This is a genomic window from Desulfosporosinus lacus DSM 15449, assembly GCF_900129935.1.
In the GTDB taxonomy this organism is placed as follows: Bacteria; Bacillota; Desulfitobacteriia; order Desulfitobacteriales; family Desulfitobacteriaceae; genus Desulfosporosinus; species Desulfosporosinus lacus.
The window spans coordinates 1-57671 of the sequence record NZ_FQXJ01000004.1 but is presented as its reverse complement, the minus strand read 5'-3'; the positions used below and the strand labels follow the sequence as shown (position 1 = coordinate 57671).

General features: G+C 45.0%; 62 protein-coding genes and 1 pseudogene (1 of these 63 running past the window's edge). 60 read left to right on the top strand and 3 right to left on the bottom strand.

Features of this window, described 5'->3' with window-relative positions; translation table 11 throughout:
- The 13 genes from BUB11_RS04655 to hslO all read left to right on the top strand — a co-directional run.
- On the top strand, positions 1-139 hold the 3' end of the coding sequence (locus BUB11_RS04655) for a zinc metallopeptidase (RefSeq protein WP_073028277.1). 548 nt of this gene lie to the left of the window's left edge; 139 of the gene's 687 nt are visible here — the last part of the coding sequence; the start codon falls outside the window, past its left edge; it ends in the stop codon at positions 137-139.
- Positions 132-1496 carry a 16S rRNA (cytosine(967)-C(5))-methyltransferase RsmB gene (gene rsmB / locus BUB11_RS04650; RefSeq protein WP_073028276.1) on the top strand — a complete coding sequence of 455 codons (1365 nt, stop codon included), beginning with the start codon at positions 132-134 and terminating at the stop codon, positions 1494-1496. The genes BUB11_RS04655 and rsmB overlap by 8 nt, the downstream gene beginning before the upstream one ends.
- 58 nt (positions 1497-1554) lie before the next feature.
- Entirely contained in the window at positions 1555-2628 is a 1074-nt protein-coding gene (gene rlmN, locus BUB11_RS04645) for a dual-specificity RNA methyltransferase RlmN (protein ID WP_143187547.1), read from the top strand.
- Positions 2625-3440 (top strand): FHA domain-containing protein, encoded by an 816-nt coding sequence (locus BUB11_RS04640; protein WP_073028274.1) that lies wholly within the window; start codon positions 2625-2627, stop codon positions 3438-3440. Before rlmN ends, BUB11_RS04640 begins: the two co-directional genes overlap by 4 nt.
- Before the next feature lie 53 nt (positions 3441-3493).
- Entirely contained in the window at positions 3494-3943 is a 450-nt protein-coding gene (locus BUB11_RS04635) for an FHA domain-containing protein (protein ID WP_073028273.1), read from the top strand.
- Positions 3924-4643, top strand: a complete 720-nt coding sequence (locus BUB11_RS04630) for a Stp1/IreP family PP2C-type Ser/Thr phosphatase (RefSeq protein WP_073028272.1) — start codon at positions 3924-3926, stop codon at positions 4641-4643. The genes BUB11_RS04635 and BUB11_RS04630 overlap by 20 nt, the downstream gene beginning before the upstream one ends.
- A gap of 4 nt (positions 4644-4647) precedes the next feature.
- Positions 4648-5931 carry an FtsW/RodA/SpoVE family cell cycle protein gene (locus BUB11_RS04625; protein ID WP_073028271.1) on the top strand — a complete coding sequence of 428 codons (1284 nt, stop codon included), beginning with the start codon at positions 4648-4650 and terminating at the stop codon, positions 5929-5931.
- Positions 5931-7370, top strand: coding sequence for a peptidoglycan D,D-transpeptidase FtsI family protein (locus tag BUB11_RS04620; protein ID WP_073028270.1), 1440 nt, complete (start codon positions 5931-5933; stop codon positions 7368-7370). Before BUB11_RS04625 ends, BUB11_RS04620 begins: the two co-directional genes overlap by 1 nt.
- Complete coding sequence (pknB, locus tag BUB11_RS04615) at positions 7367-9118, top strand: Stk1 family PASTA domain-containing Ser/Thr kinase (protein ID WP_073028269.1); 1752 nt, start codon at positions 7367-7369, stop codon at positions 9116-9118. The genes BUB11_RS04620 and pknB overlap by 4 nt, the downstream gene beginning before the upstream one ends.
- Before the next feature lie 43 nt (positions 9119-9161).
- Positions 9162-10061, top strand: a complete 900-nt coding sequence (rsgA, locus tag BUB11_RS04610; RefSeq protein WP_073028268.1) for a ribosome small subunit-dependent GTPase A — start codon at positions 9162-9164, stop codon at positions 10059-10061.
- 1 nt (position 10062) lies between these two features.
- Entirely contained in the window at positions 10063-10722 is a 660-nt protein-coding gene (rpe, locus tag BUB11_RS04605) for a ribulose-phosphate 3-epimerase (RefSeq protein WP_073028267.1), read from the top strand.
- Positions 10723-10736: 14 nt separating this feature from the next.
- Complete coding sequence (locus BUB11_RS04600; protein WP_073028850.1) at positions 10737-11390, top strand: thiamine diphosphokinase; 654 nt, start codon at positions 10737-10739, stop codon at positions 11388-11390.
- A 580-nt stretch (positions 11391-11970) separates the two neighbouring features.
- Entirely contained in the window at positions 11971-12846 is an 876-nt protein-coding gene (gene hslO, locus BUB11_RS04590) for an Hsp33 family molecular chaperone HslO (protein WP_073028265.1), read from the top strand.
- Positions 12847-13108: 262 nt separating this feature from the next.
- Here hslO and rpmB read toward each other — a convergent pair whose 3' ends face one another.
- Positions 13109-13300 (bottom strand): 50S ribosomal protein L28, encoded by a 192-nt coding sequence (gene rpmB, locus BUB11_RS04585; RefSeq protein WP_073028264.1) that lies wholly within the window; start codon positions 13298-13300, stop codon positions 13109-13111.
- Between the two features lie 279 nt (positions 13301-13579).
- Here rpmB and BUB11_RS04580 point away from each other — a divergent pair, with 279 nt between their 5' ends.
- From BUB11_RS04580 to BUB11_RS04550, 7 genes are all read left to right on the top strand, one after another.
- Positions 13580-13936 carry an Asp23/Gls24 family envelope stress response protein gene (locus tag BUB11_RS04580; protein WP_073028263.1) on the top strand — a complete coding sequence of 119 codons (357 nt, stop codon included), beginning with the start codon at positions 13580-13582 and terminating at the stop codon, positions 13934-13936.
- A gap of 18 nt (positions 13937-13954) precedes the next feature.
- On the top strand, positions 13955-15667 hold the full coding sequence (locus tag BUB11_RS04575) for a DAK2 domain-containing protein (protein ID WP_073028262.1): 1713 nt from the start codon (positions 13955-13957) through the stop codon (positions 15665-15667).
- A gap of 83 nt (positions 15668-15750) precedes the next feature.
- A complete protein-coding gene (gene sdaAB / locus BUB11_RS04570) occupies positions 15751-16419 on the top strand; it encodes an L-serine ammonia-lyase, iron-sulfur-dependent subunit beta (RefSeq protein WP_073028849.1) in 669 nt (222 codons plus the stop codon).
- A gap of 16 nt (positions 16420-16435) precedes the next feature.
- On the top strand, positions 16436-17299 hold the full coding sequence (gene sdaAA, locus BUB11_RS04565; protein WP_073028261.1) for an L-serine ammonia-lyase, iron-sulfur-dependent, subunit alpha: 864 nt from the start codon (positions 16436-16438) through the stop codon (positions 17297-17299).
- Positions 17296-19812 carry an ATP-dependent DNA helicase RecG gene (recG, locus tag BUB11_RS04560; protein WP_073028260.1) on the top strand — a complete coding sequence of 839 codons (2517 nt, stop codon included), beginning with the start codon at positions 17296-17298 and terminating at the stop codon, positions 19810-19812. The genes sdaAA and recG overlap by 4 nt, the downstream gene beginning before the upstream one ends.
- Before the next feature lie 12 nt (positions 19813-19824).
- Positions 19825-20577, top strand: coding sequence for an AAA family ATPase (locus BUB11_RS04555; RefSeq protein WP_073028259.1), 753 nt, complete (start codon positions 19825-19827; stop codon positions 20575-20577).
- 149 nt (positions 20578-20726) lie between these two features.
- Positions 20727-20855, top strand: a complete 129-nt coding sequence (locus tag BUB11_RS04550) for a small, acid-soluble spore protein, alpha/beta type (RefSeq protein ID WP_143187546.1) — start codon at positions 20727-20729, stop codon at positions 20853-20855.
- Between the two features lie 178 nt (positions 20856-21033).
- On the opposite strand, the gene gpr is transcribed toward BUB11_RS04550, so the two are convergent.
- A complete protein-coding gene (gene gpr / locus BUB11_RS04545) occupies positions 21034-22020 on the bottom strand; it encodes a GPR endopeptidase (RefSeq protein ID WP_073028258.1) in 987 nt (328 codons plus the stop codon).
- A gap of 458 nt (positions 22021-22478) precedes the next feature.
- Between gpr and rsmD the strand changes: the two genes are divergently transcribed.
- Together rsmD and BUB11_RS04535 are read left to right on the top strand one after the other, a co-directional pair.
- Positions 22479-23030, top strand: coding sequence for a 16S rRNA (guanine(966)-N(2))-methyltransferase RsmD (gene rsmD / locus BUB11_RS04540; protein WP_073028257.1), 552 nt, complete (start codon positions 22479-22481; stop codon positions 23028-23030).
- Between the two features lie 17 nt (positions 23031-23047).
- Positions 23048-23542 (top strand): ATPase, encoded by a 495-nt coding sequence (locus BUB11_RS04535; protein WP_073028256.1) that lies wholly within the window; start codon positions 23048-23050, stop codon positions 23540-23542.
- A 22-nt stretch (positions 23543-23564) separates the two neighbouring features.
- On the opposite strand, the gene ylbJ is transcribed toward BUB11_RS04535, so the two are convergent.
- The gene (ylbJ, locus tag BUB11_RS04530; RefSeq protein WP_073028255.1) at positions 23565-24722 is read right to left on the bottom strand and encodes a sporulation integral membrane protein YlbJ; all 1158 of its coding nucleotides are present in this window, start codon (positions 24720-24722) and stop codon (positions 23565-23567) included.
- A 72-nt stretch (positions 24723-24794) separates the two neighbouring features.
- Between ylbJ and BUB11_RS04525 the strand changes: the two genes are divergently transcribed.
- From BUB11_RS04525 to BUB11_RS28170, 38 genes and pseudogenes are all read left to right on the top strand, one after another.
- Complete coding sequence (locus BUB11_RS04525; RefSeq protein WP_073028254.1) at positions 24795-25559, top strand: patatin-like phospholipase family protein; 765 nt, start codon at positions 24795-24797, stop codon at positions 25557-25559.
- Positions 25560-25734: 175 nt separating this feature from the next.
- Positions 25735-26928, top strand: a complete 1194-nt coding sequence (locus tag BUB11_RS04520; RefSeq protein ID WP_073028253.1) for an acetate/propionate family kinase — start codon at positions 25735-25737, stop codon at positions 26926-26928.
- Positions 26929-27017: 89 nt separating this feature from the next.
- Positions 27018-27527 carry a YceD family protein gene (locus BUB11_RS04515; RefSeq protein WP_073028845.1) on the top strand — a complete coding sequence of 170 codons (510 nt, stop codon included), beginning with the start codon at positions 27018-27020 and terminating at the stop codon, positions 27525-27527.
- A 32-nt stretch (positions 27528-27559) separates the two neighbouring features.
- On the top strand, positions 27560-27739 hold the full coding sequence (gene rpmF, locus BUB11_RS04510; RefSeq protein WP_007786364.1) for a 50S ribosomal protein L32: 180 nt from the start codon (positions 27560-27562) through the stop codon (positions 27737-27739).
- Between the two features lie 281 nt (positions 27740-28020).
- Positions 28021-28608 carry a transcription factor FapR gene (fapR, locus tag BUB11_RS04505; RefSeq protein ID WP_073028252.1) on the top strand — a complete coding sequence of 196 codons (588 nt, stop codon included), beginning with the start codon at positions 28021-28023 and terminating at the stop codon, positions 28606-28608.
- A complete protein-coding gene (plsX, locus tag BUB11_RS04500) occupies positions 28609-29595 on the top strand; it encodes a phosphate acyltransferase PlsX (protein WP_073028251.1) in 987 nt (328 codons plus the stop codon).
- A 41-nt stretch (positions 29596-29636) separates the two neighbouring features.
- Complete coding sequence (locus BUB11_RS04495) at positions 29637-30638, top strand: beta-ketoacyl-ACP synthase III (RefSeq protein ID WP_073028250.1); 1002 nt, start codon at positions 29637-29639, stop codon at positions 30636-30638.
- The gene (gene fabK / locus BUB11_RS04490) at positions 30635-31591 is read left to right on the top strand and encodes an enoyl-[acyl-carrier-protein] reductase FabK (protein WP_073028249.1); all 957 of its coding nucleotides are present in this window, start codon (positions 30635-30637) and stop codon (positions 31589-31591) included. The genes BUB11_RS04495 and fabK overlap by 4 nt, the downstream gene beginning before the upstream one ends.
- A gap of 1 nt (position 31592) precedes the next feature.
- Positions 31593-32531, top strand: a complete 939-nt coding sequence (gene fabD, locus BUB11_RS04485) for an ACP S-malonyltransferase (protein ID WP_073028248.1) — start codon at positions 31593-31595, stop codon at positions 32529-32531.
- Position 32532: 1 nt separating this feature from the next.
- Positions 32533-33276, top strand: a complete 744-nt coding sequence (fabG, locus tag BUB11_RS04480; protein WP_073028247.1) for a 3-oxoacyl-[acyl-carrier-protein] reductase — start codon at positions 32533-32535, stop codon at positions 33274-33276.
- 44 nt (positions 33277-33320) lie between these two features.
- Positions 33321-33548, top strand: coding sequence for an acyl carrier protein (gene acpP, locus BUB11_RS04475; protein WP_073028246.1), 228 nt, complete (start codon positions 33321-33323; stop codon positions 33546-33548).
- 183 nt (positions 33549-33731) lie between these two features.
- Entirely contained in the window at positions 33732-34685 is a 954-nt protein-coding gene (locus tag BUB11_RS04470) for an NAD(P)H-dependent flavin oxidoreductase (protein WP_073028245.1), read from the top strand.
- Positions 34686-34687: 2 nt separating this feature from the next.
- Positions 34688-35938, top strand: coding sequence for a beta-ketoacyl-ACP synthase II (fabF, locus tag BUB11_RS04465; protein ID WP_073028244.1), 1251 nt, complete (start codon positions 34688-34690; stop codon positions 35936-35938).
- 3 nt (positions 35939-35941) lie between these two features.
- Positions 35942-36733, top strand: a complete 792-nt coding sequence (gene rnc / locus BUB11_RS04460) for a ribonuclease III (RefSeq protein WP_143187545.1) — start codon at positions 35942-35944, stop codon at positions 36731-36733.
- The gene (gene smc / locus BUB11_RS04455) at positions 36720-40316 is read left to right on the top strand and encodes a chromosome segregation protein SMC (protein ID WP_073028243.1); all 3597 of its coding nucleotides are present in this window, start codon (positions 36720-36722) and stop codon (positions 40314-40316) included. The genes rnc and smc overlap by 14 nt, the downstream gene beginning before the upstream one ends.
- Positions 40317-40832: 516 nt before the next feature.
- Positions 40833-41759 carry a signal recognition particle-docking protein FtsY gene (ftsY, locus tag BUB11_RS04450; RefSeq protein ID WP_073028242.1) on the top strand — a complete coding sequence of 309 codons (927 nt, stop codon included), beginning with the start codon at positions 40833-40835 and terminating at the stop codon, positions 41757-41759.
- 201 nt (positions 41760-41960) lie between these two features.
- The gene (gene mtnP / locus BUB11_RS04445) at positions 41961-42743 is read left to right on the top strand and encodes an S-methyl-5'-thioadenosine phosphorylase (RefSeq protein ID WP_073028241.1); all 783 of its coding nucleotides are present in this window, start codon (positions 41961-41963) and stop codon (positions 42741-42743) included.
- Between the two features lie 15 nt (positions 42744-42758).
- On the top strand, positions 42759-43796 hold the full coding sequence (mtnA, locus tag BUB11_RS04440; protein WP_073028240.1) for an S-methyl-5-thioribose-1-phosphate isomerase: 1038 nt from the start codon (positions 42759-42761) through the stop codon (positions 43794-43796).
- 74 nt (positions 43797-43870) lie between these two features.
- Positions 43871-45175, top strand: a complete 1305-nt coding sequence (locus tag BUB11_RS04435; protein WP_073028239.1) for an amidohydrolase — start codon at positions 43871-43873, stop codon at positions 45173-45175.
- 73 nt (positions 45176-45248) lie between these two features.
- Entirely contained in the window at positions 45249-45617 is a 369-nt protein-coding gene (locus tag BUB11_RS04430; RefSeq protein WP_073028238.1) for a putative DNA-binding protein, read from the top strand.
- Positions 45618-45816: 199 nt separating this feature from the next.
- Positions 45817-47175, top strand: coding sequence for a signal recognition particle protein (gene ffh / locus BUB11_RS04425; protein ID WP_073028237.1), 1359 nt, complete (start codon positions 45817-45819; stop codon positions 47173-47175).
- A gap of 71 nt (positions 47176-47246) precedes the next feature.
- Positions 47247-47486 (top strand): hypothetical protein, encoded by a 240-nt coding sequence (locus BUB11_RS26840; protein WP_143187544.1) that lies wholly within the window; start codon positions 47247-47249, stop codon positions 47484-47486.
- A 303-nt stretch (positions 47487-47789) separates the two neighbouring features.
- The gene (rpsP, locus tag BUB11_RS04420; protein WP_073028236.1) at positions 47790-48056 is read left to right on the top strand and encodes a 30S ribosomal protein S16; all 267 of its coding nucleotides are present in this window, start codon (positions 47790-47792) and stop codon (positions 48054-48056) included.
- A 25-nt stretch (positions 48057-48081) separates the two neighbouring features.
- Positions 48082-48312: a KH domain-containing protein gene (locus tag BUB11_RS04415; protein ID WP_073028235.1), complete on the top strand. Its 231-nt coding sequence runs from the start codon at positions 48082-48084 to the stop codon at positions 48310-48312.
- A 66-nt stretch (positions 48313-48378) separates the two neighbouring features.
- Positions 48379-48876 carry a ribosome maturation factor RimM gene (gene rimM / locus BUB11_RS04410; RefSeq protein ID WP_073028234.1) on the top strand — a complete coding sequence of 166 codons (498 nt, stop codon included), beginning with the start codon at positions 48379-48381 and terminating at the stop codon, positions 48874-48876.
- A gap of 39 nt (positions 48877-48915) precedes the next feature.
- On the top strand, positions 48916-49731 hold the full coding sequence (trmD, locus tag BUB11_RS04405; RefSeq protein WP_073028233.1) for a tRNA (guanosine(37)-N1)-methyltransferase TrmD: 816 nt from the start codon (positions 48916-48918) through the stop codon (positions 49729-49731).
- Between the two features lie 57 nt (positions 49732-49788).
- Entirely contained in the window at positions 49789-50346 is a 558-nt protein-coding gene (locus BUB11_RS04400) for an RNA methyltransferase (protein WP_073028232.1), read from the top strand.
- Positions 50347-50495: 149 nt separating this feature from the next.
- The gene (rplS, locus tag BUB11_RS04395) at positions 50496-50843 is read left to right on the top strand and encodes a 50S ribosomal protein L19 (protein WP_007786333.1); all 348 of its coding nucleotides are present in this window, start codon (positions 50496-50498) and stop codon (positions 50841-50843) included.
- 301 nt (positions 50844-51144) lie between these two features.
- A complete protein-coding gene (lepB, locus tag BUB11_RS04390; RefSeq protein ID WP_073028231.1) occupies positions 51145-51669 on the top strand; it encodes a signal peptidase I in 525 nt (174 codons plus the stop codon).
- 46 nt (positions 51670-51715) lie between these two features.
- Positions 51716-52546, top strand: a complete 831-nt coding sequence (gene ylqF, locus BUB11_RS04385) for a ribosome biogenesis GTPase YlqF (protein WP_073028230.1) — start codon at positions 51716-51718, stop codon at positions 52544-52546.
- A 142-nt stretch (positions 52547-52688) separates the two neighbouring features.
- Positions 52689-53471 (top strand): ribonuclease HII, encoded by a 783-nt coding sequence (locus tag BUB11_RS04380; RefSeq protein WP_200797864.1) that lies wholly within the window; start codon positions 52689-52691, stop codon positions 53469-53471.
- 115 nt (positions 53472-53586) lie between these two features.
- On the top strand, positions 53587-53946 hold the full coding sequence (locus BUB11_RS04375; protein ID WP_073028229.1) for an NADH-quinone oxidoreductase subunit A: 360 nt from the start codon (positions 53587-53589) through the stop codon (positions 53944-53946).
- The gene (locus BUB11_RS04370; RefSeq protein ID WP_073028228.1) at positions 53937-54458 is read left to right on the top strand and encodes an NADH-quinone oxidoreductase subunit B; all 522 of its coding nucleotides are present in this window, start codon (positions 53937-53939) and stop codon (positions 54456-54458) included. The genes BUB11_RS04375 and BUB11_RS04370 overlap by 10 nt, the downstream gene beginning before the upstream one ends.
- Positions 54448-54936: an NADH-quinone oxidoreductase subunit C gene (locus BUB11_RS04365; protein WP_073028227.1), complete on the top strand. Its 489-nt coding sequence runs from the start codon at positions 54448-54450 to the stop codon at positions 54934-54936. Before BUB11_RS04370 ends, BUB11_RS04365 begins: the two co-directional genes overlap by 11 nt.
- Positions 54937-54947: 11 nt before the next feature.
- Positions 54948-56051: an NADH-quinone oxidoreductase subunit D gene (locus BUB11_RS04360; protein WP_073028226.1), complete on the top strand. Its 1104-nt coding sequence runs from the start codon at positions 54948-54950 to the stop codon at positions 56049-56051.
- 25 nt (positions 56052-56076) lie between these two features.
- On the top strand, positions 56077-57144 hold the full coding sequence (nuoH, locus tag BUB11_RS04355) for an NADH-quinone oxidoreductase subunit NuoH (RefSeq protein WP_073028224.1): 1068 nt from the start codon (positions 56077-56079) through the stop codon (positions 57142-57144).
- A 4-nt stretch (positions 57145-57148) separates the two neighbouring features.
- Complete coding sequence (locus BUB11_RS04350; RefSeq protein ID WP_073028222.1) at positions 57149-57550, top strand: NuoI/complex I 23 kDa subunit family protein; 402 nt, start codon at positions 57149-57151, stop codon at positions 57548-57550.
- Positions 57551-57552: 2 nt separating this feature from the next.
- Positions 57553-57671, top strand: a pseudogene (locus BUB11_RS28170) (NADH-quinone oxidoreductase subunit J family protein); the annotation flags it as partial.

Sequence of the window (57671 nt, the reverse complement as noted above, 5' to 3'; positions counted from 1 at the left end):
CATGATAGGGAGTGATGAGGTTCGCGGTGCACGTTCTGTATTAAATGCAGCGGCTTTAACCTATGTGGCTGCTGCGTTGGCTGCAATCTTACAATTAGTACGTTTTATGCTGATAGCTCGAGGTAGAAGTGATGATTAAAGAGACAGCCCGAGGAATGGCAGTTCATATGCTGACACGTGTCGAAGTAGAAGGTGCCTATGCTAATCTTCTCTTACAGAAAAATATTCCCAGGTTGACGGATTCTAGAGATCGACAATTTGTAACCCTGTTGGTAAACGGTACACTTAAAAACCGTTTGACCTTAGATTATGCGTTGAGAAGGCATTTGAGCAAACCCATGTCCTCACTTCCTCATGAGGTTCGGGCAATTTTGCGGATTGGCGCTTTTCAAGTGCTTTATGTTGATAAAGTGCCTCCGGCGGCAGCGATCAATGAAAGTGTGGAATTAGCTAAAGAATTCCCCAAATTTACGGGGTTGGTGAATGTCGTCTTGCGAAAGGTTATGGAAAAGGGATGGGATATTCCCTGGCCTGATTCAAAACGCGAACCAGTTCGCTATCTTTCCGTACGTTATTCACACCCCGAATGGATGATTCAACGTTGGTTAAAACGCTGGGGTATTGAGGAAACGGAAGCCTTGTGCAAAGCTAATAATGAGCCAGCCCAAACATGGATTCGAACAAACACCTTAAAGATCTCAAGAGAAGGTCTAAGGGAACGTCTTTCTGAAGAAGGAATCACGGTAGAATTAGGGCAACGGGTGCCTGAAAGTTTGAAGATTCAAGATTTTGGTGCATTAGGTCAACTTGGAAGCTTTCAAGAGGGGCTTTTTACGGTTCAAGATGAAAGTTCACAACTTGTAGCTCATGTGCTAGATCCAAAACCGGGGCAATTTGTATTAGATGCCTGCAGTGCTCCGGGCGGAAAATCCACGCATCTTGCTCAGTTGATGCAAAATGAAGGTGAAATCTTAGCCTTTGATATCCATGATCATAAACTTGAACTCATTGAGCAGTTGGCCCAAAAATTAGGTGTTACGATTATTCATCCTCAGCTGGGAGATGCCCGAGATTTACCCGGAATAAGGCTGGGGTCGCAAGATCGAGTGTTAGTTGACGTTCCCTGCTCTGGTTTGGGAGTTCTTCGGCGCAGGGCTGATCTGCGTTGGCAGAAAGAAGAACAAGGGCTTATGGAATTGCCTTCTTTACAATTCGCTATCTTAGAGAGGGCTGCATCTTGTGTTAAAGAAGGAGGGATTCTGGTTTACTCGACTTGTACGACGGAACCAGAAGAGAACTTCGAACTGGTCAAGAAGTTTCGTTCGGTACATCCCGAGTTTGAACCGGTTGACCTAGTGGATGCTTTACCCTACACGCTCGAGGATTCGCGAGATATTAAACAAGCTAATAAAGGGATGTTGCAAATTTTGCCCCATCGGCATGGGATGGACGGATTCTTTTTAGCAAAATTTCGGCGTTCTGTGCAGAGAGTATAGCTTACTTTAGCCAAGTTTTCTTTACAGGGAAGTTTAACTGGAATGAATTGGGTGAATAATAACTATTATGGAAAATGTTGAGTTGCGCGGTTGTTCTGAAGACGAACTGATCGAGATCTGTCAGACGATAGGTTTAAAACGATTTCGGGCGATCCAATTGTTCCAATGGGCGCAACAGAAAGCAGTGCGGTCCTGGGATGATATGAAAAACATCGGTAAAAGTGACCGACAAACCTTAAGCACCCGCTTGCATCTCTATGCCTTAAAAAAGGTGCGTGAGCAACGCTCAAACGATGGCACTCGGAAGTACTTGTTTTGTCTTGAAGATGGAGAGACGATCGAGTGTGTGCTGATGGATTATGCGCGGACGAAATCGCGCGACAGGCATACTGTTTGTGTGTCTACTCAAGTTGGATGCCCAGTGGGGTGCGCGTTTTGTGCCACGGGATTAGAAGGATTCCGGAGAAACTTAAGCGTTGCTGAAATTGTAGGCCAAGTATTAGATATTACTTATTATGTCCGGCAGGAAGATCCGGATTTTCAAGTGACCAACATAGTTTTTATGGGTATGGGGGAGCCCTTACTTAATTATGATTCGGTTCTTAAATCGATCCAACTTTTAAATGACGCTCAAGGGTTAAATATTGGTATGAGGAGGATGACCATTTCAACATCTGGAGTCGTTCCTAAAATTATCCAGTTGGCTGAGGATAATCCCCAAGTGGGCCTAGCGATATCCCTTCATGCAGCAAGGGATGAGATAAGAAACAGTTTGGTTCCTATGAATCGCCGATATCCTCTTAACCAGCTGATGAGAGCGTGCCAGGAGTATACTCATATTACGCATCGGCGGATCACCTTTGAAGTTGCCTTGACCGCTGAGAATGCGAGGCGGGAAGAGGCTGAAGCCCTTGCCCGGTTATTAAAGGGACAGTTGGGACATGTCAATCTGATTCCAGTCAATCCGGTGGCCGGAACAGGGATGGAGCGTCCCGATCAGGAGAAAATGAAGAAGTTTGCCCAGGTCTTAGTGGATGCTGGAATTTCTGTTTCTTCACGTGAAGAACGGGGAACAGATATTGATGCAGCTTGCGGGCAACTTCGCCGACAGTGGGAGGGTGAGTTAAAATGAGCCTATTGGCCCGATTTGAAGGGATGGCCGAATTTCTTTTTACAGAAGCTTTTAAGAAAAGTGCGTCCCGCCTTCAACCGGTGGAAATAGCCAAAGAACTTGTGAAGTCTATGCTTAGAAATAAGCAGGTTAGCATCTCTCAAGTATACGTGCCCAATATTTATCGGGTTTATCTCCATTCCAGTGATTGGGGGCCAATAGCGAGTTTTGGAGATGCGTTTCTCATTGAGTTATCTAAATATCTATTCGCAGAAGCCGAGCGGAATGGGTATACATTTTTGACCAAACCAGCAATTGAATTGCATTCAGATGAGACTGTTAATCCTCGGCAAATGATTATCGAAGTAGATTTTGACGATTCTATTGTCGTAGACTGGGGAGATGAAGAAAAAGATATTGAGCTTGCCAACGAAGTTCGACTTAACCAATCGAATTGGCGGGAAAGTACAACTATTTTCAGAGAAGGTGTCAAGACAAACTTACCAGTCGAGGGTGTGATCGGAAGGAATTTAGATTACTTTCTCGAAATCATAGAAGGACCGGATATCGGCCGGAGGTTTTCCTTGCGGGATGAAGAAGTGATCATTGGGCGTCATGGACAGTGCAACTTAGTACTGCTTGACCCTGAAGTTTCCCGAAGACATCTGAAAATTGCTCCGGGGGGAGAGAACGGCTGGTGGCTTGATGATTTAGGAAGCACAAATGGAACCTATGTTAACGGACAGAGAATTACTCATCATACAACTGCCCCAGGAGATCGAATATCTATTGGACAAAGTGTACTGGTCATACAAAGATCCCCTCTGCCGTGATGATATTGGAGAATTTGTAGGGTTCTCAACCTCTATTCGATTGGGAGGATTGTATGCAATTTGTGTTAGTCATAGGACGACTTGCGTTTGTTGCCCTTATCTATCTTTTTATATTCCGTATTTTTACAGCCCTTTTAGCGGATCTCCAACTGAAGGGAGTTTTTCAACGTTCGATGAATGAATACGGACGTTTAGAGGTTCTTACTGGAGGAGAAACGCTCTCCAGAGGACGTGTTTTTAAAGTGGATGGGAAAGGGCTTCGTTTGGGACGCGGCAAGCACAATGATATTGTTTTGCCCGATCATTTTGCATCCATTGATCATGCTGTTTTTCGGTTGCAAAAAGGACAAACTGTTTTGGAAGACTTAGGAAGTACAAATGGAACATGGGTTAATGGAGAGCAAATTCATTCTCCAGTTCAAATGGTAGCTGGAGATTATGTGAAAATTGGAAGCATTACCTTCCAATACTCGAGGTGGCAAAATGAGAGTTCTAAGCTTTAGTGAAAAAGGGTGTATTCGTAAAAACAATGAGGATTCTTTTTTAGTGTTATCAGATGAAGGGCTTTATGCCGTGGCCGATGGGATGGGCGGACATCGAGCTGGGGAAGTGGCGTCTTCTGTGGCTTTGCACGAATTAGAGATGTGGGTTCCCCGTCTTGCCGGGCTTGAAGACCAAGCCTTGGAAAACGGGTTAACAGAAGCCTTTGTTCAAGCCAATAAAGTTGTGCATGAATCCTCAACAACAGACCCGGAAAATGCTGGTATGGGGACAACATTAACGGTGCTGCTGATTCGCAACGATAAAGTCGTTATCGCTCATGTTGGAGACAGTCGAGCTTATCTTTGGCGCAATGAGACGTTAACACCTTTGACTATGGACCATTCTCTAGTCGGTGAACTTGTGAGATTGGGACAGATCTCGCTGGACGACGCGAAAAGACACCCTCAACGGAATGTTTTGATGCGCGCAATTGGAGCAGACCCTGCAATTGAAGTGGATTGCAGGAGCATTGTTTTGCAAGCTGAGGATGTTTTCCTCTTATGTACCGATGGTTTCTCCAATATGATTAGCGATCAGGAACTTACAGCAGAATTCCTCGAACCAAGCCCTTGGGAAGAACGGTTGGAGAAATTAAGACAGCTTACCCTGGAACGGGGAGCCCCGGATAATTTCACAGCATTGTGCTGTATTTGGGAGTAAGCGTATGATTCAGCGTTTAACCTTGCGTATTTTAATTTTAGGGATGATGTGGATAGGACTTGGCCTGCTGAAATTGGACGCGGAAATGAGCAGGCTGCTTTGGCAAGCATTAATTTTTACGGTCATTGTCCTTCTGGGAAGCTTAATGGAACATCTCTTCAATTATCAAGGAGACCCCTATATTCTGCCTGTAGTCCAGGCCATTATGGCGTTAGGACTTGTATTTGTGGTGAGAATTAATCCTGATGTGGCCTTGCACCAGTTTTGGTGGGCGAATATTGGGCAGTTGTTGTTCTATGCGGTTTTGTGGTCGATCAGAGATTATCGTTATTTTGGCAGGTTTCGATACATATGGGGACTCTTAGCGGTAGGGTTGTTGCTGGTTACTCTTTTGTTTGGTTCTGAGGAAGGCGGAGCAACAAGCTCATTTAGGATCGGGGGAATCGGACTCCAACCTGAGGAGTTTGTTAAGTTGGCCTTGCTCTTATTTATGGCAACTTATTTGGAAGAAAATGAAGAATTGTTGCGAGTTGGGACGGTACAATGGGGAAGATTCTCCTTGCCCGATTGGCGGACATTGAGACCGTTTATGATTATGGTGGCTTTTGTACTGGGCATTTTGGCCGCACAAAAAAGCTTAGGAACAGCCTTGGTGTTTTATATGCTTTTTGTACTTATGCTTTATGTTGTTACAGAGCGGACTTTATATTTAGGGATATCAATGCCGGTTTTTTTGTTAACCGGAACTGTCGGATATATGCTCTTTAGACATGTTCGGGTTAGAGTATCTGTGTGGTTGAATCCGTGGCAAGATCCTACCGGGATGGGATATCAAATTGCCCAATCGCTTTTTGCAATTGGGGGTGGGAAAATTCTGGGCACGGGGTTGGGCAATGGCATTGGGGCATCGACCGTGCCAGTGGCCATAAGTGATTTTATCTTTTCTGTTATTGCTGAAGAATTGGGATTTGCCGGCGCTATGGCTGTATTGGTACTCTTCTTGATTGTTGTTATGAGAGCTTTTGCGATAAGTATCAGGGCTAAGGATCGCTTTGGGCAAATCTTGGCCGCAGGGATTGGAATTCTCCTTGGTACCGAAACTTTGATTATTCTCGCTGGGGTCACAAAGCTGTTGCCCTTGACAGGAATTCCTCTTCCTTGGGTGAGTTATGGCGGCAGTTCCCTTATTGTTCATTTTATCCTACTGGGGGTTTTATTGAATATTTCTAACGCCACCGCGGTAAGTTCCCACAGCACCAAGAATCGGGGAAGGGAGTATGCAACATAATGCGAGGGGTACGTCAAGTAGCATTAGGCATGGCCTTTAGTTTTTTCATTCTTAGTCTTGGTTTGGTCTATTGGCAGGTTGTTCGGGCGGATACGCTGCTTCAAAATCCCGCAAATCGCAGGTTGATTCTAATGGAAAGCCGAGTGACTCGGGGAGGAATTTTTGATCGTAACGGCGAAATAATAGCTCAAACTCAAATTCTCAACGGGAAAAAGGTTCGAGTTTATCCGAAAGGGGAAATGTTTGAACCTGCCTTGGGTTATTCTACTGTGAAACTGGGGGCTTCCGGTCTGGAAGCAAACTTGGCAGATTGGTTGTTAGGAATCAAGAATGCTACGCCCACCCAAGCAGTTCAGCAACTCTTTGCCCTGCCGCGTCAAGGAGACGATGTGGTGCTTACCTTGGATTCACGTTTACAGAGTATAGCTTATGATGCACTTAAAGGGAAAATGGGGGCAGCAGTGGCTCTGGATCCTCGAACAGGAGAAGTGCTTGCCATGGTTAGCCAACCCAGTTTTAATCCCACAAACCTTGATCAACATTGGAATGAGATCATTAGTCAGGAAGAAAAAAGGCCTTTGGGTGAGAAGCAAAGGCCGCTGGAGCACCGTTATTTTTCCCTCTTTCCGCCAGGCTCAACTATGAAGGTAGTCACCTCGGCAGCCTTATTTCGAAGTGGAATAAATACGACGGATTTGTATCAGTGTCAGGGATCAACCATTATTAACGGACAAGTCATTCGAGAACAAAACGATAAAGCGCATGGCTGGGTTAATTATAATATGGCTTTGGCCGAATCCTGCAATACGTATTTTGCGACGTTTGGGGTTCAGGCGGGAGATCAAACTTTTCTTTCGGTTGTTAAAGGCTTCGGATTTGGGCAAAAAATTCCTTTTGAACTGAGTTTACCAAGGAGTTCAATTACGCAGGAGGCTAAAAATCCTTCGTCGTTGAATACAAACCTGCTGGCTGCCAGTACATTTGGACAAGGGGAGGTTCTAGTATCCCCCTTTCATATGGCATTAATGACAGCAGGAATTGCTAACCATGGAGTTATTATGACTCCTCATTTGGTAGAAAGAGTTCTTGACCATTCTCAAGATATCCTGTTTCAACAGAAGCCTCAGCCTTGGCTAACCGCACTTTCCAAAGAGGAAGCAGATAAGATTACCAGCGCCATGGTCACCGCAGTAACGGAAGGGACGGCTGCGCCAGGGGCTTTGCCCAATGTTCAGGTCGCGGGTAAAACGGGTTCTGCAGAGCCCGGAGGAAATGTTCTGACGCATGCTTGGTATATTGCCTTTGCACCTGCAGAAGAACCGCAGATTGCAGTTGCCGTAATCGTAGAAAATGGTGGAACCGGAGGCGGGAATGCTGCCCCGATTGCACGACAGATTATTCAAGAAGCACTGAACCAGAAAGTAGGTGACAAAAAGTGAGTAAAATCTTCGGGGGACGATATGAGGTTCTGGACAGAATTGGTGCTGGAGGTATGGCAATTGTTTACAAGGCTAAGGATCTTTTACTTAACCGTGTCGTGACCATAAAAGTGCTCCGGGAGCAGTTTGTCACAGATGAAGACTTTATTCGTCGTTTTCGGAGGGAAGCTCAGTCCGCAGCTAGCTTGTCTCACCCCAACATCGTATCAATTTATGATGTAGGCAAAGATGGAGATACAGAATACATCGTTATGGAATATGTGGAAGGTCGCAATCTCAAGGAAATTATTCGTGAGTACGCCCCGCTTTCCACAGAACAGTCCATTAATCTGGCCCGACAAATCACAGGAGCTATCCGAAATGCCCACGAGAACCATATTATTCATAGGGATATTAAACCTCACAATATATTAGTTACTGCAGACGGGCACGCTAAGGTTACAGATTTCGGCATTGCGCGGGCTGTATCTTCAGCGACCGTGACTCATACTGGAGACATTGTCGGTTCAGTTCATTATTTGTCCCCCGAGCAAGCCAAGGGGATACAAAGTAATGAGCAATCAGACATCTATTCCTTGGGGATCGTTCTGTATGAGTTACTCACGGGTAAAGTTCCGTATGATGGTGAAACTCCAATTGCTATTGCCCTAAAACATTTACAGCAAGAGCCTGTTCCGCCGAGTAAGCTTAATCCTCGGATTGCCAAAGAATTAGAAGGGGTCATTATGCGAGCAATTGCAAAGTCGCCAGAACAAAGATATGTGTCCGCTAAAGAGTTGCTTGAGGATTTGAACCATATTCAAGCTGGTGAACCAATTGCGTGGTTTGGCCTTTCCCAAGCAAGTGATCCGGAGGCAACTCAGACTCACAAAGGAATGGTTAAGGCTCTGAACCCGATTGAAGTCATAGACGCTGTCCCGATTAAGTCTGTAAATAAGAGGCGCAGGATCTTGATTGTTGGAGGGCTTGTACTTTTCCTCGCCTTACTGGTCGGAGGAATTTGGAACTATATGTCAGTAGGATCAACAAAGGTCCCAGATTTAACGGGTAAAACGGTGCCTGTTGCAGAGGATTTTTTAAAGGATGCTGAACTAAGTCTTGATCCAGAGGTAACTCAGGAGTTTAGTGACGAAGTTGATAAGGATCTCATTATCAGACAAGATCCTAAAGCAGATAACTCGGTGAAAGTCGGGCGAACAGTTAAAGTTGTGGTAAGCAAAGGGATCGAGTTGGTAGAATTTCCAAATGTAATAATTGGACAGATGTCGAAGGAGAATGCCATAAATCTAATCAAGAATGCTGGATTTACCGGAGAGATAACCTTGGTGCCTATGCCTGATGATGCAGCTAAAGATGCTGTTATTGGTCAAGATCCAATGCCAAAGTCTTCTTGGCCAAAAGATGGAAATATTACTTTAACAGTAAGTACTGGACCACAATGGTCGACGATCAATATGCCCAGTGTGATAGGGAAGTTATCTTCAGAGGCGAAGACGATCCTCGTTGATCAAAATAAGCTGGTTCTGAAGATTGAGACCGAGGTTTCGTATACCTCTCCAGAAGATGTGGTGATAAGCACAATCCCTAGCCCGGGAGAAAGTGTTCAGCAGGGCTCAGAGGTGACGATGGTTGTTTCGCGGGGACCCGGTCCTTTTGCCCAAGGATTAGAAGCACAGGCCAGCAGTAATAATGTGATGATAGCTCAGTTTTTGGCTGGCGTGCAAAAGGGCAGACTCAAAGAACAATAATTCCATGTAATAATTCCCAAACGATGATTAGTGAGGAATAAAAATGATCAATGGATTCTTACTCAAAGGATATGGAGGATTTTATTATGTCTATGCGGAGGACCGAGTATGGGAATGTTCCCTGCGCGGTCGCTTTCGCGTTAAAGATCAAGAGTTTTTACCGGGTGATCGGGTGAACATTCTGCCGGAAGAGGAAGAAGAGGAGAATAAGGCGACTATTGAATATGTAGAGCCGCGGCGAAATGTATTAACACGGCCTGCTATTGCTAATGTGGATCAAGCAATTCTGGTTTTCGCCATGACTTCTCCTAAGCCCGATCTAAATCTCTTGGATCGTTTGTTAATTCAAGTGACGGATGCAGGCATTGAGCCTATCTTAGTTTTCACCAAATTAGACAAGTATAAAGAAGACGCTTTAAACGACGGCTCAGAGGGTCATGCTATTACGGATGTCTATCGAAAAATCGGATATGACGTGTTTGAGGTTTCCAGTGAGACGGGTCAGGGGATTGATCAAATCGCTGTTCGTCTGACGAATAAGATAAGTGTGCTTGCAGGACCTTCCGGAGCTGGGAAGTCTAGTCTTTTTAATGCCTTATCTCCTGGTAAGAAGCTAAAAACAGGGCAAATAAGTCTTAAGTCAAAGCGTGGCCGCCATACCACACGCCATGTAGAATTAATGGTGTGTGCCGGGGGGCTGGTAGCGGACACACCGGGCTTTTCCTCCCTCTTTTTACCGGAAATGAAGCGCGCAGAATTAACGGATTGTTTCCCTGAGTTTGCTATTCGTCGGCGTCTATGCCGTTTTAACAGTTGCCTGCACGATAAAGAACCTAATTGTGCGATTAAAGCTGCTCTGGAAACAGGGGAGATTTCTCCTGAACGTTACGAGCACTATCTAATATTTTTAAAAGAAGTGATTGAAGCAGAGAGGAAGTATTAATGTGATACAGATGGCCCCTTCTATATTATCCGCGGATTTTTCCCGCCTGGGAGATCAGGTGAAACTGGTTGAGGAGGCTGGTGCAGAGGTTTTACATATCGATATCATGGATGGGCACTTTGTTCCCAACCTCACCTTTGGGCCTGCCTTGGTTAAATCCATAAGAGATCACTCGCGTATGCGTTTTGATGTTCACCTGATGGTTGATGAGCCGGAGAAGTTCATTGCAGATTTTGCAGCCGCGGGTGCCGATCATGTCACCTTTCATTTAGAGACGACTCCTCATGTTCACCGTGTAATTCAACAGATCAAAGAACATGGAATGACGGCTGGAATTGCACTCAATCCAGCGACTCCGCTTGATGGGTTAAAGTATATTTTGGAGGATTTGGACATGGTTCTCTTGATGACGGTAAATCCTGGGTTTGGCGGGCAAAAATTTATCCCTAACGTTATCCCGAAAATCCAGGTTCTTCATCATCATCTTCTTCAAACCAAATCCGCTTGTCTAATTGAAGTGGATGGCGGAATTAATCTAGAAACGGCTTCCGTAGTTGCTAAAGCGGGGGCTCATATTTTAGTGGCCGGTGCTGCTGTATTTGCTCAACCTGATCCGCAACAAGCGGTCAAAAATATTCGTCAAGCTGCGAGCGTAAAGTAAGGTCGGTGATTGATATAAAGATTGCTGTCTTAGCAAATGGCGTTTGGGATTTAGAATGGGGAAAACAGGTTCTTAAAGAGGTCGATTTTTTGATTTGTGCGGATGGGGGAGCAAACTATGCTGCCCTGTCTTTGCGTATGCCTGATCTGATAATCGGAGACTTGGATTCGATTTTACCTGAAAACTTAGATCGGTTTAAAGATATGGGATGTGTTATTGAACGTTATCCCTGTGAAAAGGATGAAACGGATCTTGAATTGGCACTTTTGAGGGCTGAGGAAAAGGCTCGTTTGCTTGGTGAAAAGGATATTTGGCTATATGGGGCCACTGGAAAACGAATTGATCATTTCTTCGGTAATGTAGGGCTTATGCTCGCCTATGCCAAGAAAGGGTATCGGATACGCGTAATTGACCCTGAGCATGAATTGTGGATTGTTCGGGGGCGGGAAGAGATAAGGGGGGCATCCGGCCAGGAAATCTCGTTGATTTCTATGTCAGAGGAGTCGGTTGTCACGACAGAGGGGCTGTATTATCCGCTTCAGAAGGGCATTCTTCGTCAGGACTGTCCGCGGGGTGTGAGTAATGTTTTTCTGGGAGAGAAGGCAGTGGTTGAGGTTCATGAGGGCTGGGTTATGGTGGTTATGCCAAGGTGCGCGAGGGGGAGATAAGTGGTGGGTGCGCGAGGGCGTGATGAGGGGTTAGAGCGCGAGGGCGTGATGTTGCTCCGCTCACCCAAGGCGCCGTCGCGACCATGCATGATTTCTCGGCGAGAACGGCAAACCTCTAGGCTGTTCTGCATGTTAACCCGTGCCGTTCTGGCACCGAGAAATCGAAGCATGGTGACACGACTCTGCCTAATGGGTTTGCTCCGCAACATCACGCCCTCTGGGCTTGGGGTCGACGGGGGCAGGGGATGGGAGAGTTTGGTGTTGATCCACTCGCAAGGCACCGTCGCACCGCGCGCTTGATTTCGAAGTGAGAGTTGGCAACCTCAGGGTTAATATCTGGAGTGTGTCGCTCTTGCCACCCGTAGCAGCACGCCCTCTGGGCGAGGGTCTAGGGCGCTGGAAGGGGCGAGTGGGTATGATGGGTGGGATGTTGAATCGCTTTGATTTTAACAGCGTTTGGACTTGAATGGGAGTGTAATGAGCGCTTGCTAGGGATAGACTAGGTGTGTATGTTGTTCTGGGTGTTCGTTACATCATATTTCATGTTAGAAAAATAAGATTATAGATAAGGAAGACGATTATGCAACATGATGAGCTTTGGATTGGTACTATGCTTGAGGGGAATGCTCGTTGGGTTTTGGTGAAGTCAACGGATACGGTGGAGGAAGCGCGCAGACGTCATGGTATGTCTCCGGTGGCAACGGCAGCGTTAGGGAGGTTGATGACTGGAGCTCTTATTCTGGCCAGTTCCCTCAAAGGTGAAGAGAGTGTTACTTTGCGCTTATTAGGTGACGGGCCTCTGGAGGGGGTTGTTGCTGTTGGAAATGCACAGGGTGAGGTAAGGGGTTATGTTCGGGAACCTTTGGTGGACCTGCCGCTTAAGGCTTCTGGTAAGCTTGACGTTGGCGCAGCGGTTGGTTGCGGTGAGTTAACAGTTAGCAGAAGTTTGCAAAATGGTGAGGTCTATACTGGAACGGTTCCTATGGTTAGCGGGGAGATTGCCGAGGATTTAGTGCATTACTTGTTATCTTCTGAACAAATTCCTTCAGCCATGTTGCTCGGGGTTTTGGTTGAAAAAGATTATCATGTTGCTGGAGCAGGCGGATTTCTGATTCAGCCGTTGCCTGGGGCAACCGAAGAAGATATCCAAGCGATTGAAAGTCAGCTTGGGATGTTAGGGGCTGGTATTAGTGAGATGGCCGCCCAGAGTGAAAACATGGACGAGTTATTGGGTCATCTGATGGGGAAACTCTCTTATCATGTCTTAGAGCGACGTTCGGTTGGATTTACATGTACGTGTTCAAAAGAACGTTTGAGTGGCACCTTGGTGTCCCTGGGTAAAAAAGAAATAGCAGACCTGATCGCGGATGAAAAAGCCGAGATGGTATGCCATTTTTGCAATGAACATTTTCAGTTTAATGTTGAAGAGTTACGGGGAATTTGGGAGAGGGCGTGATGTTGTTGCGCGCGAGGGTGTGATGTTGCACAGCTCACCCTAGGCGCCGTCGCTATTGCGCTTGATTTCGAAGCGAGCGTTGGCAAACCTCTGGGTGGTTCTGCATGTGAACCTCTGCCACGCTGGCACTTCGAAATCTAAGCGCGATTGACGCTACTCAGCCTAAAGGGTTCACTCTGCAAAATCACACCCTCTGGGTGGGGAAAAAGAGGTGGAGCTTGAGTATGAAAAAAGCCCGAACAAATGTCGGGCTTTTGATTCATTAGACAGCGCGTTGTACTTTACCGGAACGTAAGCATCTGGTGCAAACTTTGATCCGGGCAGGAGTGCCGTTCACTATTGCACGAACGTTTTGCAAGTTTGGTTTCCAAGTTCTCTTTGTTCTTATATGAGAGTGGCTGACTTGAAATCCAGTGACTACTCCTTTGGCGCATACAGCACAAACATTAGCCATGCGCTAAACCTCCTTTGCAGCCGAAATGACACTTATTCATTTTATCAAAACTCTTGCTGGTTGGCAAGGTTCCTTAGCGGATTTTTCTTAAATATCCTTGGAGTTCCTATTTAGAAGGATTGAGTTAGGGCCAATTCGCCTGGAATTTGGAATTTATTTCATCATATGAAGAAATACTAAGAGTTCTATTGAATTTTTTTCACTTTTTCTTTGAACATTTTTCATTTCCTTGGTAGAATAAGTTCAACGTGGACGATACCGGAAGGGGAGGGTCCTTATATGGGAAAAGAAATCATTAATCATTTAGGTAAAATTGAAATCTCTGAAGAAGTCATTTCCACGATTGCAGGTGCTACGGCGGTTGAGTGTTACGGCTTAGTCGGTATGGCTTCACGTAAAATTACGGATGGAGTAGCCGATTTGTTGCGACGGGAGAATTTGGCCCGTGGTGTGGTGGTTACCATTAATAACAATGAAGTTGTTATTGATCTTTATATCATCGTTGGATACGGCGTTAAGATTTCTGAAGTTGCCGCTAGTGTTATGGAGCGCGTTCGTTATACCACTGAGAAGCTTACGGGATTAAACGTATCCCAAGTGAATGTGAACGTAAAAGGTGTTCGCGTTTTAGAGTAGGTAAAAGATTAGGGGGATATGGTTTTGAGACCAGCAGCTGCAAAGGTAACAAGTGTTCTAGACGGACAACTATGGAGACAGATGATGGCATCGGGGGCGAAGGCCCTAGAATTAAAAAAGCATGAGGTTGATGCTCTGAATGTCTTTCCTGTACCAGATGGGGATACTGGAACGAATATGTACTTAACGATTCAGTCTGCCGCGAGGGACGCGGAAAAGATAACTGGCAAATCTATCGGAGAAGTTGCCGCAGCCGCTTCGATGGGGTCTTTAATGGGTGCTCGCGGAAATTCAGGGGTTATTCTTTCCCAGCTCCTGCGGGGTATTGCCAAAGGTTTGGAAGGGTTGAATACGGCCAATGCTCTTCAAGTCGCTCAAGCGTTGCAAGCAGGGGTAGATACCGCCTATAAAGCCGTCATGAAACCAGTTGAGGGCACGATCCTAACGGTTTCGAAGGAGACAGCGCGAGCAGCCTTAGCCATGGCCAAGAGTGGTGGATCTCTGCTGGAGACTCTTCAAGAAGCAGAGCAAAAGGGATTAAAAAGCCTAGCCAAAACACCGGAAATGTTGCCCGTGCTTAAACAAGCTGGGGTAGTTGATGCTGGCGGGCAAGGGTTCCTCGTAATCTTGGGTGGGTGGATTGCAGTATTAACAGGAGAAACGTCTATTTCAGATACCATGAGCGAAACGGAAAGTTCGCTAAAGCCAAATGTAGAAGGATCTACTGCAACAAGACAAGAATTTATGCAAATCGAAAACCTGGACTACCCTTATTGCACAGAATTCTTGGTAAAGGGAACTGATTTGCGTGTTGAACAGATGAAACAAGATTTATTAGACCGTGGGGACTGCCTGCTTGTTGTAGGGACGTCCGAAGTGGTAAAAATTCATGTGCATGTCAAAAATCCAGGTAAGATCTTGGACTATGCCATACAATGGGGTTCACTTCACCAAGTTCAAATCCATAATATGTTAGAGCAAAATGAGAACATGGCCCATGCCATGAAAGAAAATGAGACAACGGAGGATTTGCAGACTGACACGAAAATTGAACATCAAGGCCAACCGCTCAAGGAGTTTGGTGTGGTAGCCGTTGCAATGGGTCAGGGAATTGCGGATGTCTTTATAAGTCTGGGTGCCGACGAGGTGGTGTTCGGTGGGCAGACTATGAATCCAAGTACTGAAGATCTTGCTGAGGCAGTCCGGAAGGTTCCTGCTCGACAAGTTTTTATCTTGCCGAACAATGGGAATATCATCATGGCCGCCCGTCAAGTAAAAGATGTTGTGCAGGAACGAGAAGTACATGTGATTTCAAGTAAATCGATACCCCAAGGGATTTCGGCGTTACTGAGTTTTAATAGTGAGGGAGAAGCTGAGACGAATATTAAGAATATGGAACGAGGGCTAAGTAGTGTTCGCTCCGGGGAAGTAACTTATGCTGTCAGGGACTCTCAATATGGGGATTTAACTATTTCAGATGGTGATATATTAGGATTGATTGAAGATGTAATAGTTTCTACGGGAAAATCGTTATATGAAGTGGCGCAATCAACATTGGATAAAATGGAATGGAAAACCCATGACTTGGTTACAATATTTTATGGAGAAGATACAAAACTTGAAGAGGTTGAACGTCTCCAGGATTGGCTCCGAGAAGAGAATCCAAGCATCGAAGTTGAGGTTCATCCCGGTAGGCAACCGCTCTACTATTATATCTTTGGTGTGGAATAGGTTAACCTCCGGAATTTTTCCGGAGGTTTTTTCTTATATGGCCAGGTGTGGCCAAGTTTTCCATTAATATTGGGGGGGAAGTTGTGGGAAAGAGTAATGTATTTGATCTTCTTGGACCTATCATGGTTGGTCCGTCTAGTTCACACACAGCTGGTGCAGTTCGCTTGGGAGGAATGGCTAGAAAAATCTTGGGAGATGAACCTGTTGAAGGGTCGATTTTTCTGCATGGTTCGTTTGCAAAAACGGGGAGGGGGCATGGGACAGATTTAGCGTTACTCGCAGGACTTCTAGGCTTGCTTCCTGATGACGAAAGGATACCAGATGCCCCTAAGTTGGCCAAGGAAAGAGGTCTAAGAGTTAAGTATGAAATTGCAGATCTCGGAGAGGTTCATCCTAACACTGTGAAGTTTGATTTAGTTGGAAGATCAGGTGGCCAGGTTCAAGTGGTCGGTTCGTCTGTTGGGGGAGGAACTATAGTTATTCATAAGATCAATGACTTTCAAGTGGAAATTCGAGGGGACTATCCCACACTGGTAATTTTGCACCAGGATCTCCCGGGGTTGGTCGCCCAAGTGACTCTCCTTCTGGCAACGGCCCAAATTAATATTGCCAGCATGCGGGTTTCACGTGAAAAGAGGGGGGCCAAAGCCCTGATGATTCTAGAGACAGATCAAACGATTAACGATGCCGTTCTTGATCTAATGAGAAAATTGCCCAAAATTGAGCAAGTAATGGCTGTTGAGCCTTTATAATTTAGGAGGAAATTCAATGCGAGCCTATGAAGATTGGGTTATTGAGGCTGAAACTAAAGGAATAAAACTAAGTGAAGTTATACTCCAAGACCAGATAGAAGAACTGGAACAAACGGAGCAAGAGCTATTCCAACGTATGAGCACTAACTTAAAAGTGATGAGGGAGTCCGTTGAAGCAGGGTTAATCGGGAAACGACGTTCATTATCTGGGTTGGTAGGCGGTGACGCGGCTAAAGTCGAAGATCGCAGGAAAAAGGGCATCAGTCTGGTCGGTGACCAAATAAGCGGTGCCATTGCTAAGGCACTTGCGGTGGCTGAGGTCAATGCTTGTATGGGTAAAATCGTAGCTGCACCGACTGCAGGTTCTTGTGGAGTGCTTCCAGCGGTTTTATTTACGGTCGAGGAGACCTGTAAAGTTTCAGAGCATGATCTCATACTTGCTCTCTTCACGGCTGCGGGATTGGGAATGATCCTTACTGAACGAGCCAGTGTTTCTGGAGCTGAGGGCGGATGTCAGGCCGAAATCGGATCAGCAGCGGCTATGGCTGCAGCGGCGGCAGTGGAATTAGCCGGAGGATCTCCGAGACAGGCGGCCGATGCTGCGGCGATTGCCATGAAATCAATGCTAGGTTTGGTCTGTGACCCTGTAGGTGGACTTGTTGAAGTTCCCTGTGTTAAACGAAATGCTACGGGAGCTGCGATAGCACTAGCAGCGGCTGAAATGGTGCTTTCAGGTGTGAAGAGTGCGATTCCGATTGATGAGGTTATCGATACAATGGGCCAGATCGGAAAACAAATGCCCTGTGCATTAAAGGAAACAGCACAAGGGGGCCTTGCAGTTACCCCAACGGGCCGCCGGATTCAGGCTGATTTCCTATGAAGCTTACAGAGGTTCAATTAGTTTTAAACAATTTCCAAAGGGCACTTCTGGCAGAAGAAAGACAGGGCTTTACAAATGCCGGGGTGTTGGGTGGATTTAATTCTTTTTTGCGCGGGATTCTTCCCAGACTTGAAAAGCTGTTTCCCCAAAAGGATATGGATTTGTTGAGAAAGTTGGCTCAGAACTATCTAACTCTGAATCCGCTCCGTCGCAGAGAGGCTTTTTCCGAACTTCGACGCTTCCTGCAAGAAATAACGATTGAAGCTCAGGATGCTTTAGGGCAAAGTCAATCACCGCTAGAAGATCGAATACACAAGAAACAAGAAATATTCGATAGAAAAGCAGACGTGAAAGGCTACCTTCAAATACCCCCTGAACAGACAAACACAACATTTGAATTTCAAATAAACCAGAATGTTGAAGAAAAAAGAGAAAGTCCTAAACCTTCCCCTGAGGGCTCAAAAGGTTCAAAAAGCAAAAGCACGTCTTTGCGAACGAGGCCTTTACAATTCCTTAAAGGGGTTGGTCCTGAAAGAGCCAGGCAACTTGAACAGCTTGGGATACATAATATAATAGACTTGCTAAAGTATTATCCTCGTCGGTATGAAGATCGCCGCAAGCGCATGATAGCTGAGCTAAAAGATGGTGAGTTGGCCACAGTAGAGGGAAAAGTAGCAGCTGGGCATGTGACGAGCGGAAAGATGAAAGTTGTGAAGTTAAGTATCGAGCAAGCTGGGAGCTTCATTCACGCAACTTGGTTTAATCAACCATTTATCCTCAAACAATATCCGGTAGGAACACAAGTATTAATTACGGGAAAGGTCCGTTGGCAGCAACAAACACCTGAAATTTTAGTAACGGATATTGAAAAGGCTGGTGTAAATAGTCGCACGGATGTTTCTGACCTAGGTGCCCAAACAATTTTACCGGTTTATTCAGAAACGGCACGCTTATCCTCCAAAGTAATACGTGGTTTAATTCAAGGTGTTTTGGGGCAGGTGGAGGAAGAATTTCCAGAGATCTTGCCTCAAGAAGTTTTAAGACAGTGGATGGAGCGCCCCTTAGCCCATCGAGAGATTCATTTCCCGAAGAATTATGCCAGTCTCTCCCAAGCGAGGGATCGATTGGTCTGGGAAGAGATTCTCTTTTTGCAATTAGCGGTAGCTGGACTTCGCCAAGGCATGGTACGCCAGGGAAGCCCTCCTTTGTTAGGTGGAGATGAGTTGATCCAGAGTTTTTATAAAGCTTTGCCTTTTCAACTAACGATAGCTCAGCAACGTGTTATTAGAGAAATATTCCAAGATTTAGCTAAACCGCAAGGGATGGCTCGCTTGGTCCAAGGGGATGTTGGGTCTGGTAAGACGGCGGTTGCCATGGCCGCTCTGTTACGCGCAGTAGGTTCAGGGTATCAAGGGGCTATGATGGCCCCCACGGAAATTCTAGCATTACAGCATTTTCAATCGCTTGAGAAAGTGTTCACTCCTTTGGGGATCAGCGTAGTTTGTTTGATTGGCAGTCAGAATAAAGGGTTAAGAGAGAGTACACTTGCAATGATTGAAAATGGTCAGGCGCAAGTCGTGGTAGGAACTCATGCCCTTATCCAAGAAACGGTCGTGTTTAAGGCCCTGGGTCTTGCGGTAACTGATGAACAACATCGCTTTGGCGTACGGCAACGTACAATGCTTCAGAGCAAAGGTGAGAGTCCTCACGTTTTAGTTCTTACTGCCACACCCATACCAAGAACCTTGGCCTTAACGCTTTATGGAGATTTGCAGCTCTCGGTGCTTGATGAGATGCCAGTAGGCAGAAAGTCGATCATTACCCGTAAATTATCAGAACGTTCCCGTCCAAAAATGGAGAAATTCCTAGACGAGCAAATCAATCTAGGAAGGCAAATTTATGTAGTCTGTCCATTGGTAGACGAATCAGAAACCCTCGATCTCATTTCCGCGACACAGAGAACAACAGATTTACAAGTGAGATTTCCGGACCATCGCATCGCCCTTTTGCATGGAAAAATGAAGGGCGCTGAAAAAGAAGAAATTATGAAGAGCTTTAATGCAGGGGAAATTGATATTTTGGTTGCCACAACTGTGGTGGAAGTTGGAGTGAATGTTCCAAATGCCTCAGTTATGGTAATAGAATCTGCAGAACGATTCGGCCTTGCCCAGTTACATCAACTTAGAGGACGTGTTGGACGGGGGAGTGAGCAATCTTATTGCTTTTTGTTGGCGGGAAACAAAGACAGTCGCCGTTTGGATATTTTATGCCTAACTGAAGATGGATTTAAAATAGCGGAAGAAGATATGCGCCTGCGTGGAACAGGGGAGTTATTAGGGACTAGACAGCATGGCATAGCCGAATTACGCCTTGCTGATCTTTCCCGAGACGGACAGCTTGTGGAGAAGGCTTATGAGATGACCCAAAAAGCCTTGCAAAATCCTGAAAGATTTGAACTGCTTTTCAAAGAAGTACTGAAAAGATTTCCTCCAGAGGATATAGGGGTGCATTAGGAGGTCTTGGAGATGGGATCAAGAAGATCAGATCAGTTCATAAGATCTATCGAATTAAGTCGAGATACCGTTCCCTCATTCACCGAATATCCTTTCAATTTAGCGGCTATCAAGAATTTAGAATCACTGTCATTTCATCCCCAAGTAACATTTATTGTTGGTGAAAATGGTTCAGGGAAGTCAACTGTATTGGAATCAATTGCAGTTGCCTATGGCTTTAATGCTGAAGGGGGAACTAAGAACTTCAATTTTTCATCTAGAGCTACTCATTCCCACTTGAATAGATATATTAAGCTAATCAAAGGATTAAGAAAACCAGAAGATGGCTTTTTCTTACGAGCGGAAAGCTTCTATAATTTGGCGACAAATATTGATAAATTGGATTCTGAACCCTCATTTGGACCACCTTTGATCGACTCCTATGGAGGGCAATCTCTTCATGAACAATCACATGGAGAGTCCTTCTTTGCAGTTTTCCAAAATAAATTCAGAGGGAAAGGGCTATATATTCTGGATGAACCAGAAGCCGCTTTATCCCCTTCAAGGCAAATGTCGATGATTGTGAGAATACATGAATTGGTTCAACAAGGTTCCCAATTTATTATTGCTACGCATTCTCCAATCATTATGGCTTACCCTCAGGCACGAATATACGAGATTCAAGAGGGATTTAAAATTGTTGAGTATGAAGGCACTGAACATTATCAAATAATGCGTGCTTTTATTAACAATACCCAGAAAATGCTAGACATTCTCATGGAATGAAGTCTTAGATTTGGGAAGAATTTCCGAGTATGATCTTAATCAAATGGTCGAATAATAAGATCAGACTGAAAGAAGGAAACTTACTAGGCGAGACAGCGGCGAAGCAGGTCCGCTGTCTTTAAAAATGAAGTCTAAGGAGGGGTTAAGCTTTGGCTAAGTTAACTAAACCTATGGTTCAACTGACACCCGAATTAGAGAAGTTCAAGTATGAGGTTGCTCAAGAGATTGGGATTGCAAATCGAAAACACAAAAGTTTTCCTAATTCCCCACAACAATAATCCATAAGGAAAAGGGTCAGGTTGGAAAAAGCCTGGCCCTTTTCCAACATTCACACGTCCCAACCCTCGTCGTAACCCATCCAGGAATGAAATGAACTTTCAAAGAGAACCATCAGGAGAACCCCAAAGAATCACATCTCGAAGCCTTGGTGAACATGCAATTCATTCCATCCCCAATCTACTGCAAATATCTCTCATAGTCTTCCCGATCGATTCCCGGATGCAGGCTGATAGCCAAAGCACCTGCAATTATTTTTGCGACGGTTTTTATTAGAGAGTCAATTTCTTTAGGTGTAACCATCAAATTTCCTTGAAACGGAGAAAGCACATCATCAATGATTTGACTAAATACTTCGGGTTTTATGCCCTTATAAAGTTGATAGAGTTTAGGGCTGGTAACAAATTCTTTAAACACACCTTCAACAACATCGTGGGCAATGACCCCAGCATTGACAACTGTTGGAAGTCCAATGGCAATAACCTTACACCCTATTGTTTCTTCAGTAATTCCAGCTCTTCGGTTTCCAACACCTGAACCTGGATGAATGCCAGTATCAGCAAGTTGAATGCTTGTCCCAATACGTTCTAAAGAGCTAGCTGCCAGAGCATCAATAGCAATTACTAAATCCGGCTTGACGTGCTCTACAAGACCACGAATGATTTCAGCGGTTTCAATTCCGGTAAGTCCCAATACACCTGGTGCAATGGCACTAATTTTTCGGAGTTGCCCTTTTAATTCGTCAGGTGAGAGTTGGTATAGGTGGCGAGTTACCATTGTTTTGTCAATGACTTGAGGTCCCAAAGCATCGGGTGTGGCATTCCAGTTACCTAATCCGACGATCAAGATGCTGGCGTCTTCCTTAAGATTCATTAGTTCAATTAATCTGTCTGCAAGTACATGAGTAATATCCTCATGAACAACATAATTATTAGTGCGAATTTCAGGAGCATCAATGGTGATATAGTGTCCTTTCGGTTTTCCTATTGCCTCGACTCCTTCGTCGGTTTCAACTGTGATAATAGTGACTTTGGCATGTTCGAGTTCTTGTTCATTCATTAGGACACCAGGGATTTCTTCCCCGCTTTCTCCTCGCAGGAGCTGATGTGCTTCAACAGCTAGATCTAGTTGTACATTCAGATGTTGATAGAGTTCCGATTTCTTCATGGTTTGTTTACTCCTTTAAATGCATTTGTGTAATTAGTGTCAGAATGACGGATTTTAAAAAAGTCACTGGGGCTAGAAAAAGCACCCAGTGAACAGAGGAAAACGAAGGAAGAGTTGGATGGGGGAAGGGCATATAATGATTTTCAAAAGCATCATTTGCCAAGTTTAGTATGTGACAAAAAGTAAAACGATATGCAACGATATACAGGGAATTTAGGCTTTTCTTGTGGTATACTGTAGATTACAGAACTTGATAACAATAATTTCTAATATGCGATTTAGGCCATTAGGATTAATTATCCAATGAGTCTTGCCGAACTAGAAATAAAAATGAGATATAATGAGATTCATGTTTTTGGCCGGAAAATGCAGATAGCAGATATACTAAAATTAATTATATTGCAAGTCTTTGTAGCAGTTAAAATTTATAACTGCTATAATGTAACTTGGAGGGCTTTATGCGGATTATTGCAGGAGAAATGCGTGGACGACAACTTAAGGCGGTAGAAGGGTTACATACGCGCCCGACCTCAGATAAAGTGAAGGGTGCTATTTTTAGCGTTTTAGGGGACAAGGTATTGAACTCTCGTGTGTTAGACCTTTTCGCCGGAACAGGAAACTTGGCGATTGAAGCCCTTTCCCGTGGCTCGAGTGAGGCAGTGCTGGTGGAAAAGAACTATGACGCGTATCAAGTTATCCGGAAAAATCTCGAACAAGTAGGGGTTAGCCAAAAGTCCAAACTTCTTTTAATGGATGCTTTCATGTTCATACATAGATATCCAGATGAAGTGTTTAATCTTATTTTTCTAGACCCTCCTTATCGACAGGAACTTATTCCAAAGGTTCTCCAATCCTTGAAGGAATACTCTTATTTATCCGATGATGGAGTTATCATCGCTGAGACGGCTAAAGACGAAAAGTTAACGGATGACCTTTATCCGTTTGAAATTCGTAAAACAGCGGAATACGGTGACACAAAAATATGGTACCTACAGAGAATGGATGTATGACGAGGGAGAGGATATAAGTGGAAAGTGATATTCAGAGTTTAATTAATGAAGTGGAAGAAATTGTTGATCATGGAACTAAAATTCCGATGACGGGAAAGGTTTTAGTGGATGATGCAGTGATTTTTGAATTGCTGGATCGTGTGCGTGCGGCCTTACCTGAAGAAATTACAAATGCTAAATGGGTTTTAAAAGAACGTCAACGTATTTTAGATGAAGCTCAGGCAGAAGCACAGAAACTTTTGGATCAAGGGAAAACATATGTTGATAAGATGGCCTTGGAAAATGAAGTGGTAAAGCAGGCTCAAGACTATGGTGAAGATATTGTTAAACAAGCACAAACTTTTGCGCGTGAAGTAAAAACTGGGGCGGTTCAATACGCTGATGAAATGCTAAAACATGTAGAGCAGAGCTTGTATGAAACTCTTCAATCCTTACGTAAAAATCGAGAAGAATTAAAGGGATTAGCCAAAGAAGAGCGAATGGGAAAGTCTGAAATTGAGGAGAGTGAGTAAATCTCACTCTTTTTTCCTTGTATTAGGTTCTTGATCTGCGAACTCCAACAAAAGCAAGGATGGCAAGAACAGACATGCACCCCATAAACACAAGAGAACTGATATGCCAAGTATTCCAGAAAAAAACGGAGGGGTCAGCAATTCGGACAGGCCTGGTCCAGGCGGGTACCTCAGCAACTAGGAGGAAGAGTTGGCTCAGTCCGAGTGCAATAAGTGCATGAAGAACTCTTGCTATCAGGAATGAGGAGAAACGTAAATCTGTACCGCTAATTAATCCAGCGACTTGAGCGAAGACGGAAAGTCCACCCCAGCCCATGAGGAGAGCGAGAAGGGCTACTTGCTGATCGAGCATGGAAAGGGCTTGTATTACTTCCTGGCAGCCTAGCGTCATTTCAAAAAGACCATTAAAAAATGCTTTAAAAACAGGAATTTCAATGATTCGAAAAATACTATGGCTTAAACTTGCTAATATTAAGGTAATGTGCCAGAGGTTTAAAAGTCGAAGGATTACCGAAAAAATAGCCATAAATCCAGCTACCATAAGAACTGTGTTTGTACTCTGCTTAATGGCATCTCCTAGGACTTGCCCAAACGTGCGCTTATCTCGGGTCTGGGCATTTGTCATTTCCTGCCATGCCCGTTTAATTGAAGGGAATGTGGCAGTGTGTTGGGGTCCAGGAGTCACCCTATAAAATCGAAACAAAAACCCAACAATTAAGTTAGCTAGATAGATAGAGCCAGCTAATAGTATTCCCAGTGTTGGCTTCCCAAGCATGCCGGAGGCCACAGCACCAAACATAAATCCAGGGCTGGGGTTATTCGTGAAGGCTAAGAGACGTTCCCCTTCCTCGCGAGTTATTTCTCCGTCATTGCGAAGTCTGGCGGTGAGCACTGCTCCCATAGGAAATCCCGAAGTATAGCCCATGGCCACAACAAAGGCTGCTTTACCGGGAAGGCGAAAGACTGGACGCATAAACGATTCCAGAAGAACGCCCAGAAAATGAACAAATCCCGAAGCCATCAGGAGTTCAGAAAGTATAAAAAAAGGGAGCAAGGCAGGGAGGACGAAACGCCACCATAGGGTCAATCCTCCGCCGGCGGAACTAAGTACTTCTTGTGGATAGATAAACATACCGAGGGCGAGTAAACTTAAGGCAAGGACACGGATAACATTGGACATGAAAACACACCTTCCTTCATAATTTATATGGAAGAATGCCGGGCCCTAGAAGTCACAGGGAGGGAAAATCAAATGAATCCAATAAAAGGACTTGTTTTGGGTGCCGGAGGTGCGCGGGGGTTTGCTCATTTAGGGTTTCTGCAAGTTCTTGATGAAGAAATGATAAGCATGGACTTGGTGGTCGGGTGTAGTGCAGGAGCTATATTCGGTGCTTTGTGGTGCGCTGGAATGGATCTTTATCGCATCGAACGCCTGTTGACCTATCCAGGGTTTGCCAAGAAAATATTGGACCCGGCTGTCTCTAAAGAAGGACTGATAAAAGGGGATAGGATTCTTGAAGTAATTCGCCTCTTGACTAAAGATATGTCATTTGCCAATCTCAAAATTCCCTTGGCCATCGTAGCGACAGATCTTGAAACAGGGGAACTTGTCGTATTTCGCGAGGGGAGTGTAGCCCAGGCTGTTCGGGCAAGCATTTCAATTCCAGGATTTTTTAAGCCCTATCGTTATCAAGGTCGTCTTCTAGTTGACGGTGCAGTTAAAAATCGTTTACCAGTACACGTTGCTCGGGAAATGGGAGCCGATAAGGTTTTAGCAGTGGATGTAAAAAAGGGATTGGCCAATAAACTGACCAGCGCAATGGATATCTTGTTGCAATCCATCGAGATTTTGGAAGATGAGGTATTTCGTACGCAATGTCATGGTGCAGATTTATTGTTGCAACCTGATATCGGACATATTGGAAGTTTTCAGTTTGACCGGGCTGAAGAAGGGATTCGGCTTGGACGGAACATAGCGTTGACGAAATGTTCTGAGATTAAGAGAATAATGGCGTGAGGGGTTAAAAAAGCTTGGATTTTGTGCTACACTCTTTTATGAAACAATGAAACAACTTTTGTGGAAAGAAATGGAGCCATTAAGTAAGTGGAAAATACGTTTTTCGGGGAAGACTATAGTTTACTAATACTTGTAAAACTTCTTGAGCTCGGAAAATTACAAAGGGGTATAAAAAATGAAGATTCTAGTAATTAATTGTGGAAGCTCTTCGCTAAAATATCAGGTAATTGACATGGCCACGAAGAATGCTATTGGGAAAGGTTTGGTTGAACGGATAGGTCTTCCTGGGTCAGTACTTACCCATCGAACAGGATCTGGAGAAAAAGAGGTAATTCAAGCTGAGATTGGAAATCATACCGTAGCTATTAAACTCGTGTTGGAGGCATTAGTTTCTCCACAATATGGTGCTTTAAAAGACTTAAAGGACATCTGCGGGGTAGGTCATCGCGTAGTTCACGGGGGGGAAAAATTTTCTAAATCCGTGCTTATTGATGATGATGTTATGAAAGCCCTTAAAGAATGTGTTGAGCTTGCACCCCTTCACAATCCACCCAATATAGCGGGGATTATGGCTTGTCAAAAGATGATGCCGGGAGTTCCTCAAGTGGCAGTCTTTGACACAGCTTTTCATCAAACCATGTTGCCTAAAAGTTATATATACGGATTGCCTTATGAGTATTATAAAAAGTATGGGATTCGAAAATATGGCTTCCACGGTACATCTCATAAGTACGTCAGTCAACGTGCAGCGGTCCTTCTGCGGAAACCGCTCAGCGATCTGAAGCTGATTAGCTGTCACTTAGGGAATGGCGCCTCCATATGTGCCATACGGGGCGGAAAATCGATTGAAACGTCTATGGGCTTTACTCCTTTGGACGGGCTTATGATGGGAACGCGCTCAGGTGCTTTGGATCCGGCGATTGTTACCTATATCATGTGCAGAGAGAATTATACCGTAGATCAAATGAATGACTTTCTAAATACAAAATGCGGTGCCTTAGGGGTCTCAGGAATAAGCAGTGATTTCAGAGACATCGAAGTGGCAGCGGGACAAGGTAATGTCCGCGCACGGCTTGCCTTAGATATTTTCGAACACGATGTCCGGCAATTCATTGGTTCTTATGCCGCCGTATTAGGTGGGGTTGATGGGATTATATTTACGGCAGGAGTCGGAGAAAACTCTTCGGCCATGCGAGAAGCTATCTGTAAGAACCTGGATTATATAGGAGTAGACCTTGATTCAGAGAAAAATAAGGTCAGAAGTGAAGAAGTAGATGTTTCCAAACCGAACGCCCGTTGCCGTGTCTTGGTAATTCCGACTAACGAAGAATTGATGATTGCTCTGGAGACTCATGACTTAATTCAATAAATCCAAAGCAATTACACTTGTGTAAAGAGTTTTCCTTGACAAAGAAAATTGTGCCAACTATAATAATGAATGTGTATTGGGGTGGTATTATGAAAGTGAATGTAGCCCAGGTTCGTCACAGCGGTGGAGAAAGTGTCCATTATGATTTAGTGGAGGATTTTTCTGCCTTCGATTTGGGAATAGAAGCCCTCTCATTTCAAGCGCCGGTACATGTGCAACTTCAGGTGAACAACACCAGTAGAGCTATGCTGGTAAAAGGAACTATTCACACAGAACTCAAGGCAACGTGTGGACGCTGTTTAGAGTCGTTCGTTTATCCATTAGATCTTCATTACGAAGATGAGTGGGCGTTTCGAACTTTAGCTACTGAAGATCTCCTTGAGACAGCGCTCCTTTTGGACAAAGATGAGATCGATATAAAGGATCGTATTTTTGAGCAAATTGTGTTAGCTTTACCGATGAAGTTTGTTTGTTCAGCAGAGTGTCATGGGCTATGCCCAAACTGTGGTGTAAATAGAAATCTAACCCCATGTAATTGCGGGGAAGGTACAGTTGACCCCCGGTTAGCAGCACTGGCCAAGTGGCAATCCAATGACTGATTAAGTTCAGAAAAAATAAAGGGGGTGTAATTATGGGTGTTCCGCAACATCGACAGTCAAAGTCAAGGGTTCGTAAACGTCGGGCTATGTGGAAACTAACTGCACCAAACCACATCGAATGCCCCCAATGCCATAAACCAAAAATGCCGCATTATATTTGCCCTAGCTGTGGGTTTTATAATTCCAAGGCAGTTATTGCTATTGAATCTTAAGGTTTGGCACGGAAAAGAACAAAGAGCTCTTCATATTGAGGGGCTCTTTGTTTTTTGTTTGTTTAGTTATGTCGAAGGGCAGGAAGTAATTCGACAGGGTTATTTCTTGATAAGCGTGATAAGATAGTTTATAATTGTGACCAGGTACTAAATCGGGGTTCGAAGTACGATGAACGAAGTATGAACCTGGGGCTTCGAAACTCATTTTGAAGGTTAATTATAATGGTTTGCGCATTGCACTCAATACTTAGAAAAATGCAAGATGAGAAATGGTGATTTAGATGGCTCGATACAGTAAAGAAGAACGCCGCAAACTCTTAGGTGAAGCGCTTTTAAAAAACCCATTTTCTACGGACGAGGAGCTTTCTGAGCGGTTTAAGGTGAGTGTCTCTACTATTCGTTTAGATCGCGGAGAATTGGGGATTCCAGAACTCCGAGAACGAACCCGCGCTGTGGCTCAAGAGGCGTATTCGACCTTAAAGTCTTTAGATGATCAGGAGCTAATCGGAGAATTACTCGAACTTGTAATTGGAGAGAGAGCTTGTTCAAAGCTGATGATTGATGAGAGTATGGTTTTGACAAAAGCAAGAGTAGCTCGCGGTCATTATTTATTTGCTCAAGCAAATTCCCTCGCCATTGCTCTAGTCGATGCTAAAGTAGCTTTGACTGGAAGTGTCGAATTAAAATTTATAAGGCCTGTTCAGTTGGGCGAAGTTGTTATCGCAAAAGGAATTGTTCTCAAACGTAAACAGAATAAATACTGGGTTCAAATATTAGTCAGTGTTGGTTCAGAGGAAGTGCTTAAGGGAAACTGGATTCTATTTGCGATAGAGGATTCCACAGATGCATGGGAAAAGGAGGTGGAATAAATGAGAATTGCTGTGGATGCAATGGGCGGGGACTATGCTCCGGAGGAGATCATTAAAGGGACAATGATGGCCGCAAAATCAAGCCCGGATGTTCAGCTTATATTGGTAGGGCAAAAGGAGCGGATTCAAACTTTTTTGTCAGGAGGTACTTTGCCTGGAAATGTATCAATTTATGAAGCTTCAGAAGTTATAGAGATGGATGAGCATCCGGCTAATGCGGTGCGTAAGAAAAAAGATTCCTCTATTGTCGTTGCTACTCGATTGGTTAAACAAGGTGAAGCTGATGCAGTAGTCAGTGCCGGAAGCACTGGAGCTCAAATGGCTGCTGCACTTTTAGGCTTGGGACGTATCAAGGGGATTGAACGTCCGGCCATTGTTACTATTCTGCCGACTCCAGAAGGTGGGAAACTTATTCTCGATGTAGGGGCAAACATGGATGCAACGCCTGAACAACTTTGCCAATACGGGATGATGGGCAGTGTTTATGCGACGAAAATCTTAGGAATTCAGAATCCCCGCGTCGGTCTGCTTAACGTAGGAAGCGAAGAAGGAAAGGGAAATGAGCTGACCCAAAAGGCTTATCCCCTGTTAAAAGCCAGCCCTGTAAATTTTATCGGCAACGTAGAGGGGCGGGATGTTCCCTATGGACGAGCGGATGTGGTTGTTTGTGAAGGGTTTGCAGGCAATATCCTCTTAAAAACAGCAGAAGGGCTAGCTGGAGTATTGTTTCAGCAGATTAAGGAGAAGATTACTTCAAACATGGTTCGTAAACTAGGTGCACTGGCTGTGAAGCCGGGGTTAAAAGAGATTGCCCGGATGATGGACTATGCGGAGTATGGTGGAGCGCCACTGCTTGGGGTCAATGGAATCAGCATTATTTGCCACGGGAGTTCAAAAGCCAAAGCAATATTTAATGCTATTCGGGTAGCTCGAGAGTGTGTGCAAGTGAACTTGATTGAACAAATTCGAGAAGATCTCCCTAAGTAGGTTTGGGCTGACTAGTGAATGAGAAAAGAGGACTGCGATTGATGCGTAGTGTGGGAATTGTGGGGATAGGATCATATGTTCCTGAAAACATTGTAACCAATAAAGATTTTGAACAGTTTTTGGACACCAATGACGAATGGATTATTTCACGTACAGGGATCAAGCAACGCCATATTGCCCCGAAGGACATGCCTGTTTCTGAATTGTGTTATCAAGCAGGGTTGAAGGCCTTAGAAGATGCCCAAATCGCCCCTGAGGAGGTCGATCTGATTATCGTAGCTACGATAACCCCGGATTATGCATTTCCAGCCACTGCTTGCCTTGTAGCAGACCGTTTAGGAGCCAGAAATGCGGCAGGCTTTGATCTGGAAGCGGGATGCAGTGGATTTATCTATGGAGTGGTGACAGGCAGCCAGTTTATTGCTACAGGGATGTATAAAACAGTGCTCGTCATTGGCGGGGAAACCTTAAGCAAGGTGCTCAACTGGAAAGATCGTTCGACTTGTATCCTTTTTGGAGATGGTGCAGGAGCCGCGGTTTTGCAACCTGTAAAAGAGGGTTTTGGCTTTTTAGGTTTCGAATTAGGCTCTGATGGTTCGGGTGGTGCTTTGCTAAGTCAACCGGCTGGGGGCTCTATGTATCCTGCAAGTCTTGAAACTGTCGAGAAAAATCTGCACACTCTTCAGATGGAGGGCAAGGAAGTCTATAAATTCGCCGTCCGAGTTATGGGCGAAGTTTCAGTTAAGGTTCTGAAGAATGCTGATTTAAAAATTGAGGATGTGGATCTTCTTATTCCACACCAAGCCAATATTAGAATTGTAGATGCGGCTGTTAGACGACTTGGTATTTCTCCGGATAAAGTGGTTGTAAATTTAGATAAGTATGGCAATATGTCAGCCGCGTCTATTCCAGTCGCTTTAGATGAAACGTTCAAATCGGGACGTATTGCAGAGGGGGATATTATCGTGATGGCAGGTTTCGGCACGGGACTCACTTGGGGCGCGTGTGTTTTGAAATGGACGAAAGTAGGCTTAGAAGTATGATAAAAACACGAATATGTGAACTAATCGGAATCGATTACCCTATCTTCCAAGGGGGAATGGCTTGGGTTTCGACGGGAGAATTGGTTGCAGCGGTCTCGGAGAGTGGCGGTTTAGGCATTATTGGTTCGGGACAGGCGCCTGCAGACTGGTTGCGTGAAGAAATCCGCAAAGTGAAAGCGATTACGAATAAACCATATGGAGTTAACGTCATGCTCATGTCCCCATTTGTGGATGAAGTAATGCAGGTTATTTTGGAAGAGCGTGTGCCTGTGATCACTACAGGAGCTGGGAACCCTGGGAAATATGTACCAAAACTTAAAGAAGTTGGGACAAAGGTGATTCCAGTGGTGGCTTCGGTCGCTTTGGCGAGGCGTCTGGAAAAGGCTGGGGTTGACGCACTCATTGCAGAAGGAATGGAGTCGGGCGGACATATCGGTGAGATTGGAACCCTGCCGCTGGTTCCTCAAGTAGTCGATGCTGTAAGAATTCCAGTTATAGCTGCCGGAGGGATCGTGGATGGCCGAGGTTTGGTGGCAGCTTTAGCCCTTGGAGCAGAAGGGGTACAAATGGGAACGCGCTTTATGTGCGCAGAAGAGTGTACGATTTCTCAACTCATTAAAGACAGAATTCTTAAAGCTAAAGATCGCTCTACGGTTATAACCGGGCGTTCAACGGGTCATCCTGTTCGTTGTTTAGATAATCGCTTTACGCGCGAAATGGATCAACATGAACGGGAAGGAATGTTGGCAGCCGAGCTTGAGAAACTGGGCATTGGGAAATTGCGTTTAGCTATGGTGGATGGAGATATAGAAAATGGTTCGATCATGGCAGGTCAAGTTGCTGGAGCGGTAAGATGCATTGAACCTGCAGCCCAGATTATTCAGGACATTATGCAATCTGCAGAACAGGAATACAAGCGTCTCTCTGCACGGTTCGGAGATAGGAGGGCCTAATTTGAGTAAACTTGCCTTTGTCTTTCCTGGACAAGGATCTCAATATGTCGGAATGGGTAGAGAACTTTTCCAGACTCCAAGTGGAGAGAAGGCTCTGGAGACAGCGCGTGAAATTTTAGGTAGTAAATTCATCTCGATGATAGAAGCGGGTCCGGAAGAGGAACTTCAAAAGACGGTAAATACCCAACCGGCAATATTGCTCGTAAGCGTGGTGGCTTGGCAGCAACTTCGAGATGCAGGAATTGAAGCAGACTATGTTGCTGGACACAGCCTGGGTGAGTACTCAGCGCATGTCGCTGCTGGCAGTCTGGATTTTGCAGAGGCTTTACGCGTGGTAAGATCACGGGGTGAGCTTATGCAAGGAGCGGTTCCGAACGGTGAGGGAGGGATGGCTGCTATCCTGGGACTGTCAACTGATAAAGTAGAGGAAGCCTGTCTTAAGGCATCTGAGCAGGGGGTAGTAGCCCCTGCCAACTATAACTGTCCAGGACAAGTGGTTATTTCTGGAGAGAAAGCTGCAGTAGCTTACGCCATAGAGGTGGCGAAAAATTTAGGGGCCAAACGTGCTATACCTCTCAACGTGAGTGGGCCGTTTCACTCTCGTCTGATGGAGAAAATGGGAGAAGAACTGCGCTTGGTTTTAGAGGGATCAGCTTGGCAAACCCCACGTTGTCCTGTCATTGCGAATGTTGATGGTCAAGAGGTTATCTCTCTGGAACGAACGGTTAAAACACTAGTCGAGCAGGTCAGTGGTGCTGTTTTATGGGAACAATCTGTCCGCCATCTTCTTGAACTGGGAGTCGATACCTTCATAGAGTGCGGGCCAGGGAAAGTCTTAACCGGTTTAGTTAAGAAGATTGCCCCTGATACCCATCTCCTCCGCGTAGAAGATAAGGCGTCCCTGGAAATGTCACTTGCATATTTGAAGGAGAGTCGTTAAAATGATGCTGAAAGACAGCGTGGCCATTGTCACTGGGAGCGGACGAGGAATTGGGCGGGCCATCGCCTTGGAACTGGCAACTGCGGGTGTAAAAGTGGTTGTCAATTATGCTGGCCGTTCTGATAAAGCCGAGGAAACTGTCGAGTTGATCCGTGCTGCTGGCGGAGAAGCTGTGGCTGTACAGGCGGATGTGAGCCAACAGGCTGATGTAGACCGCTTGATAGGAACAACCTTAGAGCAATTCGGTAAGATTGATATTCTTGTTAACAATGCTGGGATTACCCGTGATACACTCCTCCTTCGCATGAAAGAAGCAGATTGGGATGTAGTTATGGCGACCAATCTAAAAGGAGTTTTTCTCTGTACCAAGGCGGTAAGCAAAGGAATGCTTAAGCAACGGTCAGGGGTTATTGTTAATATTTCTTCGGTAGTAGGTCTTTCGGGAAATGCAGGGCAAGCCAATTATGCGGCGGCTAAAGCCGGAATTATCGGTTTTACGAAGTCTGTTGCTAAGGAATTTGCCTCTCGTGGAATTCGAGTTAATGCGGTTGCACCGGGGTATATTTTAACGGATATGACGGGGACATTACCAGATGGAATGCAAACTGACATTTTACGAGGAATTCCACTCGGTCGTATAGGGCGCCCTGAAGATGTCGCCTGCGTAGTGCGGTTCCTTGTGTCCCCAGAGGCCTCCTATATGACTGGACAGACCTTGAGTGTTGATGGGGGTATGGAAATGTAAAGGTTCTTAATAATTAATTTTTTGAGAGGAGGTGAAGAAGCAGCATGGGAGTTTTCGATAAAGTGAAAGCCATCGTCGTCGAGCAACTTGGGGTAGATGAAGGCACTATTACCCAGGAGACCTCCTTTGAAGAGCTAAATGCAGATTCTTTAGACATCGTTGAATTGATTATGGCTCTAGAAGAGGCATTCGACTTGGATATTCCGGATGAGGAAGCCGAAAAAATTCGAACGGTTGGAGATGCAGTAAACTACATCACGGAAAACAAATAAACACAAAAAGGTCCCGTATTCAATGCGGGACTTTCTTTTAAGAGATTTTCTTTCTCCTTTATCATGGAAATTTAGCCAAGAAAATTGGTTTAACCACGATAAAGGGTGTTCAAATAGATGCGTAGAAACTTCGTTACTCGTAAGAATTGAAAAGGGGCAGAACTCTGAATAGGGGGAAAGATTGTGAAAATACCCGACCTTTGTATTGGCAATTTAGTGGCTAGGATTCCTGTTATTCAAGGAGGAATGGCCGTAAGAATATCTATGGCACCTCTCGCTGCAGCGGTGGCGGAAGAGGGCGGAATCGGAATTATTGCAGGCAGCGGTCTGTCTGTAGAGGAGCTTAAAGCGGAAATTCGTGAAGCAAGGAAACGGACTAAAGGAATTATCGGAGTGAACATTATGTTTGCTGTCCGTGAATTTGCCCAATTAGTCCAAGCTGCTTTTGAAGAAAAAATTGATCTTTTAGTATCGGGTGCAGGTTTTTCACGGGACATGTTTACTTGGGGCAAAGAAAAAGGTATTCCAGTTGTACCAATTGTGTCCTCCGCAAAACTTGCTAAGTTATCACAGAAACTGGGGGCAGCTGCTGTGATCGTTGAAGGAGTGGAGGCCGGAGGACATTTAGGGACGGATCGTTCCATACATGAAATTCTTCCCGAAGTCATTGAAGCAGTCAGTATTCCAGTTATTGGCGCAGGTGGCGTTGTTGATGGAAAAGGCGTAGCAGAGATGTTAAAGTCAGGCGCAGCTGGGGTGCAAATGGGAACACGGTTTGCACTCAGTGAAGAGAGTGGCGCGGCGGTTGCTTGGAAAACGGCGATGTTAAAGGCTAAAGAAGAGGATATCGTGTTTATTCATAGCCCAGTTGGGCTGCCAGGGCGGGGAATCAGAAACCCGTTTACCTTGGCGCTTGATGAAGATGTTGACGTTACTCCGACCGAATGTAAGGGTTGTCTCAAAAGCTGTGAAGGTAACTTTTGTATTATGAGTCGATTAATAAAGGCTCAAGAGGGAGATGTACGGGAGGGCCTTATCTTTTCAGGGGCTAAAGTTCATAAGATTAATGAAGTCTTGTCAGTTCATGAGATTTTTGAAGATATAAAAAAAGAAATACTCAGCGTTAAGGAGGAATAGGTGTGCATCGTGCAGTTATTACGGGGATGGGCGTAATCTCTCCCTTGGGAAACAGTCTGGATGAATTCTGGAATAACCTAATGGAGGGAAAGTCCGGAATTGGTCAGTTGACACGTTTTGATACGACAGATTTGCCTACGAAGGTTGCTGCAGAGGTTAAAGACTTCGAACCAACGGATTGGGTTAGCAAAAAAGAGAGTCGCCACATGGATCGCTTTGCCCAATTTGCTATCGCAGCAGCTAAAATGGCGGTTCAAGATGCTAAGCTGGATTTAGAGAACGAGGACAAAGAACGAATTGGAACTGTTATGGGGTGTGGAATTGGCGGTGTGACATCGTTTGAGGATCAAAAAGAGGTGCTGATGAGCAAAGGGAGCAGTCGGGTAAGCCCATTCTTTGTTCCGATGCTGATTAGTAACATGGCGGCAGGGCATATATCCATTGAGTTTGGTTTGCAAGGTTCCAGTATGACGATTGTTACTGCCTGTGCTTCAGCAACTAATGCCATTGGAGAAGCTCTAAGATTGATTCAACGCGGAGAAGCTGATGTCGTACTCTGTGGAGGGACCGAGGCCCCTATCACTAAGCTGGCGTTTGCCGGTTTTTGCTCAATGAAGGCAATGTCAACCGAAAATGAGCTGTTTGAGCAAGCCTGCCGTCCTTTCGATAAACGTCGGAGCGGATTTGTCATGGGAGAAGGTGCAGGGGTATTGGTGCTGGAGTCATCAGAACATGCCAAGGCCCGCGGTGCACACATATACTCCGAATTAGCCGGCTATGGGAGCACTTCGGATGCTTACCATATTACGACTCCCGTCCCTGGCGGTGCAGGAGCTATTCGTTCGATGCGTCTTGCCTTAAAGGATGCAGGGGCAAGTACTGAAGAGGTTAATTATATCAATGCGCACGGAACAGGCACCGGGCCTAATGATGTGACAGAAACCGTTGCCATTAAAAGTCTCTTTGGAGATTACGCGCCAAAGTTAGCTGTCAGTTCGACCAAATCTATGACCGGTCACTTAATGGGAGCTGCCGGAGCGATCGAGGCAGTTATTTGTGCGCTGGCCATAGAACGGGGAGTCATTCCGCCCACTATCAACTATGGAGAGCCAGACTCAGAATGCGATCTGGACTATGTGCCAAATACCTCTCGCAAGCAAGACGTAAATGTAGCGATGTCCAATTCGTTAGGTTTTGGTGGTCATAATGCCACTATTGTCTTGAAGAAATTGCCTAAAGACAAGGAGATCTAAGCTATGGTCGAAAAAAAGTCTAACATTACTGAGAACTCCAAGAAAACAGGAGGGAGGTCAGGGCGAAAAAAGTACGCCTTGACTTCTCTAAAACTTGAACCTGGAGTTAAGCTGGCTAAACGATTGGAATTGGGGATTCCGCCGAATCGGCTGTTTACAACAGCGTTAACCCATCCCTCATATGTCTTTGAAAATCCACAGTTTGGCAAAGAAAATAATCAAAGGCTCGAGTTTTTGGGAGATGCGATTTTAGATTTTGTCGTTGCAGAATACCTCTACTTAAGTTACCCGGACCGACCAGAAGGAGAACTTACTAAGATGCGCGCGGCTGTTGTCAATGAGACAACATTAGCCCGTAAGGCCCATGAGATTGAGCTAGGGCAAGAATTGTTATTAGGTAAGGGTGAGCTGGTCTCAGGAGGTCGCGAGAGGCCCTCTATTTTGGCAGATGCTTGGGAAGCGGTTATCGGAGCGATTTATCTGCAATATGGATTTCAAGAAGCCAGAAGAGTAATTTTAGAATTGCTTAAGCCTTCGATTGATGAAGTGGCTAAAGGAAATTATGGGGATTACAAAACGGTGTTACAGGAAAAAGCACAACGGGAAGAAAAAGAGGTAAGCTATCAGATCCTTTTGGAAGAAGGCCCTGATCACAATAAATGCTTTACTGCCGGAGTCTTTATCGAAGGGGACCTGAAGGGGAAAGGAATGGGCAGGACAAAAAAAGAAGCTGAACAACATGCTGCCAAACAAGTCCTAGATCGTTGGGGGAGTGAGAACGATGACAAAACCTGAGGATTTCCCGGTTTTCTTGAAGGGGATTCATATTCAGGGATTTAAGTCGTTCGCTGATTCTGTTAAGTTAGAGCTAGGTCAGGGATTAAGCGTCATTGTAGGCCCAAATGGGAGTGGAAAAAGTAATGTCGCTGATGCGGTTCGTTGGGTTTTGGGAGAACAAAGCGCCAAAAGCTTGCGAGGGTCCAAAATGGAGGACATTATTTTTTCTGGAAGTACGCAGCGTCGCCCTGTTGGAATGGCTGAAGTTTCCCTAATTTTTGATAATACCACCGGAATATTTCCGTTGGACTTTCGGGAAGTCACCATTACCCGAAGAGTCTATCGTGATGGGGATGGACAATATCTCATCAATAAAGCAGCTTGCCGACTAAGAGATATTCAAGAATTATTTATGGATACGGGAGCCGGTAAAGAAGGATTTTCGATCATTGGGCAGGGGCGGGTTGAGGAAATTTTAACCCTGAAATCAGAAGAACGCCGATCACTAATCGAAGAGGCAGCGGGGATTACGAAGTATCGCTCCAGAAAGCGCGAGGCTTTAAAGCGCTTGGATGCTACGACGCTGAATCTCCAACGCATTGACGATATTATACAAGAAATTGAGGGGCAACTGACTCCTCTGGCTGCCCAAGCCCAAGTGGCCGAACAGAGCCTTGCTCTTTCGAATGAGCAAAAGCGCATAGAAATTCAGGCGGTTGTGCTAGACATCTCAGAGGTTAAGCAAAAGTTGTCAAAAGCTGCGCAGGATTTAGAAATTCTGCAAGCAAGTGTCATGGAAACTCAAGCTAGCTTAGGGCTTAAGGAAACTCAGAATCTAAAGCTAAAGGATGAACTGCAACAAATAGATGATGAGATACAGCAGAAACAAGAAAGGGTTTTCCAAGCCGAACAGGCTTTGAATTCCTTGAAACACGACCAAAATCTTCGTCAAGAGCGCTTTAATTATTTTGACGAGCAAACAGCAAGTTTAACCCAAGAGATCCTCGGGGATGAGGGGAAAATCAGCCATTTGCAGGAGAGGATCAAAACTCTTGTCGCAAAACAAGCGGTTTTAAAGCATACTGTTGAAGAATCTCAGATGAAAGTAAATGCCCAAGAACAGAGGCTGGCTGAGATAAGAGAGAATACATTAGCGAAGGATATTGAGCGGTTAAAAACCGACCTTTTCCAAGCACTGACAGAGCAAGCCAATTGGTCGAATGAATTGACAGGTACGCGTCATACTCTTGCCTCGCTTGAACAGCAAGTTCTTCAAATAGAACAAGAGCAAGAGATAAAAGATAAAGAACATAAGTCCTTGGTTGAAACTGGAAATAGCCAGGAAAATGAATTACTTCAGCTAGTGGGACAAGCTCAAGTTACTGAAAAAGAAGAGTCGAAGCTAAAGTTGGAGTTAGATAAGCTCAAAGCCCTACGTCAAGAAAAAGGATTGGCACTCCAGAAACAAAAGACGCTTACAGATCAATCTAGAGCACGCTTGCATGCGTTGCAATCTTTAGAAGATTCCTTAGAAGGCTATCAACGTGGAGTTCGAGAGGTAATGCTAGCCAAGAAAAAAGGAGTTAAAGATTGTCTAGGCCTCTGTGGAACGGTCGTTGATTTGATCACGGTGGAAGAAAAATATGAGCTCGCTGTGGAAACCGCATTAGGAGCAGGGATGCAGAATGTGATTGCTGAGGATGAACAGTCGGCCAAAAAGGCCATTGCTTATTTGAAGATGCATCAATTAGGACGGGTAACCTTCCTTCCTCTCGATGTTATTCAAGGATACCGGATGTCTGTGAACCAAGCGGTGGAGAGGGACAGCGGATATATCGGACTTGCCGTAGACCTGGTTACCTATACTAAGTCATATCGACCCGCGATGGAGTTCCTTCTGGGCCGTATTGTGGTTGTTACCGATATGGAGGCGGCAACTCGGATTGCGAGAGCGTCTGGATATAAGTTGCGGATTGTGACTTTGGAGGGAGACCAAGTTTATCCGGGTGGCTCTATTAGTGGCGGAAGTATTCAGCGTAAAGGTGGAAATCTACTCGCAAGGTCTCGTGAAATCGAGACTCTTCGTGTCGGCTTAGCAAAATTGGAAAAAGACTTAGCCCAAAAGGAACAGGAATGCTTAGCAAATGATAAACGACAAAGGGAACTTCAAGAAAACATTGAGATAACAGGCTTGAAACTGCGCAATGAGCGAGAACTGCAGGTTAAGCTTAGGGCGTTGCATGAAAATGTGCTAAGTCAGATTCGAAGGTTGGCAGGAGATTTATTGGGTTTAAGTTTGCGGCATGGGGAAACTGCAGAGCAAAAGAACGAACTTCTTATCCGCTTAGCTAGTTTAACGGAACGTATGGAAGCCGCGGAAAAGACCTCGGTTCATTTGCGTGAGGAGTTTAATCTTAGAGAGTCTGAAGCTAAAACTGTGGCTGAAGAGATAGAAAGCTACGTAGAAAAACTAACCCAGGATAAGATCCAACTTGCTAAGTGGGAGCAAGAATTAACTCAATGCATGGACCAACTAGTGCAAGAGCGTAAAGGGATTCGTGAAAGCGAATTAAATCTTACTGAGAAGAAGCGGAAGAAGGTTAGTATTGAGCAAAACCGTCGGAACGTTGAAGAGGAATTAGAGTCGTTGAGCCGACAGCTTGTGGACCATGCCAAAGTCCAAGAAGGGCAGCAGTATGACCTGATGCAATCCAGACAGTCTCGAGAAGGGTTATCTGGCCGAGTCGTTGAATTCGAGCAGGAGATAAATACCTTGCGCCAGGGGGCGCATACATTTGAACAGCGTCTTCACGCTCATGAAATACGTGTTGTTCGTTGGGAAACGGAATGCGAGGCTGGGTTAAATCGGTTAGCTGAAGAATTCTCCCTGACTTGGGAAGAGGGGATGCTTTATCAGACCGAGGAAGAAAGGGCCGTTCTGTGGAAAAGAGTTCAAGATATTAAACGGCAAATTGAGGAATTAGGGCCTATTAACCAAGCAGCTATTGAAGAATATCCTAAAATCCTTAAACGACGAGAATTTATGCTAGCCCAGCAAAATGATTTGGTGGAAGCTAACCAGACTTTGCGTCAATTGATATCGGAACTTGATAAGACGATGAGTGAACGATTTATTGAAAGTTTTAATGCTGTGAATAAGGCTTTCCAAGAAGTGTTCAAAGAACTTTTTGATGGCGGACATGCTGAGCTTCAATTAGTCGATCCGGAACTTATACTGGAAACGGGCGTTGAGATTATAGCTCAACCTCCAGGTAAAAGACCACAGCTCCTGTCCCTTCTATCGGGCGGAGAACGGGCATTAACTGCAATTGCCATTTTGTTTGCTCTCTTAAGAGTTAAGCCAAGTCCTTTTTGTATCTTGGATGAGATTGAAGCTTCACTTGACGATGCAAATGTTCAGCGATTTGCCCAATATATTCACCGATTATCGGGTTCGACTCAGTTTATTGTGGTGTCTCACCGTAAAGGAACGATGGAATCAGCTGATGTTTTGTATGGGATAACAATGGAGGAGTCTGGGGTTTCCAAGTTGCTTTCTGTTAAGCTGGATGGGCGGCAGGAGACGGTTGGGATTGCTTAGATGCCGTGCCTTAGCCGGACTTGTGTCGCACAGCCCTCGGTCATACGACGCAGAGCAAACTAACCCTTCAAGCTCTTGGCTTTGGGGAGCGGGGTTCCTCAGATGAGCCGTCCGCAGGCCATGGATGGCCAAGTGTCACCGGAGCCAAGGACGGCGGGAGGTGACCTTGGCTCACTGACGGCAGTGTACATCCGACGGCCATGGATGGTCTAGTGTCCCAGTAGCCATGGACGGCGAGAAGGGACCCTGTACACTGCCCCGTATATGGGGTCACTTGAACGGAAGTTTGCTATTCTGCTTACGTAGAGACGTCGCGCTTGTGTGACACTGCGCCCTGGGTCTTGGTACGAGGGGGACGTTGCTAGGGAGAAGGCACATTTCATGTGCGCCTTCCTCAGGATGAGATGGGGACTGTTGAGTGGGATCGGTTCTCGTGCATCGAAAAAGACGAGGGCGATCAGTTGCATGTATATCGATCCATGAACTACGACCCACGATTAGGGAGGATGTTAAACCATGGCAGGTTTTTTTTCAAAGCTTAAAGAAGGTCTTACCAAAACCCGACAAAATTTTGTGGAAAAAGTAGAAGAAGTTTTCACGGGTCGGAAGAAAATTGATGAAGAGTTATATGAAGAATTGGAAGAGGTGTTAATCCGGTCAGATGTAGGTGTTAACACTTCTTTCGAATTGGTTGAACGGTTGCGTAAGGAAGTTAAACAGCGTAAACTTTCAGATCCGAATGAGCTTACAGCGGTTCTTCAAGAATTGATTGCAGAGTTGTTGGGGGAAGAATCAAGCCTTACTTTTGCCAAGCAGGGTCCAACTATTATTCTTGTAGTTGGGGTCAACGGAGTTGGTAAAACTACGACGATTGGAAAGCTTGCCAATTGGTTAAAAAGGGATGGAAAAAGGGTTATAATGGCGGCAGGGGATACTTTTCGGGCTGCTGCCATAGACCAACTGGAAGTTTGGGGAGAGCGATCCGGTGTAGAGGTGATCAAGCAACGAGAAGGGGCTGACCCGGCAGCGGTTGCCTATGATGCGGTGCAAGCTGCTAAGTCGCGCAATGTTGATGTTGTGATTGTGGATACTGCTGGTCGACTCCATAATAAAGTGAATCTAATGGAAGAATTGCGGAAGGTTAAACGGGTGATGGATCGAGAAATCCCTGGGGCACCACATGAGGTTTTGCTGGTGCTCGATGCGACGACTGGACAAAATGCTTTGCAACAAGCAAAGTTGTTTCAGGAAGTTGCGGGAGTTACAGGAATTGTTTTGACGAAGTTGGATGGAACAGCGAAAGGGGGGGTTGTTCTGGGAATTCAAGGGGAGACCCATATTCCGGTGAAATGGATTGGAATAGGTGAAGGAATGGAAGACCTGCGTCCGTTTGTTCCTGAGGATTTTGCGTCTGCACTTTTTGGTACTAGTCAGAAAGTATAACTTTCGTTGTATACTTTCTGGAAGGTCCCTTCTCGCCATCTATGGCTACAGGGACACTTGGTCATCCATGGCCAGCGCATCAGTGCAACGAAACCTGAACGCCTGGCCTCTGGCTGCAAGAAAGCTAACACGTGCGAAGACATTGTCTTTGGGCGCCAGCCAAGTTTTCTTAAAAAACTTGATGAGGGGGAGTAGGCTCTGATAGACTTTGCACTTATCGGGGGAACAGGGCTTGAATATTTTGAGCCGACTGAACAGCGCGTTATCTCTGTGGAAACTCCTTACGGAACAGTTGAACCTGTTATTGGCAAATTAGGTAAGCATGATCTGGTTTTTATGAGCCGACATGGTCGAGACCATGTTACTCCTCCTCATCTTGTGAATTACCGAGGAAATATTTGGGCGTTGCGCGAACTGGGGGTGCGAAAGGTCATTGCTACAGCGGCTGTAGGCTCTCTATCCCCGAATTACCACTTAGGCGAGTTAGTGTTGCTTGATCAGTTTCTGGATTTCACTAAAAGTCGTCCACAGACATTCTATGAGGGAGGGCAACAAGGGGTACTCCATGTGGACATGACTGAGCCTTATTGTTCCGAAATGCGACAATTGATTGTAGATGCCTCAAAGCATCTGGGACTTGTGGTTAAGAACGGGGCATGTTATGTTTGTACTGAAGGTCCTCGTTTTGAAACTCCTGCAGAGATTCGGATGTTTCAGCTCCTTGGGGCTGACCTTGTCGGAATGACAAGTGTTCCTGAAGTCGTGTTGGCTCGAGAACTGGGGATGTGTTACGCCTCCATCGGGATGGTTACGAATGAAGCAGCGGGGATTGCTGATCATCCGTTAAGCCATGCGGAAGTTATGAAGAGCATTAAGGAATTGGAGATAAACGTTGCACAACTCATTCAAACAACCTTTGAGTTATTGACTCCTAGTCAGAAATGTCTATGTGCCTTGGCAAATGCCGAAGTCGGTAAATTTTAGAGAGGTGGTGGGACGTTGAAATCGATTGAATGGCTAGGGAATGCCTTGCGTATATTAGATCAGAGCAAGCTTCCAGTAGAAATTGTCTATCGGGATGCAGTGTCTTATGAGGGTGTCGCAGAAGCTATTGAAAATATGGAAGTGCGTGGTGCACCGGCTATTGGAGCTGCTGTTGCTTATGGATTTGTGCTAGGAGCGTTAGAGTACGAAGGAGATAGAGACGGCTTACCCAACTTTATGGAACGGGTCCAAGCCAGGCTCGCAGAGACTCGTCCCACGGCAGTCAATTTATTTTGGGCCTTGCGAAGAATGGAAGATCGATTGCGTGAATGTTGGGATATGGATGATTTAGAGGATGTACGCCGGGTCTTGATTGAAGAAGCGGGTCGGATTGCCGAAGATGATCGCCGCATGAACCGTCTTATTGGGGAACATGGAAATGAGATTGTCCCGGACAAAGCTAATATTCTAACTCATTGTAATGCAGGGGCCTTAGCTACTGTGGAATATGGAACTGCCCTAGGGGTTATACGAACTGCTCATACGGCTGGTAAAATGATTCATGTTTATGCGGATGAAACGCGTCCACTATTACAGGGGGCACGTCTAACGGCGTTGGAACTTCTGCGAGACAAGATTCCAGTGACCCTTATAACGGACAATATGGCTGGGTATTTAATGCAACAAGGAAAGGTTGACCTTGTGATTGTAGGAGCGGACCGAATTGCAGCTAACGGGGATACAGCTAACAAGATCGGAACTTATTCTGTAGCTGTATTGGCGCACGCTCACGGCATTCCGTTTTATGTAGCGGCACCAACCTCTACTATTGATTTAAAAGTAGCGAGTGGCCAAGAAATTCCGATCGAAGAACGGCCTGCTAAGGAAATCAGAGAATGCTTTGGGGTAGCAATTGCACCAGACGAGGTTAATGTATTTAACCCGGCGTTTGACGTTACTCCAGCTAAATATATTACCGGAATAATAACTGAAAAGGGGATAGTGTCCGCGCCTTATTCAGTTAATCTCCTTAAATTGATGGTTCGATCTTGAATTTAGAGGGAGTAATCCCTTAGTCTGAGCCGTGAATCTTAATCTTGATGACGGCTGTAAGGAGACAGAAGACTATGTCTAAGATTTTAATTCGTGCTATGGTTTTACCCATGACTGGAGCAGATGCATTTTTTCCTCAGGGGGAAATTTGTATTGAGGATGACAAAATTGTTTCAGTAGGAGTGCTGGGCTCTGCGCCGGCCGGTTTTGAGCCTGAACGCATTTTGGAATTACCTACTGATGTGGTTATGCCCGGCTTAATTAATACTCACACTCATGCGGCCATGACGCTTCTCAGGGGTTATGCAGATGATCTGCCGCTGATGCCGTGGCTTAATGAAAAAATATGGCCTTTCGAAGATAAATTGACAGATGAGGATATTTATTGGGGAACCTCCTTAGCACTTTGCGAAATGATCCGTTCTGGAACTACTACGATGCTCGACATGTATGCTTCGATGGATCAAGTTGCAAGTGCGGTACTCCTTGCTGGGACCCGAGCTGTGCTTTCTCGAGGTCTGATTGGGAATGGGCCTAACGGGGAACGTGCTTTACAAGAGAACATTGAATTAGTACGCCGGTATCATGGAACGGGTGATGGGCGGTTGAGTATTATGTTTGGTCCTCACGCCCCTTATACTTGTTCAGCAGACTATCTTAAAAAGGTTAAAGTTGAGGCTGACCGCTTGAAGGTAGGAGTTCATATTCATGTGGCGGAGACTCAAGATGAGATTAACATTGTGAGAGAGCAGTACGGAAAGACCCCTGTCCAATGGTTGGATGATCTGGGGCTTTTCAGTGGGCATGTTGTGGCGGCTCACTGTGTGCACTTAACTACACAGGATATAGAAATCTTAGCTCACCAGAACGTTTGTGTCGCACATAATGCTGAAAGCAATATGAAGCTGAGCAGTGGAACAGCCCCAATTACTGAGTTGCGTGCCAAAGGGGTTGTTGTAGGACTCGGAACGGACGGTGCCTCAAGTAATAACAATCTTGATCTGTTTGGGGAAATGCGCTCAGCAGCCTTCCAACAGAAACTTAGAGTTAATTCAACCGTACTTCCCGCCTATGAAGTACTGGAAATGGCAACAGTGGGTGGGGCACAAACGTTAGGACTTGAAGATGTCGGAGTGTTGGCTCCAGGGTTTAAAGCGGATTTGATCACGATCGATATGGATCAACCGCATTTTTATCCTCGTTTTTCAATCCCGGCACATTTGGTTTATGCTGCCCATGCTGGAGATGTCCGTACGGTGATGGTAGACGGTAAGTTTCTTATGGAAGACCGAAGACTATTGACAATGGATGTGGGTAAAGTTTGCCAAGAAACCGAAACTCGAGCAAAGCGAATTGCGATGGAATTGAATGTTAAGTAATAACACTTGACAAACAATAAAATTTAGTCTAATATTCCGTTGTAAAGTAAAAACGCTTTACAGGGGGGTTGTAATGGAGAAACTCGCCAAAAGGGCTCTCTTAGTTGATTTTTATGGCCCGCTTCTAACTGAAAAGCAAAGAAACGTTTGGGATCTTCATTATCAACAAGATCTTTCATTAACTGAAATCGCTGAAGTGGAGCATATCAGCCGTCAGGCTATTCACGATTTGCTCAAACGCACAGAAAGGATCCTCGATGAATATGAGGATAAATTAGGACTTGTGCAGAGGTTCTGGATGGAACGTGAGAAGTTGATAGAGGTTCAGACTTTATTACAAGGGTTAACTAAACAAGATTTTTCGAGTGTGGTAGCCTATGAACGGCACCAAAAGGTACGTGCTATGATTGAAGATGTTTTTGCCAACATCGCGGTTTACTGAGGGCAGTAACAGAGTTCGGAAGTCAGATGCCAGAGGTCAGAATACGTGGGTATGGGTAATTACAGCCTAAGACAGACTTTGAAATCTGTATTTGCATTTGCGCTATCGTGGTTACTTACAGGAATGCAAAAGAGCACGGAACTCTCATTTATCGAGGTGGGACTTTGGGAAGTGGATCAAATCGAAAGCGGGGACAGGCATGTTTCAAGGACTAAGCGAAAAACTCCAAGAAACATTTAAGCGGCTTAAAGGAAAAGGTAAATTAAAGGAAGCGGATGTCAGTGAGGCCATGCGAGAAGTTCGTGTTGCTTTATTGGAGGCGGATGTTAACTTTAAGGTTGTCAAGGACTTTGTGGCCAAAGTTAAGGAACGTTCGATCGGACAGGAGGTCCTTGAATCCCTTTCACCGGCACAACATGTTATTAAGATTGTTCATGAAGAAATGATTGAACTCATGGGTGGTGCAACAGGTAAAATCCTAATTGCATCAAAACCGCCTACCGTGATTATGTTAATTGGTCTTCAAGGGGCAGGAAAAACAACTCATGCGGCCAAATTGGCAAATATGTTAAAAAAACAGGGGAAACATCCATTGCTTGTGGCGTGTGATATTTACCGTCCTGCAGCGATTAAACAATTGCAGGTTTTAGGAGACCAACTGAAAGTCCCAGTCTTTTCTATGGGGCAAGATAACCCGAGGGATATTGCCAAAGCAAGCATCGTACATGCCAATCAAAACGGGCAAGATGTAGTCATTATTGATACGGCTGGACGTTTGCATATTAACGAAGAATTAATGGGTGAGCTTCGAGATATTAAAAGCTCTGTCAAACCTCATGAAATTTTGTTAGTTGTAGATGCTATGACAGGGCAGGATGCAGTCAATGTAGCAGAGTCATTTCACAGTGATTTAGGACTTGACGGCGTCATTCTCACAAAGCTCGATGGAGATACGCGCGGGGGGGCTGCGCTTTCTATTAAAGCGGTGACTGGGTGTACGATAAAGTTTGTTGGGATCGGGGAAAAAATGGATGCCATTGAACCTTTTCACCCTGATCGAATGGCTTCACGAATCTTAGGAATGGGCGATGTTCTTACCCTGATTGAAAAGGCACAAGAGTCTTTTGATGAAAAAAAAGCCAAGGAAATGGAACAAAAGCTACGGAAACAGGAATTTACACTCGATGATTTTTTAGATCAGATGCAGCAAATGAAAAAAATGGGCCCGCTATCCTCGATTTTGGAAATGATTCCCGGAGTAGGGAAACAGTTGAAAGATGTACAGATAGATGAGAAGGACACTGCACATATAGAGGCAATTATCCGGTCGATGACGACAGAAGAACGTCGGAAGCCAGTATTGATAAAAGATTCTCGTAAAAAGAGGATTGCTAAAGGCAGTGGCACCTCTGTTCAAGACGTAGGGCGTTTATTAAAGCAGTTTGAACAAATGCAAAAAATGATGAAGCAATTCTCCGGTGGTGGCATGGGAATGCTCGGAGGCGGGAAAAAAGGCAAGAAGGGTAAGCGACCTAAGTTCCCTTTTCCGACGGTATAGGGGGACTTGTGTTCACCCAGCGCTCGGTGATTACGACGCAGAGCAAACTAACCGTTCAAGCTTTCCGCCAGATGAGCCGTCCGCAGGCCATGGATGGCCAAGTGTCACCGGAGCCAAGGACGGCGGGAGGTGACCGTGGCTCACTGGTTTGGGGCCGCTTGAACGGAAGTTCGCTTAGCTGCTTACGTAAAGACGTCACGCTGTGTGACACTGCGTCCCGGGTCTTGGGACGGGGGAACGTTGCATGGAGAGGACGGCACATTTCATGTGCGCCGTCTGATGCAATCGTGCAAGTTGGGGACGGTTCTTAAGTTGCATAGGTATCTTCCGTATCTAAGGTTGCTTGCTTCTCTGAGTTTGATATTCTGCGTGCGTCGCGCTGGCGAGACACACGCTTGGGTCTCAGATCGAGGGAAATGTGCTGAATAATTTTGATGGACACACGCTATAATATAGCGTTGTTTATATAATAAACTTACTTTAATTGAGTTTTACTCTGTCTTAAAGTTTAGTTGAACTAAAATAGGGGCAAAATGTGCGATGAGAGATATTAGATGTTCTATTCGAATATCGAACTTCGAACTTCGAACCTCGATAATTGAGGAGGTGAAAACATGGCTACCAAAATTCGTCTGTGCCGCATGGGTGCGAAAAAGAATCCTTTCTATCGTATGGTAATTGCTGACGCTAGAGCTCCTCGTGATGGTCGTTTCATTGAGCAAATTGGATATTATGATCCGACTAAAAGCCCTGTAGTTCTTAACATTGATGAGGAAAAGGCTATGAAATGGTTATCAACTGGAGCTCAGCCTTCAAATACTGCAAAGTCTTTGCTGAGTCAAGCTGGTATCATGACCAAATTCCACGAGTCCAAGAACTAACTGTAGAGTTTGGGGGGTGGTTCCTGTGAAGGAACTTGTAGAAATCCTCGCGAAAGCGTTGGTAGATCGAACTGACCAAGTTCTTGTTGTCCAGTCTGAGACAGAAAAGAGCGTGCATTTGCAGTTAACAGTCGCTCCTGAAGACATGGGGAAAGTGATTGGGAAACAGGGGAAGATCGCGAACGCTATTCGTACGCTGGTTAAAGCGGCTGCCGTCAAAGACGGGCGTCGAGTTCATATGGACATTGATCAATAACGTTGAGAAGGGCCAAGTGCCCTTCTCAACGTTTTAAACTTAATCTTTTGGAAAGGGGCAAGGATTATGGATGAAGTACTGATTGGAGAGGTGTTGCGTCCGCATGGACTTAGCGGTGAGTTGAGGGTTTATCCGTTGACGAACGACCCTGAACGCTTTTTGAAACTGCAGGAAGTCATTTTGCGACGCGGGGAGACCAATCAACACTTTAAAGTTATCAAAGCCCGTTTACAAATGGAGTTTGTTTTACTCGAAGTTGAAGGGATAGCTTCTGCGGATCAGGCAGAAAAATACCGAGGGTGGGAAGTGCGAATTGATCGTTCGGATGTACTCCCGCTTAAAGAGGGATGGTATTATTTCGAGCTAGAAGGGATGCAAGTTTATGAAGGGGATCTCTTATTAGGAACCCTGTCTCAGGTTTTAGAAACTGGGGCAAATGACGTCTATGTAGTAAAAGGCGCTAATGGGGAGCTGTGTATTCCGGCCCTTAAAAGTGTTGTTCAAAACGTTGATGTCCCTGGTCGACGCATGGATGTAATACTTCCAGCCGGGCTTCGAGATTAGTCGTTCGAACCACGATTAGGTTGGAGGATTGATCTACATATGATAAAAATTACGGTGTTATCATTATTCCCTGAGATGTTCGTACCCTTGCATGAAAGTATTTTAAAACGAGCGCAAGAAGCGGGTTTAATGGAGATTAACTTGGTGAATTTCCGTGATTACGCTGCTAGTAAGCATAAAAATGTGGATGACGTTCCATATGGAGGGGGAGCAGGAATGCTCTTAAAGCCTGAACCGATTTTTGCAGCAATAAGGGATTTACCCCAGACCTGCAACCAACGGAGGCTTATTCTCATGTCACCACAAGGACAGGTTTTTCATCAGGAAAAAGCTAAACAATGGTCTGCTCATAAAGAACTCGTCTTTATATGCGGGCATTATGAAGGATTTGATGAGCGAGTTCGAGAGTTGGCAGATGAAGAAGTCTCCCTAGGGGACTATGTTTTGACTGGCGGGGAGCTTGCTGCAATGGTTATGATTGATGCCGTGGCCAGGCTCATTCCTGGAGTCCTCGGAGAAGTGGTTTCAGCCGAGGAGGATTCACACAGTATTGGCGGTCTCTTGGAATACCCTCAGTATACTCGTCCAGCTGAATTTGAAGGGCGGAAGGTGCCGGAAGTTTTGTTATCCGGACATCACGCACAGATAAAACGTTGGCGAAGAAAAGAGTCTTTAAGACGGACTTTTTTAAGACGCCCAGATTTGATCAGTGAGATTACTTTTGGAGCGGAAGACTATCCCATTTTAGAAGAACTAATTCATGAGCACGAGGAAATTGCCTCATGGCGTGGGAAATGGCAACATCTTTGTCCTCCACCAAAACGACAGCGGCGATCTTCGAAAAAAACTATCTAAAATATAGAATCAGAGGTGGCCTCTGGTTTCTGGAACTGCGTTGGGAGGAATTTCTCCATGTCAGATATCTACTTAGCTCTAGTCCATTCCCCTGTATACAATAAAAATATGGAGACGGTCGCTACTTCAATTACCAACTTAGATCTGCATGATATTGCCAGGTGTTCAACCACCTATGGGGTAAAACGATATTTCGTAGTTCATCCCGCGGAAGCGCAACGTCAGTTAGCAAAACGTATTATGGGCTTTTGGCAAGAGGGTTACGGGGCTGAGTACAATCCGGACCGTCAAGAAGCATTCGCGCGAGTTAAAATTGCAAACAATTTGGAGGAAGTCTATGCTGAGATTGAAGCTGAACACGGAGTTGCCCCTATTAAAGTGGCGACAGATGCACGTAAGTATGCCAATACAGTTACTTATGCACAGCTTCGTAAGGATATAGAAACAATAGAAACTCCAATTCTTTTACTCTTTGGTACGGGATGGGGACTGCTCAAAGAAGATGTTGAGAAGATGGATCTAATTTTAGAGCCGATCTATGGGCCGACTGATTATAATCACTTATCTGTACGTTCAGCAGTCTCAATAATCTTAGATCGCTTACGCGGACATTGAGCACGGATTATCTACAGGTAAAGGAAGATTGCTCTTGAAATTTGTTGCATAACTAAACAGGTTGTGATAATATAAATTGGTCTGATATAGATGGTCCGCTCGCTGTGAATCAGTGTATGAACATCTAGGCAAGGAAGGGGGGATTTTTAATGGATTATATTCGCATGATTGAAGAAGAACAAATGAAGAAGGATCTTCCTAACTTCCGCCCAGGTGATACGGTTCGTGTACATGTGCGCATTGTTGAGGGAACTCGTGAACGTATTCAGGTTTTTGAAGGGCTTGTCATCGCAATGAAAGGTGGCGGCATTCGAGAGACTTTTACTGTTCGACGTGTCTTCGCTGGAGTCGGGGTAGAACGAACTTTCCCTTTGCATTCACCACGCTTGGAAAAAATTGAGGTGGCTCGTCGGGGTATTGTTCGCCGGGCTAAGCTTTACTATTTACGTGGACTATCAGGTAAGGCGGCACGGATTCGCGACCGTCGTATCGGCTAGGAAATAATTGAGCTGGAGCAATCTGGCTCTTTTTTTTTACTTGTCAGAAGCATAATCCGACTGGCCATCCGTGGCCGGTATTTCGAGCATTCTTGTTCGAGTCATGCTGATAGAGGGACACTTACATATCCTGCGGACCCAAGGGTTGACAGAGACCTGGCTTCTTTATACGGTCAAAAATCGCAGACTTTGTTGTAATAGAGCAAACAGATCATTTAATTATAGATTTTTATGCTTTTTTAGCGTATGCTCCGAAGAATCTTGTTCATACTAAAGAGTAGTTCAAGAGGGGAGCGTTACGATGGAAAATAAGAGAACAAAGACAAAATGGCTTTTGGGTATTATTGGCGTAGCCATACTGGCTGGCGGAATATTACGTTGGGTAGTATTTCAACCGTATCTGATTCCAACTCCCTCCATGGAACCTGGCATGGCTCCGGGAGACCACATTCTCGTTAATCGTCTTTCATATCGCTTCTGGGCTCCAACTCGAGGAGATGTTGTCGTATTTGCCTTTCCCAAGGATTTAAAGCGAACCTTTGTAAAACGGGTTATTGCGTCTGAAGGTGAAACTGTAGAATTGCGTGATAATAAAGTTTTTGTAAATGGGGATGCTATTCCTGAGCCTTACGTTAAACCCGGTGATTACCCACCCTATGGTCCGGAAAGGGTACCGGAGGGAAAGGTCTTTGTCTTAGGAGATAATCGCCGTGAGAGTGAAGACTCGAGAGAATGGGGGCTTCTTCCTAAGGACTATCTGTTAGGAAAAGCATGGTTAGTATATTACCCTTTTCAGAGGTTTAGATTTATTTCGAGAGCAAGTTAAATAGATTAGCAAAAGAAAAGTTTGAGATGGATGAAGAGAGGTTTTCATGAGTATTCAATGGTTTCCAGGACATATGGCTAAAACGAGACGGCTTCTGTTAGAACAGCTAAAATGGGTGGATGTTGTGTTAGAACTTGCAGATGCCAGGATACCGGTCAGCAGTCGTAATCCGATGTTGCATAATTTGCTTGGCAATAAGGCGAGGTTGTTGTTGCTTAACAAAGCTGATTTAGCGGATTCTAATTGGACGTCGAGGTGGCTTAAGCACTTAAAAGAATTGAGTCCTGTTTACGCTGTTAGTGCAACTACAGGGGTAGGTGTTAAACAAATCGTACCAGAACTTGAACGCATGGTCCTTGCTAAACAAGCAAAACAAGCTGAAAAGGGTATTCGCCCACAAATGATAAAAGTAATGATTGTAGGTATTCCAAATATCGGAAAGTCCTCTTTAATTAATCAATTGACAGGTGGAGCTCAAGCAAAAGTGGGTAACAAACCAGGCGTTACTCGAGGAAATCAATGGGTGCGGATTCATGAACGAGTTGAGCTGTTAGATACGCCGGGAATGTTATGGCCGAAGTTTGATGATGTTGAAGTCGGAAAAAAACTAGCAGCACTTGGGGCCATAAAAGATGATGTTTTTGATATTGAGGAACTGTCGAATTGGATTATCGACTGGTTAAATCTGCATTCCCCAAATTCTCTGTCCCGCTATAAGATCAAAGAATCTGAGGTTACGCTGGAGAGCTTAGGGCGTAAACGGGGATGCTTAATTCATGGTGGACGTGTCGATACGCTTAAAGCAGCTCAAATATTTCTTAGGGATCTTAGAATGGGACAACTTGGACCAATAACTATGGATCATCTTAATAAATAAATGTAATTATGTAAATAAAAAATATTACTAACATTTCTTAATTTTAAAATTATTGTGTGTATATTGAAGATTGATAGCTAGATAAGAGGTAATTGCCTCTGCATGTCGAAATAAATTTTTAGGGAGAGAAGAGGAGAAAAGTGTGGAACCGTTATCCCAAATGAATATTCGGGAAGTTCAAGAAGCACTCTATAGAGATCCTTCCCCTCGTATGATATGTGCTTGTCAGAACGACTCGCGTCAGGGAGTTCGCAGATTAGCAGTTCAACTAGTCAAGTACCAGCAGGCACAAGTGCTGGAACAAGCTCGTATACAACAACTGCTCGTTGAAGAAAACAAGCTCTGGAAGCAAGGCTATTTATTGTTAGCAGGAGTTGATGAAGCAGGTCGCGGACCGCTGGCGGGGCCGGTTGTCGCTGGAGCCTGTATTCTGCCTGCAAAATTTGATCTTCCTGGGCTCAATGATTCCAAGATGCTGACAGAAAGTAAACGGGAAAAGCTCTTTATACAAATTCAAAAGCAGGCGATTGATTATGCTATCGGAAGTGCTGAACCGGCAGAGATTGATGCCCTAAATATTTTGCAGGCAACGAAATTAGCTATGAAGCGCTCCATAGAAGGCTTGACAATTCGCCCTCATTATTTACTAATAGACGCCTTAAATCTTCCAGATGTACAACTTCCACAGCTTCCTCTCATAGGGGGTGACCACTTAAGTGCGTCAATCGCGGCGGCCTCGATTTTAGCGAAAGTGACCCGTGATCGACTAATGGTTCAACTTCATTCTCTCTATCCGGAATATACGTTTTCTAAGAACAAAGGGTATGGCACAAGTGAACACATGCAGGTTCTAAAGCGCTTAGGGCCATGTCCGCTTCACCGCAAAAGTTTTGCACCGGTGAGGCAAGAGACATCTATTAGCTAAAGGTAAGAAATTATAGAAAACACTATTAAATTGACCGAAATCTATGGTTGTGGCAAAATATGATTAGCTAATAGAAGCATGCTATCAGATATTTTTATGAAAGGAGGTAATCCGAATGTATGATAATAATTTTGCTGGTGTAGGTGTGTTTCTTGTTGGAGCAATGGCAGTATCCATCATTATGATGATTATGCCAAAATTGCTAGCGCCCAACAAACCGCATAAAGAGAAGTTGACAACTTATGAATGTGGTAACGAGACCATCGGAAGAACATGGCTTGGATTCAAGAGCAATTATTTTATGTATGCCTTAGTGTTTGCAGCTTTTAGTGTTGAAACAGTTTTCTTGTATCCTTGGGCCTTAACATTCCAAAAACTGGGGACATTTGCCTTTGTGGAGATGTTTATCTTTATTGTCATTCTCTTAGTTGGTTTCTGGTATGCTTGGAAAGAAGGTGCTCTAGAGTGGATGTAGCTTCAGAAAAACGTCTTCGCGAAGAAGAAACGTTGATGGAAAAAAATGTTTTAGTTACTACGATTGATAAGGCCTTGAACTGGGCAAGAGGGCATTCCTTTTGGCCGGTTACTTTGGGTTTAGCTTGCTGTGCGATTGAAATGATGGCTACTGGCGGACCTCGTTATGACATTTCCCGCTTTGGATATGAGGTTTTCCGTGCCTCACCTCGTCAAGCCGATGTCATGATCGTTGCGGGGACTTGTACTCGTAAGATGGCTCCCCTGTTAAGAAGAATTTATGACCAAATGCCTGAGCCAAAATGGGTAATCGCCATGGGCAGTTGTGCGAATGCAGGAGGTCCCTTTGTCGATTCCTACTCCATGCTTGCGGGCGTCGATAAAATCTTACCAGTAGACGTTTACATCCCAGGTTGCCCTCCAAGGCCAGAATCCTTAATTTATGGGCTTTTGCAACTTCAATATAAAGTTTCAAATCCCGCTAAGGTGAGGTTAATGAGACATGGAAAATAAAGTATTAAGCCGCTATGTAGACGAACTTGCCTCCCGGGTTAACGGTGTAGTCGAAGAAAGCTTTGGGGTACTCGTGTTGAAAGTTCAAGCGACCTACATCATTGAAGCGTTAACGGGAGCTAAAAACTTTCCCGATGTCCCATGTGATTTTCTGCACGATTTATGTGGAGTAGACAGTGGGGACCATATTGAAGTCGTCTATCAGTTATCAAGCCTCCATGGACCGCAGCTCATGAGAGTGAAGGCAACTATGGACCATGAAAACCCGGTGATTGACTCCGCAACTCGCATTTGGGAAGGCGCAAACTATCTGGAGCGTGAAGCCTATGATATGTTTGGCATCAAATTTAAGGGACATCCCAATTTAAAACGTATTTACATGTGGGATGATTTTGAAGGATATCCGTTGCGCAAAGATTATGTGACTGAACCCATAGAGGTTCGAAATGTCGTGCGTACACGAATAGAAGGGGAATAGGGGGAAACGTCATGTCTATTGAAAAAACAGAAGAACTAATCTTAAACATGGGCCCCCAGCACCCGAGTATGCACGGTTTGTTTCGCATGGTGGTCCATTTAGCAGGAGAAACAGTTACGAATATTGAGCCTAAACTTGGATATTTACATCGAGGTATGGAAAAACTAGCCGAAAGTCGAACCTATTCACAGTTCATTCCTTATACGGATCGGTTGGACTACTTGGCGTCTCCGCATAATAACTGGGCCTACGTACAAACTGTTGAGAAGCTCATGGGGGTTGAAATTCCAGAACGCGCTGAGTATCTGCGGGTTATCTTCGGGGAACTTGCCCGGATTGCCAGTCATCAGGTTTGTATTGCCAGTACAGCACTTGATATGGCGGGCTGGTCAGCCTGGTCTTATGCTTTCCGTGATCGTGAACGGATTTGCGATATGTATGAGATGACCGCCGGAAGTCGCTTGACGGTCAACATTATGAGAATAGGAGGAATGAGTGCAGAGCCACCTGAAGAATTCTGGCCTGCTTTACAATCGTTCCTTGACGACACACCAGAGATGCTTGAAGAATATTATGGCATCTTTTTTGGAAATGAAATTGCTATGGGTCGGCTAAAGAACGTGGGTATCTTAACCAAGGAAATGGCGGAAAACTTGTCGATCACGGGACCCGTCTTACGAGCGTCAGGTGTCGATTATGACGTGCGTAAAGCGGAACCTTACAGTATCTACGAGCGATTTGATTTTGATGTGCCTGTTCGAACGGGTTGTGATAGCTATGATCGTACTATAATCCGGATGGATGAGATCGTGGAAAGTATCAAAATCATCAAGCAAGCAGTACGTGATATTCCTGGCGGTCCGATTATGGCTAAGGTGCCTAAAGTTATTAAGCCTCCAGTGGGGGAAGTATATCACCGTGTTGAGAACCCCAAAGGGGAACTGGGATTTTATATCGTCAGTGATGGAACGACTAAGCCGACACGGCTCCGTATCAGACCAGCTACATTCATAAACTTACAAATGCTCCCGATAGTAGCCAAAGGCTGGAAAATTCAAGATGTTGTAGCTATTTTTGCCACCTTAGATGCTGTATTGGGTGAAGTTGATAAGTAGTAAATTGCGATGAGGGGAGAATAAGATGGAGACTCTAAATTACCTGTTGGAGACTCTAAATAATCTGTTTTTGATTATTGCGGATGCCATCCGTGGTCTTTTTGCGGATCCCCAATCAGTTTGGGCTAATTTAACCATGAATGTCATTAATTTTATTATCGTGGTTATCATTGTTGTCCTGGCTGCTTTGATTTTGATCTTACTTGAACGCAAAGTAGCAGGTTGGACTTCACAAAGGCCAGGGCCCAATCGTCTCGGTCCGCGCGGATGGTTTCAGACTATAGCTGATGCATTAAAACTCATGGGTAAAGAAGATGTTACCCCGGCTGGTGCAGATAAGCTTATTTTTAAAATTGCACCAATGATTATCTTCTGTCTCCCAATGATGACGTTGGCTGTCATACCTTATGGGAAGGATATGGCACCGATAAATATTGATTTAGGTATCTTATATTTTGTAGCTATCTCCTCAATTTCAACCCTGTGTTTCTTAATGGCTGGATGGGGATCCAATAATAAATACTCCTTACTTGGGGGTATGAGGGCAGTAGCTCAAATGATTAGTTACGAAATCCCCTTGCTCTTCTCCTTACTCGGGGTCGTTATGATCACTCAGTCGTTTAACTTAGGGGTTATTGTAGAAGCTCAAGGCACTATTCCTTTTATTGTTCTTCAACCTCTGGCGTTTGTGATTTTCATGATTGCGGGCTTGGCAGAACTTAACCGAGCACCGTTCGACCTGGTTGAAGCCGATCAGGAAGTGGTTGCAGGGCCGTTTACAGAGTATACCGGACTTCGCTGGGGATTGTTTTTCCTTGGAGAGTACGGAAACATGACGGCTATGTCTGCACTTGCTGCTACGGTATTTTTAGGCGGTTGGCAGGGTCCTGCTATCCTGCCGGGTTATGTTTGGTTCTTCATGAAAGTTGGGGTTATGATTTTCATGATGATGTGGGTTCGGTGGACCTTCCCAAGGATTCGAATTGACCATTTAATGCACTTGGCGTGGAAGGTCTTGTTACCGCTTTCTATAGTGAACATTTTGTTAACGGGTCTGGGAATTTACATTTACCGATTCGTGATGGGAGGGTGACACAGTGTTTGGTAAAGGTCTACTACAAGGTTTAGGCATCACATTCAAACGCATGGTCGGTCCGAATATCACTGAGTTTTACCCTGAGGAAAAACCTAACCTTCCGACTAGGGTGCGTAGTTCCATGGGGCTCGAACGGGATAAGTGCATATCATGCAATATGTGCGCTATGGCCTGCCCTAACTCAGTTATCAAATTGACCAGTGAAAAGAATGAAGCCAATAAAAAAGTTCTAAAAACGTATCATATGGATGTAGGTCGCTGTCTGTTCTGTGGTATGTGTGCTGAGGTTTGTCCTACAAAGGCTTTGAAAGTTACTCAAGAATTTGAAAACGCGATTTATGAGCCGGAAGACATGCAATGGGATATGATTAAACGCGCCGAGCGAAAAGGGAAGGTGGAGTGAGGGTGAGCACAATCGTTTTCTTTATTTTTGCGATTCTGTCGATTGCAGCAGCTTGGAGTGTTGTGACCTCCAAGAACATTGTGCACAGTGCGCTCTATCTGGCTCTGTCTTTCTCTGGAGT

Excerpts from the sequence above, each read along its gene's own strand:
- rsmB (WP_073028276.1), top strand. The coding sequence starts at position 132 with ATGATTAAAGAGACAGCCCGAGGAATGGCAGTTCATATGCTGACACGT.
- BUB11_RS04640 (WP_073028274.1), top strand. The coding sequence starts at position 2,625 with ATGAGCCTATTGGCCCGATTTGAAGGGATGGCCGAATTTCTTTTTACA.
- BUB11_RS04635 (WP_073028273.1), top strand. The coding sequence starts at position 3,494 with ATGCAATTTGTGTTAGTCATAGGACGACTTGCGTTTGTTGCCCTTATC.
- BUB11_RS04630 (WP_073028272.1), top strand. The coding sequence starts at position 3,924 with ATGAGAGTTCTAAGCTTTAGTGAAAAAGGGTGTATTCGTAAAAACAAT.
- BUB11_RS04625 (WP_073028271.1), top strand. The coding sequence starts at position 4,648 with ATGATTCAGCGTTTAACCTTGCGTATTTTAATTTTAGGGATGATGTGG.
- BUB11_RS04620 (WP_073028270.1), top strand. The coding sequence starts at position 5,931 with ATGCGAGGGGTACGTCAAGTAGCATTAGGCATGGCCTTTAGTTTTTTC.
- rsgA (WP_073028268.1), top strand. The coding sequence starts at position 9,162 with ATGATCAATGGATTCTTACTCAAAGGATATGGAGGATTTTATTATGTC.
- hslO (WP_073028265.1), top strand. The coding sequence starts at position 11,971 with ATGCAACATGATGAGCTTTGGATTGGTACTATGCTTGAGGGGAATGCT.
- rpmB (WP_073028264.1), bottom strand. The coding sequence starts at position 13,300 with ATGGCTAATGTTTGTGCTGTATGCGCCAAAGGAGTAGTCACTGGATTT.
- BUB11_RS04580 (WP_073028263.1), top strand. The coding sequence starts at position 13,580 with ATGGGAAAAGAAATCATTAATCATTTAGGTAAAATTGAAATCTCTGAA.
- BUB11_RS04575 (WP_073028262.1), top strand. The coding sequence starts at position 13,955 with ATGGTTTTGAGACCAGCAGCTGCAAAGGTAACAAGTGTTCTAGACGGA.
- sdaAA (WP_073028261.1), top strand. The coding sequence starts at position 16,436 with ATGCGAGCCTATGAAGATTGGGTTATTGAGGCTGAAACTAAAGGAATA.
- recG (WP_073028260.1), top strand. The coding sequence starts at position 17,296 with ATGAAGCTTACAGAGGTTCAATTAGTTTTAAACAATTTCCAAAGGGCA.
- BUB11_RS04555 (WP_073028259.1), top strand. The coding sequence starts at position 19,825 with ATGGGATCAAGAAGATCAGATCAGTTCATAAGATCTATCGAATTAAGT.
- gpr (WP_073028258.1), bottom strand. The coding sequence starts at position 22,020 with ATGAAGAAATCGGAACTCTATCAACATCTGAATGTACAACTAGATCTA.
- rsmD (WP_073028257.1), top strand. The coding sequence starts at position 22,479 with ATGCGGATTATTGCAGGAGAAATGCGTGGACGACAACTTAAGGCGGTA.
- ylbJ (WP_073028255.1), bottom strand. The coding sequence starts at position 24,722 with ATGTCCAATGTTATCCGTGTCCTTGCCTTAAGTTTACTCGCCCTCGGT.
- BUB11_RS04525 (WP_073028254.1), top strand. The coding sequence starts at position 24,795 with ATGAATCCAATAAAAGGACTTGTTTTGGGTGCCGGAGGTGCGCGGGGG.
- BUB11_RS04520 (WP_073028253.1), top strand. The coding sequence starts at position 25,735 with ATGAAGATTCTAGTAATTAATTGTGGAAGCTCTTCGCTAAAATATCAG.
- BUB11_RS04515 (WP_073028845.1), top strand. The coding sequence starts at position 27,018 with ATGAAAGTGAATGTAGCCCAGGTTCGTCACAGCGGTGGAGAAAGTGTC.
- rpmF (WP_007786364.1), top strand. The coding sequence starts at position 27,560 with ATGGGTGTTCCGCAACATCGACAGTCAAAGTCAAGGGTTCGTAAACGT.
- fapR (WP_073028252.1), top strand. The coding sequence starts at position 28,021 with ATGGCTCGATACAGTAAAGAAGAACGCCGCAAACTCTTAGGTGAAGCG.
- plsX (WP_073028251.1), top strand. The coding sequence starts at position 28,609 with ATGAGAATTGCTGTGGATGCAATGGGCGGGGACTATGCTCCGGAGGAG.
- BUB11_RS04495 (WP_073028250.1), top strand. The coding sequence starts at position 29,637 with ATGCGTAGTGTGGGAATTGTGGGGATAGGATCATATGTTCCTGAAAAC.
- fabK (WP_073028249.1), top strand. The coding sequence starts at position 30,635 with ATGATAAAAACACGAATATGTGAACTAATCGGAATCGATTACCCTATC.
- fabG (WP_073028247.1), top strand. The coding sequence starts at position 32,533 with ATGATGCTGAAAGACAGCGTGGCCATTGTCACTGGGAGCGGACGAGGA.
- acpP (WP_073028246.1), top strand. The coding sequence starts at position 33,321 with ATGGGAGTTTTCGATAAAGTGAAAGCCATCGTCGTCGAGCAACTTGGG.
- rnc (WP_143187545.1), top strand. The coding sequence starts at position 35,942 with ATGGTCGAAAAAAAGTCTAACATTACTGAGAACTCCAAGAAAACAGGA.
- smc (WP_073028243.1), top strand. The coding sequence starts at position 36,720 with ATGACAAAACCTGAGGATTTCCCGGTTTTCTTGAAGGGGATTCATATT.
- ftsY (WP_073028242.1), top strand. The coding sequence starts at position 40,833 with ATGGCAGGTTTTTTTTCAAAGCTTAAAGAAGGTCTTACCAAAACCCGA.
- BUB11_RS04435 (WP_073028239.1), top strand. The coding sequence starts at position 43,871 with ATGTCTAAGATTTTAATTCGTGCTATGGTTTTACCCATGACTGGAGCA.
- BUB11_RS04430 (WP_073028238.1), top strand. The coding sequence starts at position 45,249 with ATGGAGAAACTCGCCAAAAGGGCTCTCTTAGTTGATTTTTATGGCCCG.
- ffh (WP_073028237.1), top strand. The coding sequence starts at position 45,817 with ATGTTTCAAGGACTAAGCGAAAAACTCCAAGAAACATTTAAGCGGCTT.
- BUB11_RS26840 (WP_143187544.1), top strand. The coding sequence starts at position 47,247 with ATGAGCCGTCCGCAGGCCATGGATGGCCAAGTGTCACCGGAGCCAAGG.
- rpsP (WP_073028236.1), top strand. The coding sequence starts at position 47,790 with ATGGCTACCAAAATTCGTCTGTGCCGCATGGGTGCGAAAAAGAATCCT.
- rimM (WP_073028234.1), top strand. The coding sequence starts at position 48,379 with ATGGATGAAGTACTGATTGGAGAGGTGTTGCGTCCGCATGGACTTAGC.
- trmD (WP_073028233.1), top strand. The coding sequence starts at position 48,916 with ATGATAAAAATTACGGTGTTATCATTATTCCCTGAGATGTTCGTACCC.
- BUB11_RS04400 (WP_073028232.1), top strand. The coding sequence starts at position 49,789 with ATGTCAGATATCTACTTAGCTCTAGTCCATTCCCCTGTATACAATAAA.
- rplS (WP_007786333.1), top strand. The coding sequence starts at position 50,496 with ATGGATTATATTCGCATGATTGAAGAAGAACAAATGAAGAAGGATCTT.
- lepB (WP_073028231.1), top strand. The coding sequence starts at position 51,145 with ATGGAAAATAAGAGAACAAAGACAAAATGGCTTTTGGGTATTATTGGC.
- ylqF (WP_073028230.1), top strand. The coding sequence starts at position 51,716 with ATGAGTATTCAATGGTTTCCAGGACATATGGCTAAAACGAGACGGCTT.
- BUB11_RS04375 (WP_073028229.1), top strand. The coding sequence starts at position 53,587 with ATGTATGATAATAATTTTGCTGGTGTAGGTGTGTTTCTTGTTGGAGCA.
- BUB11_RS04365 (WP_073028227.1), top strand. The coding sequence starts at position 54,448 with ATGGAAAATAAAGTATTAAGCCGCTATGTAGACGAACTTGCCTCCCGG.
- BUB11_RS04360 (WP_073028226.1), top strand. The coding sequence starts at position 54,948 with ATGTCTATTGAAAAAACAGAAGAACTAATCTTAAACATGGGCCCCCAG.
- nuoH (WP_073028224.1), top strand. The coding sequence starts at position 56,077 with ATGGAGACTCTAAATTACCTGTTGGAGACTCTAAATAATCTGTTTTTG.